The following is a 55448-nucleotide window of genomic DNA, read 5'->3' as shown; positions in this document are numbered from 1 at the left end:
TGCGCGATGCGCGGATGCTCGAGGCCGCGGGCGCTGCGGTGATGGTGCTCGAAGGCGTGCCGCGCGAGGTCGCGGAAAAGATCACGTCACAGTTACGCATTCCGACGATCGGAATTGGCGCGGGGCCGGGTTGCGATGGGCAGATTCTCGTATTCCACGACCTGGTGAACCTGAGCTTCTCGCGGCCGGCGAAGTTTGTGCGGCAATATGCGGACGGCGCGGCGCTGTTTCGCGGCGCCATCGAGAGCTATGTGCGGGACGTGGAGTCCGGCGCATTTCCCAGCGAGGAAGAGAGCTACCACCTGACAAAACAGGTGGCGGCGGCGCTCGACCTCGATGGCGGCGGAGACGGGACGGCGGACGATCCGGAAGCGATTCTGCGCGAAGCCTAACTTGTTAAGGAAAAATACATGCAGGTAGTACGAACGGTCGCAGAAGTGCGCGCGGCGCTGGTAGCGCTGCGTGCGGGACTGGGCGCGGTGGGGTTTGTGCCAACCATGGGCGCGCTGCACGAGGGGCATCTTTCGCTGGTGCGCGCGGCAAAGGAAGGCTGCGGTTCGGTGATCGTGAGCATTTTCGTAAACCCGACGCAGTTTGGGCCAAACGAAGATTTCGCGAAGTATCCGCGCACCTTTGAGGCGGATTGCGCGCTGCTCGAAGCGGAAGGCGTGGACCTGGTCTTTGCGCCGCAGGTGGAGGAGATGTATCCCCAGGGCGCAGCGACCTTCGTCGAGGTGGAAGGACTCAGCGACCGGCTGGATGGCGCGTCGCGGCCGGGGCATTTTCGCGGCGTGGCCACGGTGGTGGCGAAGTTGTTTCACATTGTGCAGCCCACGCGCGCCTACTTCGGGCAGAAGGATGCGGCGCAGGTGGCTGTGCTGCGGCGCATGGTGCGCGAGCTGCACTTTCCGCTGGAGCTGGTGGCGTGTGCGACGGTGCGCGAGGCCGATGGGCTGGCGATGAGCTCGCGGAACCGGTATCTCTCGGTCGAGGAGCGGAAGCAGGCGCTGGTGCTGAAGCGGGCGCTCGATGCGATCGCGGCATTGCAGGCCGCGGGTGAGCGCGATGCGGCCGCTCTGCGCGCGGCGGGCCTGCGCGTGATCGAAGCGGAGCCGGCGGCGAAGCTCGATTATCTGAAGCTGGTGCATCCGCTGACGCTTGAGGATGTGGCGCGCACGGAGGGCGAAACGCTGGTGGCGGTGGCCGCGTGGATCGGCTCGACGCGGCTGATCGACAACGTGGTTTTAGGGGATAGGGTGTAGGGGGTAGGGTATAGCCGGCGGTGGTCCACAGGCCTGTTGTTGGCCTGTGTATGATACCCGCCGCTTCTTACTTTGAGATCGGTGTGAGACCCACCCGGCTACGCGCCGAGCGATCCGCCTTCGGCCTCCGCTCCCTCTGGTCGCGCATGAGATTTGCGAGAGACCCACCCATGACGAAAACGGTCATGGGTGGGGCACCCGGCTTTATGCTTTTCCCTGAGCCCTGAGCCCTGAGCCCTGCTTACTGCGGCTTGGGCATGTCGTGGTGTTCGGCGCCTTCGGCCGGAGGCGTGAAGGGCACGGGCATGGAGTTGCCGCGATGGCAGGTGGCGCAGGTCACCTTCTTGTCTTCCGGGGTCGCGTCGGGGTCCTTGATCTGAGACATGTATTTCTCGTTGAGCTCCATGGTCATGGCGATCATGGTGCGCGCGGTGGCTTTTTCGGGCTTGGCGTCGGAGGCGAAGTCGGGCCGGTGCGTCGCGGCATCCTGCGCATGACAGAAGCCGCAGTGCACGCCGAGCGACTGTGAATATTCATGCATGCGCGCCATGAGATCGGGTGCGGAGATGTCCTTGGGGAGCACCTGGAGGTTCTTGGGCTGCATGTTCATGTCGTGATGCTGCGGCGGGGGTGGCGCGTCCTGGGTGGGGGTGGCGTGAGGTGCGGCGAGCGCCAGCGAGGCCAGAGAAAGCGTGGCGGCAAGGAGAGTGGCAGTGAGCGGGCGTGGCATCAGAGTACCTCGAATGAGTGTCGGCGCTGCGCCTCCATTGTGCCATGGACTGGCCGCTGCTTCGCGCTGCTGCGCGCAGGGGACTGCGCGTCCGGCGAATCGCTTCGCGTGGTGCTCCCTTTGGTCGGCGCTAACCGCGCGGCTTCTCGCCTTCGGCCTCCGCTCCCTTTGGTCGCGATTTGGGATCTGTGGGGGGATTGGAAACGGGTGCCCCATCCAAGCTCTGCTTGGGTGGGACGGTACGAACCTTCGTGACGCGTTTCTCCTGCAAACCCACGTCTCAGAAGCGAGACGTGGGGCACCCGGGTTGTTCTTCTGAAAAGTCTTTGTGCGGAATGGGATGCGTGCGGTGGTACGAAGTCCTCTGTGCTCTCTGTGTCCTCTGTGGTGAATGGCTCTTATTCTTCCCCACGCAAGCCAACTTCGGGCTTGCATGGGCCACCCGTCTTTCTCTCTCCGGGCTTACTTTTAGATTGGTGTGAGACCCACCCGGCCTGGGAGCTGTCTCTGGACGGCAGATCGGGTTTCGTTTGAAATAAGAGGCGATGAGCACGCAGAATCTTGCCTTTCTTTTTCCCGGACAGGGATCGCAGGCGGTCGGCATGGGCCGCGATCTTTATGAGAAGTTTGCTGTGGCCAAGGCCACTTTCGACGAGGCCGATGAGGCGTTGGGATATTCCTTGTCAAAGCTCTGCTTTGACGGCCCGGAAGAGCAGCTGAAGCTGACGGAATTCACGCAGCCGGCCATCTTCACGGTGTCGGTCGCGGTGGCGCGGGTGCTGGCTGAAAAGGGCGTGACGCCGAGCTTCGTGGCCGGGCACTCGCTGGGTGAGTACTCGGCGAACGTGGTGGCCGGGGTGCTGCCGCTGGCCGATGCGGTGCGCGCGCTGCGCAGCCGCGGCCAGTTCATGCAGGAGGCGGTGCCGGCAGGCGAAGGCGCGATGGCGGCGATCCTGGGCATGACGCCGGAAGACGTGGCGCAGGCGTGCGCGGATGCGGCAGCGGAAACCGGGGGCGTGGTTTCGCCGGCGAACTTCAACTCGCCGGAGCAGACGGTGATCTCGGGTGGCGCGGCCGCGGTGGCGCGGGCCGGGGAGCTGGCGAAGGAGCGCGGCGCGAAGAAGGCTGTGCCGCTGGCGGTCAGCGCTCCCTTCCATTGCGCGCTGATGCAGCCGGCGCAGGATCGCCTGGCCGGGGTGCTCAGCGCGATCTCTTTTGCTGACGCTGCGGTTCCGGTCGCGGTGAATATCGATGCGGCTCTGGTGACCAGGGGCGACGCGCTGCGCGATGCGCTGGTGCGGCAGGTGACCGGATCGGTGCGCTGGGTGGAGTGCTCGCGGCTGCTGATCGAATCGATGTCTGCGGGCCAGAAGCCGGTGCACTTCCTCGAGGTGGGCCCCGGCAAGGTGCTCACCGGGCTGCTGCGGCAGATCGATCGCGGGCAGAGCTGCCTGCCGGTGAGCGATGAAGCGTCGCTCGAGAAAGCGATTGCTGCGCTTAACTCCTAGTTTCCAGCTTTTAGCTCAAAACGGACGGCGGCCTTTTGGCCGCCGTTTCTTGTTTGCGATGGTTTTCTCTTTGAGACTCTGGCGCCGAATCCGGCACCGCAAAGCTGGGAACTGCGGAATCCGCACTTTGTATGCACGATTGAGGTATGAAGAAAAATACCTTGACGTATTCTTTGCCGCTGAATATACCGTTGTGCAGCAGTTCTTCCCCACGGATGTAGAACCCTCCGGGCCAATGCTTTTCTGCCGTCTTTTCCTCCGGATCGAAACGATCTTTATCCATGGAGAGCAAAGGCCACCGATCAAGACGCGGCCTTTCTCGTTCCCTCATCTACGAAGGAGATAGCTGTGAATCTTAAGCAAAGGTTTTCTGTAGCGACAGCCGCTGTTCTTCCGGTCTTAGCGCTTTGCGGGTATCTGTGTATGACCCCGGCCAAGGCCCATGCCATCACCAGTTGTCCGGATGGTGGGATTTATGCCCCGGTTCCAGATGCACCACCTGAGCCTGTGCTGTGCAGCAATGGCGCCGGTGGGAGCGTCGCTGAGGGAGATACCGGTTCCTTCACGTTCTGCGGCACTGGAGAAAACAGCATGGGCACCTGTGAGGCAGGCTCCTGCGTGAAGTGCTCCGACTAGCGGTGCGCACGTTCGAACCGTCGAATATACAGCAGCTCTTCCAGTAAGGATTGCTGGAATAACAATTCGATGACAGACCCTAAACACATTCTCTGAAGCGGTTGCCTATGCAATCGCTTCGGAAGTTCCTGCAATCAAGCGCACAGCCTGAATGGGAGAAATCGGATTATGTCGTCGCCACTGAAGGAAATCATTGGAAGGAATGTTGGAACAGCAGCTTTGACAACCGTGCTGGCACTGTCGCTCGGACTGAACGTTTACCTGGCCAGAAATGGCGGACTGAAGCCGCATCCGAAGCCGATCGTGCCTCTCGAGGCTGGAGCCTCTCTTCCCTCTTCCATTGCGATGGAAGACGCGACGGGCAAGCCGGTAACTCTGGAGTTCGCCGATGACAAGCGGCCCACAGTGCTGTATGTTCTCTCGCCGCAGTGCGGCTGGTGCAAGCGGAATGAGGAGAACATGAAGGCGCTTTATTCGGCGGAAGGTGACAGGTACCGCTTTGTCGGCGTATCGATTGCGTCGCAGAATCTTGCGCGGTATGTGAGCGATAAGCGAGAGCCTTTCCCGGTGTATCTGCTGAAGTCCAAAGACGAGATGGACCAGCTCCACGTACTGGGAACGCCGGAGACGATTGTCGTGGGGCCGGATGCGAAAGTGATGCGCGCGTGGCAGGGCGTGTATATCCAGCAAAATCAGGCGGAGGTTGAGAAGTATTTTGGAGTAAAACTGCCCGGCTTGCCAGAGACTGCGCAAGTGGAAAAACGTTCCGGTGTTTAGGCACTGCATCCGAGGTTGTCTTCCGGAATCCATTTGAGTGTTGAGACAGGGCGACGCTTGCGTGGACTCATTGCCCAGGTCTTTCGCCTTGGCTTCGGCTCCCTTTGGTCGCGAGTCTGACATGTGTGCCCGCCACAGAATCCTCGCTGGTAAAGAGAACCGCAGGTTCCTCCGCTTCGCTCGCTGTTGGCTCGCTTCGGTCGGGATGACAATCGTTTCAAAGAACAAAGAAAAGCAGCGCTCTCTCGATGGAGAGAGCGCTGCTTTCTTGTTTTTTAGAATTCTCGCCCTGCGATCCCTCTCCGGGAAAAGAAAGGCAAGATTCTGCAGAGGCTGGAAGCCGTCTTTACGGGCCGGTGTAGAGCTCTACCGGGGAGAATCCTACCGTCTTGGTCTTGTTGTCGACGCGGAGGAAGATCGGGGTCTTGCCTCCGTTGATGTCCACGCCCATCACGGTGCCGTTGCCGACCGAGGCGGTCATCAGGATGGTGTGCGAGCGGATGATGCCGTAATCGCTGGCCGGACCCCAGTCCTTGGAGAAGGTGGCGAAGCTGTAGTCCTTGTACTGCTGCGGGTGCTGCTCCCAGTCGGGGTCGTGGTTCCAGATGCCGTAGGCCTTCTTCATATCCTGCGACTCGACGGCGGCGAAGAAGGTGTTGAGCCGGTGCTCGGCCGGCCAGTGGCGTAGCAGGAAGCCGCTCACGCCAAGCACGACGATGACAATGAAGGTGGTGATGGAAATATTGCGGATCAGCCGTGCCTTCCGGGCATTATAGGCAGGGGCGTCGAGCAGAGTCATCGTGTTCCTTTCAGCAAGGGCTTCCTTGGTGTGTGGATGAGTGCGCACACCTTCTCTCTATTCTGACACCGCATGCGACCCGCAGGTTCCTTACAGTCATATAATTGACTGTCTGGACGCTTATCCATAGGATGGATTCATGCCGAGGCCGAGGAGCGAAGACAAGCGGAGCGCCATTCTTGCGGCGGCGACGCGTGTGATCGTCGCGCAGGGGCTGGGCGCACCGACGGCTGGTATTGCGAAGGAGGCCGGGGTTGCGAACGGTTCGCTCTTTACCTACTTCGAAACCAAGGCCGTGCTGTTCAATGCGCTGTATCTCGCGATAAAGACCGAGATGGCGGAGGGCGCGATGCATGATCTGCCTGCCGGCGCGGAGCTGCAGGAGCAGTTTTTCCATGTCTGGCAGAAGTGGATGTACTGGGCGGTCGAATTTCCGGAGAAGCGACGGGCGCTGGCGCAGCTTGCGGTATCCGACGAGATCACGCCGGAGACTCGCGAGGCCGGACACAGGGTGATGGCCGGCATTGCCGATCTGTTGGAGCGGAGCCGCGCCCAGGGCGCGATGAAGAAGGCTCCGAGGGCGTTTGTGGCCGCGCTGATGAATGCGATGGCCGAGGCGACGATGGATTTCATGACACAGGATACGGAGAACGCGAAGAAGCACTGCAAATCAGGATTCGAGGCCATGTGGCGGGCGATTGCGTGATTTTTTGGAGCAGGAAATGACTGACTAGTCAGTCATAAAAGGAGAAAGAGATGGAGCGAAATGCGAGCGTGGAGCTGTCGGGACGTGGAGCATACGTCATCACCGGGCCGACTTCGGGCATTGGACGCGCGGCGGCCTTCGAGGTGGCGAAGTTCGGCACGGTTGTGCTGGCAGGGCGCGACCGCGGCAGGCTGGAGGAGACGAAGCGGGCGATTGCGCGCAGAGGCGGGCAGGCTGTGACGGTGGTGTGCGATCTGTCGGAGATGGCGAGCGTCCGGCATGCGGCGGCGGAGATTGCGGGGTTGGGGTTGCCGCTGGCCGGGCTGGTGAACAATGCCGGCATCTACCAGCTGCGCGCGACGAAGAACTCACGCGGCTGGGATATGTCGTATGCGACGAACCATCTTGGTCCATTTGTGCTGACCGAGGCCTTGCTGCCGCACCTGCCGGATGGGGCGAACGTGGTGTTTGTGGCCTCGGGCGTAGAAGACATCGCGCGTGTGCCTGCGTACAAGTCCGGCTTTCGCGGCGGCCGGTATATTTCGGCCGAGGCGAGCGCGCGGGGCGAGTGGGAGCCGGGGGGATCGGCGAGGCCGGGCTCGGATGCGTATGCCACGTCGAAGCAGTGCAACCTGGCGGCGGCCTTCGCGTTTGCGCGGGAGAATCCGCGGCTGCGGGTGAATGCGGTAGAGCCGGGCTTCAGTCCGGGTACGCGCCTGGGGCGCGAGGCGAATGTTGTGGTGCGGAGGGTGATGCTGCCATTGCTCTCGCTGATGGCGCCGTATATCAAGTATTGGAGCACACCGAAGCTGGCGGGACGGGTGATTGCGAAGGCGCTGCGGAACGAGGCGGACGCGACCGGCGTGTACTACGACGACGAGGGGCAGCCGATGACGGCTTCCGCGCAGGTGCGGGACGCGAAGTTCCGGGCCCGCGTGATGGCGGAGACGCGGGCTCTGCTGCTCTAGGTGCTGCGCGCAGGGCGATCCGCCTTCGGCCTCCGCTTTCATTGGTCGCGAGCTGGGATTCTTGCTTGTGGAGGAAACCGCAGGTCCCTCCACTTCGCTCGCGTTGCTCGCTTCGGTCGGGATGACAGTCGGTTTTTTAGAAGACGATTCTTCGGAGACCCACCCATGACCAAGTGCGGGTCATGGGTGGGGTACGCGGGGTTCTTCGCTAGAAGCTAAAAGCTGTATCACCGGCTGTACTGCGTGCGTTGCTTTTCGGCGCGGCGCTCGAGGGCTAACGCGATCAGGCGGTCGATCAGGTCGGGATACTTCAGGCCGGAGGCATCCCACAGCTTGGGGTACATGCTGATGCTGGTGAAGCCGGGGAGCGTGTTGATCTCGTTGAGGTAGATCTTCGGGCTCTTCGAGGTCACGGGGTCCATGAGGAAGTCGACGCGGGCGAGGCCGGAGCAGTCGCAGGCGCGGAAGGCGGCGATGGCCATCTCGCGGATCTGCCTCGATTGTGTCTTGGTGATCTTGGCTGGGATGACGGGGTAGGAGCCTTCGGCGAGGTACTTGGCCTCGTAGTCGTAGAACTCCTTGCCGGGCACGATCTCGCCGACGACCGAGGCCTCGGGGGTGTCGTTGCCGAGGACGGCGACTTCGAGCTCGCGGGCTTTGCCGCGCTTACCGCCGACGCCCTGCTCGATGACGATCTTGCGGTCGAAGCTGGCGGCGAGATCGATGGCGGGGGCAAGCTCGGTGCGGTCATGCACTTTGCTGATGCCGACCGACGAGCCGAGGTTCGCGGGCTTGACGAAGAGCGGATACTTGAGCGCGGCCTCGACCTGGGCGATGACCTTCTTCGGCTTCGACTCCCAGTCGGCGCGCAGGAAGCTGACGTGCCTGACCATGGGCAGCTTTGCGGCGGCGAAGAGCTTCTTCATCACGTCCTTGTCCATGCCGGCGGCGGAACCTAAAACGCCAGACCCGACGTAGGCGATGTCGGCCAGCTCGAAGAGGCCCTGGATGGTGCCGTCCTCGCCAAAGGTGCCGTGCAGGACGGGCAGGATCACGTCGAGATTGAGCACGGAGCCCTGAGCCGCTGTGGCCTGGAGTTCGAGCGGCTTCGCTTCCGTTTCGAACGGGATCAGCGTGCTGGATTTGCCCTGCGAGGGCACGGGCGGCACGATGACCGACTCGACGCGTGCGAGCACGGCTGCGGCGGTGGTCGATTCGGGATCGCCGGCCCTTAAATTCGAGGCCGGGAGCTGCTTTGCGGGTTCTGCAGTGCTGCCGTTGAGGAGACGCTCGGCGTCGGAGGCGGTGACCCAGCGGCCTGCCTTGGTGATGCCGATGGGCACGACTTCATACTTTTTGCGGTTGATGGCCTTGAGGACCGAGGCGGCGGAGAGCAGCGAGACCTCGTGCTCGCCGCTGCGGCCACCGAAGAGAACGCCTACGCGGAGTTTTTTCATTCCGTGTTTAGTGTAGTTTGCGTGGGTGTTGGTGGAGGTGATGGAGTGGGTTCCTGGGTGGTGCTGGTGAGAAGAAAACCGCAGGTCCCTCCACTGCGCTTCGCTGCGGTCGGGATGACAGATCATTTTCGGTTTTGATTTCGTTTCTGTCCGTAACTCTGTCATCCCGACCGAAGCAAGCCGAAGGCGAGCGCAGTGGAGGGACCTGTGGTTTCGCATTTGTCTACATCACTGCCGTAACTGGCATTTCAGCATGCGCTCCGATAAAAGAGCGCATGGCATCGGACCGGCATTACTTTGTCTACCTCATGGCGAGCCGGACGCATGTCCTCTATTGCGGAATTACCAATAATCTCGAAAGAAGAACTTATGAGCATCAGCATGGATTGCTCGAAGGCTTCAGCTCTGAATATCACTGCACGAGGCTCGTTTGGTTCGAGAGCTTTGGCGATGTACGCAATGCCATAGGGCGCGAGAAGCAGATTAAGCGTTGGCGAAGAGAAAAGAAGCTGGCGCTTATTCGGAAGATGAATCCTTGCTGGGTGGATTTGAGCGAAGCCTGGAGAAACTAGAGAAAACCGCAGGTCCCTCCACTTCGCTCACTTCGTTTGCTTCGGTCGGGATGACAGAGTTTTTCTAAGTTGAAAGATGTTTGAGTTACAGAATCTTCTTTCCGAACGCGGATGATATCAGCTCGACGGCTAAGTCGGCGGTGCGGTTGCGTTCGTCTAACACCGGGTTTACTTCCACTAACTCGAAGCTGAGGAGGCGGCCGTGGTCGGCGAGTATCTCCATGGCTAAGTGGGCTTCGCGGTAGGTGGCTCCTCCGCGGACCGGGGTGCCGACTCCGGGGGCGTCTTCGGGGTCGACCCAGTCCATGTCGAGCGAGACGTGATAGCCGGCGGTGCCGCGTCCGGCGGCGCGCAGCGCTTCTTCCATCACGGCGCGCATACCGCGCTCGTCGATGTCGCGCATGGTGTAGACCTCGGAGATGCCGGCGCGGCGGATGTTCTCCTTCTCGGTCTGATCGATATCGCGCACGCCGACGAGGACGGTGTTCTCGGGGTCGATCTTGGGCGAGAAATTCGCGATGTTTGCGAGCGCATCGGGACCGAGGCCGAGCAGCGCTGCCACCGGCATGCCGTGCACGTTGCCCGAGGGCGAGGTAGCGGGCGTGTTGATGTCGGAGTGGGCGTCGATCCAGATGAGGCCGATCTTCTGCTGGCGGCGGCGATAGAAGGCGGAGACACCGGCGACGGTGCCCGCGGCGACGGAGTGATCGCCGCCGAGGACCAGCGGTGTGGCGCCGTCTTCGAGCGCTCGCTCGACCATGGCGGCGAGCGAGGTGCAGGTTTCGGTAATCTCGGCGAGGTAGCGGGCGTTGGTCTCACCGAGATGGCGGGTCTCGGCGATGGGGACGTGCACGTCGCCGGCGTCGGTGACCTGGTGGCCGAGGGCTTCGAGGCGCGCCTCGAGGCCAGCGACGCGCAATGCGGATGGTCCCATGTCGACGCCGCGGCGTGAGGCGCCGAGATCGAGTGGAACTCCGAGGATGTGGATGGGGCGCGTGGGGTGGGACTGGATGCCGCCGTGCAAGCTGGCAGATTCGGGGATATACGGGCCGGTGCGGGACATGAGATCGCTTCCTGCGGCCCGATATGCGCGTCAGGGCCGACCTGTCAGCAGACCACGAGAGCGGGAGTCCTGGCAATTGCGCTCCCATGGGTTGCGGGTTTGGGACCCTCCCTTATTGAGAGAACCGCAGGTTCCTCCACTTCGGTCGGAATGACAGATTATTTGTTTTGGAAAAGAAAAAGGGCACGGCCGAAGCCGTGCGGGAGGGGATGGACCTTCGTGATGCCGGCATTCTGCGAACCCACATCTCGAACGGAACGAGATGTGGGGCACCCGTCTTACGCTTTTATCTGAGCCCTGAGCCCTGAGCCCTGAGCCCTGAGCCCTGAGCCCTGCGAACTACGGGTAGATGCGGTTCAACGTACGTGCAAACGGAATCGTCTCACGCACGTGGTCGAGGCCGCAGATCCAGGCCACCGCGCGCTCGATGCCCATGCCGAAGCCGCTGTGCGGCACCGAGCCGTAGCGGCGCAGGTCGAGATACCACTGGAAGGATTCGAGCGGGAGGTTGTGCTCCTCGATGCGCTGCTTGAGCAGCTCGTACGAAGCGATGCGCTGCGATCCGCCGATGATCTCGCCGTAGCCCTCGGGTGCGAGCACGTCCACGCAGAGCGCGTACTTCGCGTTTTCGGGATCGGGCTCCATGTAGAAGGCCTTGACCGCGGCAGGGTAGCGATGCACCATCACCGGGCGATCGAATTGCGAGGAGATGTAGGTCTCGTCGGGCGAACCGAAATCGTTGCCGTACTCGAAGGGGTGCTCGAGCAGGCCCTTGGCGTGCGCGTCGTTGAGCATGGCCACGGCTTCGTCGTAGCTGAGGCGCGGGAACGGGGCCTTGATCGTCTCAAGCTTCGCGACATCGCGCTGGATGACCTTGAGGTCAGCCATGCGGCGCGAGAGGACGCGGTCGACGATGAAGCTGAGGAACTGCTCGGCCAGCTCCATGAGCTGCGCCAGGTCGCAGTAGGCCACTTCCGGCTCGACCATCCAGAACTCGGTGAGATGGCGGCGGGTCTTCGACTTCTCGGCGCGGAAGGTTGGGCCGAAGGAGTAGACCTTGCCGAGCGCGAGCGCCGTGCTCTCGATGTAGAGCTGGCCGGACTGCGTGAGGTAGGCTTCGTCGCCGAAATATTCGACGGGGAAGAGCGTGCTGGTGCCTTCGCAGGCGGCTGGCGTAAGGATGGGCGGATCGGTCAGCGTGAAGCCGCGATCGTCGAAGAAGTCGCGCGCGGCCTTGATGATCTCGGCGCGGATGCGCAGGATGGCGGCCTGGCGCGGGGTGCGAATCCAGAGGTGCCGGTTCTCCATCAGGAAGTCGGTGCCGTGCTCCTTGAGCGAGATGGGGAAGGGCGCGTCTTCGGGCACGCGCTGGATGACTTCGACATTCTCGACATCGAGCTCATAGCCGCCCGGGGCGCGCTTGTCGGCGCGGACCTTGCCGGTGACGATGACCGACGACTCCTGGGTGAGGCCCTTGATGGCGTCGAAGACTTCGGGCGTGACGGCGGCCTTGGGCACGATGCCCTGGATGGTCCCCGAGCCGTCGCGGAAGATGGGGAAGAGCAGCTTGCCGCTCTCGCGCAGGTTGTAGAGCCAGCCTCGCAGGGTGACGGTCTGGCCGTCGTAGTCGCCGATTTTGGCGATGGTGGTGAGCGGGGCGATGTTCGTTGGTTCGGTCATGCGGATTTCCTAAGTCTGATTTGTTGCCGGTGCCGGAGGAAAACTGCAGGTTCCTCCACTTCGCTTCGCTCCGGTCGGAATGACAACGTAACGTTTAAGGTTGGCGCCTTCCCACCCAAGCGGAGCTTGGATGGGGCACCCGGCCGGGGTCTTGCTTTCCCACGTCTCAGAATCGAGACGTGGGGCACCCTGGGTTCGTTCCTGTGTAAGTTCCTGCTGACTGCTGGCCGGTTTTGTGACTGACTGCTTGCTTCTCTAAAACTTTTCGAAGGCCTTCGCGGCCTTCTGCGCAATGGTTTCCGGGGTGTCTTCGAAGGCGTAGTGAATTTCGAGGACGCCGGCGGGCGACTGCGGCGCGGCCTTCAGGCCGGTGTAGACGTCGTCCCAGTTGAGGGTGCCGTCGCCGGGCCAGAGGTGCTCGTCCTTCTGCCCGTGGTTGTCATGGATGTGCGACGAGCGGATGCGCGGCTTGAGCGCTTCGAAGGTTGCGGTGAAGCCTTCGCCGAGATGCGCGTGGCCGGTGTCGAGGCAGACGCCGATGTCCTCGAAGTGGCCGGTGTTCAGGATCTCGAGGATGTTCTCGGGGCGTGTGACGTCGCCCTGCAGATTCTCGACGAGGAGCTTGACGCCGAGCGGGTTGGCGAAGGCGCGCAGGTGCTCGAGCGCGGTCAGCGAGAACTCGAGGGTGCGCGGGCTCCAGCGGTCCTCGCGCTCGCCGAGGTGCAGGATCAGATACCGGAACGGGATCTGTTCGGCGACTTCGAGGGCGCGCTTGATCTCGTCCATGGCGTCGATGCGGCGTGCCTTGTCGGGATGCAGGACGTTGACGGCGGGCGCGCCGGCGCGGCCCATCTCATAGTCGGGGAAGAGCGGGGCGTGCATGGAGAACGCCTCAAGCGGGTTCGAGCGGAACCAGTTTCCCAGATCGCGGACGGCATGGCGGTCGCTGTAATCGAAGTGCTGGCGTGCGGCGAAGAGCTCGACTCCCTGGGCACCGGATTTCTGCAGCGATTCAAGGAGCCCGGGATGGAGGCGATTGCGGAGAAAGACGTGCGTCGAGATGACTTTCAGCATGGATGAGACCTGCAAAACCTCTGAGGTTATTCTCTCATCCGGCAGAGCGCAAGGGGGGACTGGCCGTCCCGGCTGCTTCGCGCAGGGCGATCCGCCTTCGGCTGCTTCGCGCAGGGCGGTTCGCCTTCGGCCTCCGCTCCCTTTGGTCGCGATCCTTTGATCTGCGAATGCGTGTGTCAGAGTCGAGATGTGGGGTTCCCGGCGGTCTACTGGTCCAGCGAGGGATTGGCGTCCACGTGATCGACGACGAGGAACGTGGCCGGTACCTTGGCCGGCTGGAGCTTCAGTCCGAGCTGCTCTTCGACGGCGGAGAAAAAGCCGGGCTGGTCGGAGTCCTTGTCGTCATCCGGGGCGAAGTGCAGTGAGACATCGTAGAAACCCTGCAGGCCGGTATGGTCGACGACAGGGGCGCCGGCAGGGAAGCTGAGTAGCGAGGCGATCTGGCGCAGGCTTGCCGCGGTCCCCTGGACCATGCCTCGCGCGATGAAGTTGGGTGCTCCCTGGCCGGCATGGATGGCTTGAGCTTCATTCACATTGGCCGCTGAGGTCTGCTTCAGCCTGGGGCCTCCTTTGGCGACGACCATGGCAAAGCCGTCGACAGGCCGCTCGATGATGTGAACCTTCAGGTGGAACCGCTCGGCAAGCAGGGTTTGGAGCATGGGGGCGATATCCGTCTGCTGCCACGGATGATTGCCGGTGCTGGCGTTGATGTCGTAATAGCGGTCGAGTTCCTTCGACGGGCCATCGACGCGGTGGCTGTTGACGCCGTAGGCCATGGCGATGAGCACGCGCAGGTCCATGCACGTGACACTGTAATGCGTGCTGCCAGGCGGCAGCATGCTGGCGCATCCACTGGTGAGATGAGAGGGGCGGACGGTGGCCACGTCGAAGGCTTTCGCATGATCGCCGGCACCGGGTAAAGAGGGTTCCTGCTCTGTCTGAGCATGCACGGAGTGGATATTCATGAGGCCGGCGGTGAGAGGCAGGCCGATAACGCAGACTACCGCGGCGGCGAGGGTCAGCTTGCGCGCGCGGGTGAGCTCGCGATGCGAGAGGCCATCCAGGATGCGCTCGATGCGGTGTTTGAGGCTGCCGCCACTGACGCCGGCCATGGCCTGCGCAGGGGCTTCGACATAGAACCTGCACACGTTCAGGATGCTCATCGCGTAGATTTCGGCGTCGCTGCCTTCTGTAACGACGTGCTCATCGCAGGCGCGCTCTCGCTCGTCGATGAGTCTTGCTCGAATGAGCCATACTGCGGGGTGAAACCAGAAGAGGATATGCACGATGGCGTGCAGTGCTGCGGAGAGATTGTCGCGGCGGCGGACATGGCACAGCTCATGCGCATAAATCGCTTCGAGTTCCTGCATGGAGATGCGCTCGAGAAGGTCTTTCGGAATGAGAATGCGCGGGCGGATGGCGCCGAAAACTCCGGGCTCGATAGAGCCTTCGCATTGCAGCAGTGGGACGCCGGCGACTTCTCCAATCGGCCGGGCGCGGCGCGCAATGGCGCGCAGGCTGAGCCAGTTGCGAAGCCAGGAGAGGAGCATCACGAGCGCTCCGGCTATCCACAAAGAGAACGCGAAGCGCCAGAGATGTTCTGTGGTCCTGTGCGCATGCGTGGTCACCAGGGATGCGGCTGTATCTGTCACTGTGGGCAGGGTGTAGGGCTGTACGGAGTGCCATAGCGCGCTGCTCACGGGAGTACCTGGCGCAGTAGCCGTCGAGATCGGGCGGATCGCATGGCCGATGGCGATCAACAAGGAGAACGGCAGAAGAAATTTTGCAGAAGCCGTCATCCAGAGCGCGTAGCGCAGGCTCGCGCGGTTGCTCCTGAAGGTGGCGGTCAAAATCCACACGAGGAGGACGACAACAGTCGATTGCCACAGGTGATTCAGGGTGCCCTGCTCGAGGCCGACCGGAATGCTCTCGCCGTTGATCACGAATGTTTTCCTGATCTTCTGGCTTTCAAAGCGGCTTCTGCCTCTCTCACATCTTTGAGCGAGAGACGGCCGGAGTTGACGAGATGGGCCATGACAGGTTCTGAGCGGCCTCCAAAGATGGAAAGCAGGTCTTCGATCAGGGCATGCTGCGCGTTCTCGCGGGTGATGAGGGGCCGGAAGAGATAAGCGTTGCCGGACTGGCCTGCGCGGCCGACGATGCCCTTCGCCTCCATGCGGAAGACGGTGGTCTGGACGGTGGTATAAGCCGGGCGGCGTTTCGCGGGGAGAGCCTGCTGGATGTCGCGCACAGAGCTTGCCCCGCAGTTCCAGAGGATATCCATCAGTTGGTATTCCAGCTTGGATAGCTTCACTGTGCCGCTCACGCCGTTCCTCCTACTTGTGTATGCGAATCCTACTACTTGTGTAGGCGAACAGGCAATCTGTGGATTTATTTTTTCAGGGAAGCTATGGATGGAAGGTCTGAGGCGGCTGACTCAGCGGAGCCGCAGGTCCCTCGACTCGCGTTGCTCGCTCGGGATGACAGGCTTTGGGATTTCTAGGAGATTCGTACTTTCTCACTGCTTCGCGCAGGGCCTTTTACCTTTGGCCTCTGCTCCCGTTGGTCGCGGGACTGTCCGTCCGGGCCTTTCGCCTGCGACCTCCGCTTCCTTTGGTTGCGGGACTGGGATGGTGCTGCGAGGCCAACCTGCCTCTTTGGGGGATTGAGGGGGTGACGCTCCGTCTCTACACTGAGAGCTGGTAGCGCATGCATGGCCTGGCTGGGCAGATGCGTCGTCTCGGGAGTATGAAAGCAGACCATCGATCCTGCCCCTCATGCAGGACGCGATGTGGAGTGTAAGGTGAGAGAGGATCCTGTACCCCGGGGGATGATGCATCGCTGGCGGCTGCCGGAATGGGGGCTGCGGCGCACGGTCCTGTTGCTGCTCGCGCTCGCGCCGCTGCTGTCGCCGCTCGTCAAGCCGTATCCCGACTACTACTTCATGTACCCCTGCCAGTTGGTCATAGGGTTGCTGGCAGGGGTCTGCTGCCTGGTCGCGGCGCGACGCAATCCCGGCGCGGAACGGCAATGGCGGCTGCTGAGCGCAGTGGTGTTTCTCGCCTCCTTCTTTTACGGGTACCTGACTCTCGGTCATTTTCATTCGGTCTATCCGAAGACGGGACTGTTTTCTCAGCAGATCCACGAGGGGATCCGCTCTGCCAACTTCAGTCTCAGGCTGGGGCTCATCCTGCTGGCGGTTTCCTTCTTTCGCTGGGAAGAGGACTGGCGGGTGCGGGCGCTGGATGCGACGCTGCTCGTCCTCTGCGTCGCGACTCTGTTTCCGGCGGAGCAGAGCGGGCAGAGTTTCGGGCACGGTGAGCTTCGCCAGGCGCTGAACTTCCTCCTCTTCTTCCTGTTCGCCTGCATTGCGCAGGCCGCCGCTGTCTCCAACACCTCGGAGGCGCTGCGCGGATTCTTCCGGGCGGTCACGATCTATCTCTGGGCCGGCGTTGTCATCCGGTTTCTCATCGACATCGTGGACTACACGCTGCTGCCCAAGCCCTACCTGCTGCCCACGGACCTGCTGGGGCCGCTGCCCGAGATCCTGCTTTGCGAGTTCGCCCTGCGCAAGCCGCCCAGGCCCCAAACCGGACCACAGACCGGGGCAAGCCCCCTGGAATGGGCCTTCATCGGCAATATGCAGGCTTCGATTCTCGCCATCGGGACCGCGGCTGTGGCCCTGTTTGTCCTGCAGCGGCATCTTGTCTGGTATGTGTTCTTCCTGGTTCTGATCGTCACCTGTTATGCGGTGCGAACGCACGTGTTCTATTCCCTGCTGCTGCGCGAGCAGCAGCGGCTGCAGGTGCAGGCGCGGCAGATGGAGACTCTGGCCATCACCGATCCTTTGACCGGCATCGGCAACCGGCGCTGGTTCGAGCGGCAGGTTCTGAGCTGCCTGGCTGCTCCCGAGCCTCCGGCGGTCGTCGTGATGCTGATCGATACGGACTCGTTCAAAGGGATTAACGATCGGTTCGGACATCACTCCGGCGATGCTGTGCTTTGCCGGGTGGCGGAAGTGCTGCAGGATGTGATCGGCCGGATCGAAGGGGCCTGCTGCTCGCGGCTGGGAGGAGACGAGTTTGCTGCGATGCTGCCGGGAGTGACCGCGGCGCAGGCTCAGGATGCCGCCGAGAGCTTCAGGAAGAAGATCGCGGACCTGGATTTCGAGGCGTCCCTGTTTCGCGATGCGAAGCACGATGGCGCTCTCGAAAAGGCTACGGTCAGCGTCGGCGTCGCCGCGGTGCAGGGACATCGCATCGAGTTTGGAACGCTGCTTCGCTGGGCGGATGCGGCGCTGTATCGCGCGAAGGCCGACGGCCGCAATTGCGTGCGCCTCATCGACCTGAGCAGCATGGATGCGATGGATGTGCTGTCTGCGGTGGAGAGCTTTCCCCGGATAGGCCGCGATCCGAATCTCTTTGCCGATATTCCCTAGAGCCGGTTATGCCTCCATCGAGCAACGCAATGGCTCAGTGCGCATTCGGTGGGGCAGGCCTTCGGGCTTCTTCTCCGTTGTTTTCCCGTTGTTGCATCTGGCTTTCCAGCTCTCTCTGATGGTCGTTCAGCAGGGCGTGAATCTGGTGATGGGTCTCATCGCTGATCGCGTGAATCTGTGGGCCGAGGCTTTCGCGGGATGAGGCTGGATTCTTGTCGAGCAGGGCTTGAATCCTGTCGTGATGCTCCTCAAGAAGAACCCGGACCTGCTTCTGCTGCTCAGGGGTGAGCTCGAGATCCTTTGTGAGCCGCGCGAGCTCCTGATCGATAGATTGCGGGGAGTGAATGGCTTGAAGTTCCTGGCTTGCGGAGGGAGGCTGCTGCGCGCTTTGCGCTGCGGCACTGAGCGCCTTTCCGAGCAGCACGATGCTGCACATGGCGAGGATGATTGCTCTGGCTGCTTTCTTCATGACGGCTCCCGGTGCTCCCTGTACGACGCGTTGCCTATACCTCGACAGACGGGAAAAATTTGGAAGAAGTCTCGATGAGAGAGCAAACAAAACCGCAGGTTCCTCCACTGCGCTTCACCATCCCATCGTGCCAACGGCGGGGGCCCCGGTTTGCTCCGGTCGAAATGACAACCCTTTCTCGTGGCTCTATGTGGATACGTCCTAGCGGAGATAGGTCAATGCGTCTTCCCACCAGGTTTGCAGGAGAGTGGCGGCGGGCAACGGCCTGGCGAGAGAGGTAGCCTGACCGGCCCACATCTGCATACGCTCCGGATCATTCTGGGCGGCGGCTTCGTCCCGCATGCTGCGCGTGAGAGCCCGCTGCACGGGGTATGGAGCCGGCGCTGGTCCTCTGGCTGCCGCTTCTTCGACATAGCGGGTGCGGACGGCTCTGCCGGTACGCCCTGAGAAGGCCCGGGTGAGGCGCGTGTCATGCGCTTCTGTCTTCTCCAGCCTGTCCGCATAGGTGGGATGAATCCCGGCTTCGGGTGTGCGCAGAAAACCTGTGCCGATCTGGACGGCGCTTGCGCCCAGGACCAGAGCTGCTGCGATGCCCCGGCCATCCGAGATGCCTCCTGTCGCAATGACTGGAAGAGACACCGCGTCGCAGACCTGCGGCAGTAATGCGAAGAGGCCTACGGCTTCTGCTTCCGCGTTTGCGGCATGGAATGCGCCACGATGGCCCCCGGCTTCCGCGCCCTGGGCAACGATCACGTCCGCGCCTGCTGCTTCGGCTGCGCGTGCTTCTGCCGCGGTGGTCGCCGTTGCAAACCAGAGGATGCCCTGCGCCTTCATCTCGTCGACAAAGGAGGGCGGGAAGAGACCCATGATCGACGAGATGACGCGAGGCTTTGCCTGTAGCAGGGCAAGACACTGTGCTTCGAAGTCCTGCAACGGCGTATCGCCTGCGTCCGCGGGAATTTCCGGTCCCCAGGAGCCGAGAAAGGCGCGCTGACGTTCTTCCGCTGCGGCATCGCGGACCGGAGGCGGATCGGGCACCCAGAGATTGATCTGGAACGGACCGCTGCTGTGCTGCCGGAATTCGTCTGCCCAGGAAGAGATCGCCTGGGGAGACATCAGGAGCGCGCCGCATGCGCCCATGCCTCCCGCATTGGCGATCGCGGAGGCGAGCGAAACCGGCGACGCGCCGGACATCGGAGCCATGAACACGGGCAGCGTGGCCCCGGCGCGTGCCGCAAAGCGAAGAGAGCGATGGAGAGGGCTTTCGTAAAACCTCTGTCCCATGTAGAAATCTTAGCTTTGTTTGCGTCGCCGTTGAGGTGCTTCGCGGCAGCGATTCTGCTCGTCGATGGAAGAGGGCTCAGATCGTATCCCCATATAGCTCAAGCAGGGACCTGTCATTTCGACCGGAGCAGGACAGTTGTATCGTCCTGCGGCTGCTCCGCGCAGGGCGTTTCGCCTTCGGCTTCCGCTCCCGTTGGTCGCGAGCTGGAGTGTTGCGGGGCTAAACAAAACCGCAGGTCCCTCCACTGCGCTTCCCCACCCCAGCGCACCAACATCGGGCGCGCCGGGGACCCCGGTTCGCTCCGGTCGGGATGACAACGATAAGGGTACGTTCTTTCTTTTCAGACCATCTCTATGGGGATACAACCTAGAGCGTCGAGAGCTGCAACGGATTCATGTAGTCGCGGAAGTGCGCCACTCGGCCGTCGCGCAAGGTTATGAACCAGACATAGCTGATTTCTCTTGGCGTGTCGTCCGCGACGCGCCGGTGATGGCCAGTGGCTTCGACGATGAGCTCGTCGCCGGCTTCGCGCACACGGATATCGCTGAGCGAGCCGAAGCGGATGCGGGCCGGAATCTGGCTCATATAGGCCGCGATGTCGTCCCGTCCTTCAAGGCGGCGTAGCGCGTTTGTGGGAGCGAACGGAAACTCGTGGATAGCGTCGGGCGTGTAGATTTCCATCCAGCCGCCGATATTCCCATCCTGCAGCGCACCGATGGCGCGGGCGAGCCATCCGGGCAGCGAAGAAGTAGCTGACATGACGAACCTCGAATAGAATTACGGACTGTGAGTCCTAAAAAGAAGCCTAGCATATCGGACTGTGAGTCCGAAAATATAAAAGTGCGGCGTGGGCGACCGGCGATCTCCACGGAGCGGGTGCTCGATGCGGCCGCCGCGCTCTTCGCCGATGCCGATTCTCCGCAAGCCGTAACGATGGATGCCATTGCAGCCAAAGCCGGCACGGGGAAGGGAACGCTGTTCCGCGCCTTCGGCAACCGCGAGGGGCTTCTCAGGGAGCTGTGGGCGCGAAAGCTGGCAGCGCTCCGGAGCGGCGTGGAAAAAGGCGATCCGCCGCTTGGGCCGGGAGCATTGCCGCAGGAGCGGGCGGTGGCGTTCCTCGACGCGCTGCTCCTGTTCAAGTTGAAAAACCGTCATCTCATCCGCGCGCTCGAGTTCGGTCCGGGCCTGCTTCAATCGGAGCATTACAGATGGATGCACGGTCTGCTGCAGCACTTTATCGAGCGTGCGGCAAGGGCGATCACGGAGGACGATGCAGGCTATGCCGCGCACGTTTTGCTGGCGGCGATCCATATCGATCTTGTCGAGGACATGATGGCGGGAGGCCTTTCGCCGGCATCGATCCGGCAGGCGCAGGCCGCGCATGTCCGGGCTCTGATTTCCAACGCTCGACGCCGCCGATGATATGGATCGGGCAGTTTGCTGCTTCGCGCTACCAGCGGACCTGCACCAGTGCGATGGACTCTCCCGGGAGTTCTGTTTTTATTTCGATTTGCCCATCGTGGACATCCTGCCATGTGGGTGAGCCGAGCAGCTCCAGCCCGGCGCGGTCGAGCAGCTGCGCGTACTGCTCCGAGGTGGGGTGTTGCGGCGATCCCATCTTCTTCCATGTGGTGTAGGCGTTGCTGTGGCTGGTGTCGATGCGGTATTGCTTCACCAGCACGCGCTTTGCCGCGGGCGGCAGGTCTGTAACCGTCAGCGTGACGGGCGCGGATGTGTCCTGGGCTTCCGCGTCGCGGTAGTTCCAGAGCAGAATGGCGGCTTCGTTCGCTGCCCTGGTGGCAAAGGCATCGATGTCGGATGCAGCACCGGCTCCGCTGGCCATGAGTTCGTCCAGCGGAATGGCGCCGTCGCTGTGCACGCTCACCCGCTGATCTTTCATCAGCGCGACCATGCGGAAGAGGTTGAGGATCGGCTCGTCGATTCCGTTGGTCGAGAGCGAGCGAAAGCCTTCGAAATAGTCCCTGTTCTCAAACTCGAAGGACCAGCTCAGCATGGCGATGAGGTTGACGCGGTACTTGTCCTGCAGCGCAAAGAGCGCCTTGTAGGCGGCTGCGGTGTAGGCCGGGTAGAGCGTGCCGTTCCTGTAGTCGTTGGCGGGATTCACTTTGCTCGAGCAGGCGGCGCAGCCTTCCGGATCGGCCTCGCTGAGGATGATGGGCAGGTTGTGGAACCTGGCGAAGGAGGCCACGGTCGCGAATCCGCGGTCCACGTCTTTCAGCTCCTTGTCGAGGCCCATGCGGACCTGTCCATCGACGATCTGCGGCTGGCCTTTGACGTGGAAGGAGATGAAGTCCAGCGGGATGGAGCTGCCGGTGGCCGCGCTTCTGCCGGTCGCGACATGGGTGAGGAAGTTCCTGAGGAAGGCGTTGGCTTTGTCGCTGCGCGGACTGGTGCTTGCCGGTCCTCCGACTCTGGCTTCGGGAAGCGCGGCGCGCACGCCTGCGACGGCGTAGTCGTAGAGCTTCCAATAGTCTTCTGGCGAGGCGTGCCAGTAGTCGATGTCGGGCTCATTCCAGACTTCGAAGTACCACTGCCGCACGGTGTCCCGCCCGTAGCGTTCTACCAGGTGCGCGACGACGACGCGCACCAGCTCGCGCCACTTGTTGTAGTCCCTGGGAGGATTGTTGGAGGCTCCGGAGATGGTGCTCTGCGGATAGTGGACCTGGTATTGCGTGCGATCGGGCAGGTTCGCCGCGAGATCCCTGGGCATGAAGCCGAGTTCGACCATCGGCCGCACGCCCGCTGCCTTGTATGCGTCGAAGATGCCGTCGAGGAGGGTGAAATCGTAGATGGGCCTGCCGCCTGCGTCTTCGCGGTAGACGTTGGTCGAGCTCCACTTGAGCTCGGGCACGCCGTTTCCGGAGGTGAGCAGATGATGTGCCCGGATGTATACCGGCACCGGGCTCAGATCATGCAGCTCGCCGAGCAGCTTCCGGCCGTTGGGCATGGTGGTGTAGTTGCTCTCGTCGTAGCCGAACCAGCTGTAGATGGGCTTGTACGGGCCTACGGGCTGGGCGAGATCGACTGCGATGTGTACCGGCGTGCCGCTCGAGGGCGGGATCGGCGCCGGGATTGTGGCCTGTCCCGGGGCCGTGGGGGCCGAGAGCGACAACAGAGCGAAGGCCAACGCCCACACGTGACGGGCAAACCGCATAACGTCTCCTCAAAGGCGATGCCGGAACGGCAATCGAAGGGCTGACGTATCCCAGTAAAACAGGTTCCAGCATCCTTCGTCCGCCTGGAGCAGCCGGTGATCCATTTAAAGCCAACTCGAGGGCTGGCCGTCCCGGCGCTACCCGCGCTGCGTTTTGCCTTCGGCCTCCGCTCCCGTTGGTCGCGGGACTGGCCGTCCAGGCGATTGCGCTTCGCGCCCCGCTCCCTTTGGTCGCGATCCTTTGTTCTGGGAATGCTTTTGGGAACCCATGTCTCAGAAGCGAGACATGGGGCACCCTTGATTTTCTCTTCTGAGAATTCTTTGCGTGCTTTGCGTCTTGGCGGCTTGGCGCTGAACGAGGGATGCTGGCCAGAGTTCGGAACCCTCTGTGCTCTCTGTGTCCTCTGTGGTGAATGCTTCTTGCATCCTGCGAGCCCACATCTCGAACGGAACGAGATGTGGGGCACCCTTCTTTTCTCTCTCTCCGGGCTTACTTTTAGATTGGTGTGAGACCCACCCATGACGAAAAGCTGTCATGGGTGGGGCACCCGGGTTCTCTCTTCTGAAAATTCCTTGCGTGCGTTGCTCGTTACAATGACGAGAATGCCAGCACGCAAAAATAGCCCTGCTCAGGTTCTGTTCGCGAGCCTTATTGGCACGACGATCGAGTTTTTCGATTTCTACATCTATGCGACAGCGGCGGTTCTGGTCTTTCCGAAGCTGTTCTTCAAGCCGGGCGATGCGAGCTCGGCGGTGCTGGCTTCGCTGGCGACCTTCGGGATCGCGTTTGTAGCGCGGCCGATCGGGTCGGCGCTCTTCGGCCACTTCGGCGACCGGCTGGGGCGCAAGACCACGCTGGTGCTGGCGCTGATGACGATGGGCCTCTCGACCTTCCTGATCGGAACGCTGCCCGGATATCAGAAGATCGGCGTGCTGGCTCCGCTGCTGCTCTCGCTCTGCCGCTTCGGGCAGGGTGTGGGACTGGGCGGCGAGTGGGGCGGCGCGGTGCTGCTTGCGGTGGAGAATGCGCCTCCGGGCAAGCGCGCCATCTATGGCATGTTCCCGCAGCTGGGCGCGCCGCTCGGCTTCCTGCTCTCGGGCGGCATGTTCTACCTGCTCTCGCATCAGCTCACCAACGCGCAGTTTCTGGTCTGGGGATGGCGGCTGCCTTTCCTGCTGAGTGCGACGCTGGTGGTGCTGGGGCTCTATGTCCGGCTGACGATTACCGAGACGCCTGCGTTCCAGGAGTTAGCCAAGCAATCGCATACAGTCGGCTTCCCCATGGCGACGGTCTTCCGGCGGCAGCTCCGGGCGCTGGTGGCAGGCGTGCTCATCAGCCTGGCCACGTTCGTGCTGTTCTACCTGATGACGGTCTTTGCGCTTTCGTGGGGCACCACGGCGCTGCACATGCCGCGCGAGCGGTTTCTGCTGATGCAGATGTTCGGAACGCTGTTCTTCGCGGCGACGATTCCCATCTCCGCGGTGATGGCCGAGAAGGGCCGGATGCGGGTGATGATCGGAGTCACGATTCTGATTGCGCTCTTTGGCCTGGGGCTGGCGCCACTGTTCTCGGCGGGCGTGAGCGGAGCGACGGCGATGCTGGCTCTCGGACTGGCGCTGATGGGGATTACGTATGGGCCGCTGGGCACGGTGATCTCCGAGCTGTTTCCGACCGAAACGCGCTACACGGGGAGCTCGCTGGCCTTCAGCCTGGCCGGGATTCTGGGGGCGTCGCTGGCTCCGTACATCGCGACATGGCTGGCGAAGAGCTACGGTCTGCCGTATGTGGGGTATTACCTCTCGACCTCGGCGGTGCTGACGCTGCTGGGGCTGCTGCTGGTGCCGAAGGGAGCTGGCTCGGTTCAGGGGTGAAGCGGCGAGTGGGAAGAGTTCGGCGGGTGGCCCATACAAGCCAGGGGTTGGCTTGTGTGGGGAAGCACAAGCCCGGATTTCTTTGCGTGCTTTGCGGAACTTCGCGTCTTGGCGCGAAACCGGGATGCTTGCAGTGGCACGGAATCCCCTGTGTCCTCTGTGGTGAATCTTTTTGTTCCCCACCCGAGCAAACTCGGCTCAAGTGGGCCACCGCCGGGGTTCTTGCCTTCCCGCCCAAGCGGAGCTTGGACGGGGCACCCTCATCCTCGATATTCCTGCCTGAGTTCTGAGCTTCCCTATTCAAGCCAACCCCTGGGCTTGTATGGGTCACCCGTTTGTTCCTTTACTGACCGCTTTATCCCTGAACCAGCTTCCTGTATTCGAGGAACATCGTCACCCGCCAGGTGAGGATCATGCCGAAGGCGAGGACGAAGAAGAGCGCCGCCGTCTGCTGGAGCGAAATGATGTGGCCGATGTAGTCGCGGGCGAAGTAGCGGACCGCGGCCAGCACCAGCACCACGGCGAAGAAGAACTTCGAGCGCTGCATCAGGATCGTATCGCCCTCGCGCACCAGCTTCGAGGTGTGGATCAGCGGCAGGGAGAGCAGCGCCGCGCCGATGAGGAAGGCAGCCAGCGCCCAGAGCCAGGGAACGCGGCAGGCCGGAGCCAGAAACATGCAGAATCCGGTGGCCATGCCCATGGGCGGAATAAGGATGGTCTTCTGCGTGACCGGCCGGCGGCCTTCACGCAGGCGCCACAGCATCACGGCGAAGAGGCCGATGATGGCACCGACAGCAGATGTACCCGGAGCAAGAAACATTTCCTCCCCATGGTACCTGCTGCGCGCAGGGCGATCCGCCTTCGGCACGCGCTCCCGTTGGTCGCTATCTTTTATTCTGCGAACCCACGTCTCAGAATCGAGACGTGGGGCACCCGAGTTTCTCTCTGCTAAAAGCTTTGCGCTAAAAGCATGCGCGTGGAAGCAGGCATCTCTCCGTGCTCTCGGCTGCGGTATGCGCTCCCGATGCTCGCGGTTCGGGGCTTTTTCTGTGCTTACGGTTAGCTCACCTCTTCTCTCTTGCAAGTTGCGGGAGCGGGGAGCAGGTTAGAGGTGCAGGCAGGTGTCTCGTGCGTCCGCGAGCTCCGCATCGTGAGAGGAGAAAACCCGGATGTTCAGGAACATTGCGGTGGCATACGAGGATCGGCCGGAGTCGGCACGCGCATTCGCCCGTGCCGTGGAGTTTACGCGGCTATCCGGGGCGCGGCTGATGGTGGTTGCGATTGCCGAACCGCTGCCGGCTTATACCGCGTACAGCGCGGCTTCCGACCCCTCGGCGATCCATACGCTGGAGCAGGACAAGGCGGCGTTTTACGAGGCATGGAAGCAGCGGATGGTCGAGACAGGCAGGGCTGAGGGCGTGGAGATCTCCGCTCACGTGCTGACGGGCAATACGGTGCGGGCGGTGGTGGAGTTTACCGCCACGCACGAGATCGATCTGCTCGTCGTCGGCCTGCACAGGCACTCGCTTCGCATGTCGAGCCTGTGGAGCGTGGTGTACTCGCTGGCCCAGGAAGTGGACTGCAGCATTCTCGGCGTCCACTAGCTGCTGCGTGCAGGGCGCTGCTGCTCGGAGGGCGCTGCTGCGCGCAGGGCGAATCGCCTTCGGCCTCTGCTCCCGTTGGTCGCGGTGACTGGCCGTCACGGGCGATTGCGCTTCGCGTCTCCGCTCCCTTTGGTCGCGAGGACTGGCCGTCCGGGCGATTGCGCTTCGCGTCCCGCTCCCTTTGGTCGCGAGCTTGCTTTGTGCGGGAGGGGAAGAGAATCGCAGGTCCCTCGACTCGCTTTGCTCGCTCGGGATGACAAATGGAAGAAGTGGGCTTTGGAAACATCGGTCCTTCGGAGCCCCACCCATGACCCACTGCCTGTCATGGGTGGGGCTCCTGGTTTTACGCTTCTACCTGAGCCCTGAGCTGGAAGCGAAGAGCTGCTCTCAGTATCCTGCGGCCTTGCCGAAGGTGTGGCGGTTGTCATGGCCGCCTTCCAGCTCTCCGGTTTCGGGGTCTACGGCGATGCATTCGCCGTCGCTCCAGTGGCTGCTGATCTTGAGCTGGTATCCCATGGCGCGGAGGCCTTCGATGGTCGTGTCGGAGAAGCCGGGCTCGAGGTAGAGCACGTCGGGCAGGTACTGGTGATGGAAGCGCGGGGCGTCGACGGCCTGCTGGATGTTGAGGCCTTCGTCGACGGTGCTCAGCAGGATGTTGGCGACCGTGGTGATGATGCGTCCGCCGCCGGGCGAGCCTAAGACCAGACGCACTTTACCGCCCTTATCGAGCACGATGGTCGGGGTCATGGCGGAGAGCGGGCGCTTTCCGGGTTCGATCGCGTTGGCCGGGCCCTGAATGAGGCCGTACATGTTGGGCACGCCCTGCTTGGAGGCGAAGTCATCCATCTCGTCGTTGAGCAGGAAGCCGAGGCCCTCGGCGGTGACGGCGGAGCCGAAGCCGTTGTTGAGCGTGGTGGTCACCGAGACGGCGTCGCCGTCGGCATCCATGACGGAGAAGTGCGTGGTCTGCGTCGACTCGTGGCGGATGTCGGACATGGTGGGCGGCGGCGGCAGGAAGCCCGCGGGGCGCTTCAGGTCCTTTGACGGCGTGGCCGTGTCTTCGACGATACTCTTGCGCCAGGCGGCGGCGTAGTCCTTGCTGGCGAGCTGCTCGAGCGGGATCTTCACGTAGTCCGGGTCGCCGAGGTAGTCGCTGCGGTCCATGTAAGCGCGGCGGTAGGCTTCGACGAGAAGATGCATCTCCTCGGGGGTGCGGTCTTTCCAGCGGGTGAGGTTGTAGCCCTCGAGGATGTTGAGCGCCTCGATGAGGACGATGCCTCCTGAGGATGGCGGCGGGGCGCTGACGACGGTAAGGTCGTGATAGGTTCCGGTGACTGGCTCGCGCTCCTTCACGGTGTAGCGGGCCAGGTCTTCAGTGGTGATGAGGCCGCCGCCCTTCTGGATGTCTTCGGCCAGCTTCTTTGCGATGGCGCCGTGGTAGAAGTCGTCGGGATCTTTGGCGATGGTGCGCAGGGTCTTCGCGAGGTCGGGCTGGCGGAAGAATTCGCCGGGCTGGTAGTAGTTGCCGTTGCGCTGGAAGATACGCTTCGACTCGGGGAATGCGGAGAGGGTCTTGTCGTGGTACTCGCCGGCCTCTTCGGTGGAGAGGACGAAGCCGTCGGTGGCGAGGCGGATGGCCGGGGCCATCACCTGCTCGAGGGTGAGCTTGCCGTACTTCTTTTCGGCGTAGACCATGCCGGCGACCGAGCCGGGCACGCCGATGGCCTTGTAGCCGGTGATGCTGGCGTCCGGAATGACGTTCCCCTGCTTGTCGAGATACATGTTCTCGCTGGCGGCCTGCGGAGCGCGCTCGCGGTAGTCGAGGAAGGTGTTCTTGCCGTCGGCGAGATGGATGAGCATGAAGCCGCCGCCGCCGATGTTTCCCGCTGCCGGATGGACGACGGCGAGAGCGAACTCGGTGGCCACGGCCGCGTCGACGGCGTTGCCGCCTTCGCGGAGGATTTCCACGCCTGCGTCGGTCGCCGCGTGGTGGATGCTGACCACCATGGCGTGCTTCGTCCGCACCGGCTTTTCGGTGGCCAGCTGTTCGGCCGAGACGGCAGGGTGATTGCGGCTGTCGTCGGGTGCGGCGTCCTGCGCGTGCGCGCAGGCTCCGAGAGCGAAGGCGAGGAGCGTGGAGAGCAGGGCAGCGTGGGGTCGCTTCATCTTGAGGGGAAGGATATAGCCTCCAGCTGCCAGCTCCTAGAACGTATTCTCATAGCCATTTCACAAATTGTCCTTTCGACCGGAGCAGGACAGTTCTATCGTCCTGCGGAGTGGAGAAACCTGCGGTTCTGCTGCGCGCAGGGCGGGACTGGCCGTCCAGGCCTTTTGCGCTTCGCGCCTCCGCTCCCGTTGGTCGCGGCGCTAACCGCGCGGCATTCTGCCTTCGGCCTCCGCTCCTTTTGGTCGCGAGCTGGCGTGTTGCGGGGTGAAGCAAAACCGCAGCTTCCTCCACTTCGCTTCGCTCCGGTCGGAATGACAAAGTAAGAAGGAGGCTCCGGTCGGGATGACAACGATATGGGTACGTTCTTTAGTTTCAGAACAGCTCTATGGGGGATACGCCCTAGCTTTTCGCTTCCGGCTTTCCGGTCCGGGCGTGCTTCGAGATTGGTGTGAGACCCACCCATGACGAAAAACGGTCATGGGTGGGTCACGCGGGTGTTCTTCCTCTCTCCCTTATCCGGGATTCTCATGTCTCGGAATCGGGACATGGGACACCCGGCTTCCGGGTTTTCCCCGGACATGAGCGTGGAAGCGCGCTATCATCGGGCAGCTTTCGCCCATGGGAAAGTTCATAACAGGCTCTAAAGGGGGTGACCGCTTCGCCGATGCCGGAACAGGAGACACCGCCGGGCACCTCCGGGTTGTGGCTGCGCCTGTTGCGGCTGCACGATGAGACGTTTTCCGACGCCGGCCGAGTGCGGCTGAAGCATGTTGTCGTATGGGCCAGTCTGGTGGGATTCTTTCTCCACCTCGGGCTGATTCTGGCGGCGCGCTGCCTGCCGCATGCGCACCTGCTGATGGAGATGGCAGGCACGCACTACCTGGCGGCCATCGCGACGCCCTTCAACTTCATCCTCTTCTACGAGGTGATGACGTTGATCGCGGCGCTGCCGGCTTCGACGACGCGCTCCATCGCCAACCAGTTCGAGATTGTTTCGCTGGTCTTCATCCGCGAGGTCTTCAAGGACTTCGCGATGGCCGACCGTCCGGAGTGGGTGAAGCAGGACCCGCATGCCGCGCTGCCGCTGGTCCTCGACATGGGGTCAGGGCTGCTGATGTTCCTGCTGACGGCCGTCTTTCAGCACCTGGCGCAACGGCAGGTGCCCATGCCCAGGACGGCCAAGCTGCTGCGGGGACGGGAGGAGTTCATTGCCCAGAAGAAGGTTGTTTCTCTGGGCCTGACGCTGCTGCTGCTGGTGCTGGCCTGTTATCACCTGACGCGCTTCCTGCTGGACGTGTGGCATGTGGCGACCCTGGGTGGTGCGGTCTCCTTCGAGTCAGCCGGCATTTTCTACAACGACCTGTTCACGGTGATGATCTTTACCGACGTGGTGGTGCTGATTCTCTCGCTGGTGGTTTCGGCGCGTTATGAGATGGTCTTCCGCAACGCGGCGTTCGTCGCCTCGATCATTGTCATTCGCTTCGCGCTCACCGAGCCGCAGCCCTGGGGCGCGCTCATCGCGCTTTCGGCGATGGCCTTCGCCATCCTCACCCTGCTGGTCTTCAACTACCACTCCGCGGTGCGCGCCGCCGGAACACAGACTATCCCCGACGAGCACTAGGACTGGCCGTCCAGGCCTTTCGCTTCGCGTGGCGCTCCCTTTGGTCGCGATTTGGGGTTCTTCACGGTGGGGACGAAAAGGGGTGCCCCGTCCAAGCTTGCTTGGGCGGGAGGGAGCGGACCTTCGTAATGCCGGCATCCTGCGAACCCACATCTCGAACAGAACGAGATATGGGGCACCCGGGTTTTACGATCTATCTGAGCCCTGAGCCCTGAGCCCTGAGCCCTGAGCCCTGAGCCCTGAGCCCTGAGCCCTTCGGGGTTCTTACCCGCTATGCTGAATCAGTTATGTCCACGGTTCTGCGCTCGTATTCGAAGATCAATCTTGGCTTGGCGATCGGGCCGACGCGTCCGGACGGCTTTCATGGCCTGACGACCTGCTATCAGACGTTGGAGGCGCATGACCTGGTGTCCGTCGCGGTGCGCCGCGCGGATGCGACGGCGATTTCGCTCTCCTGTGACGATGCGCGGGTGCCCTGCGATGGGCGGAATACGGCCTGGAAGGCCGTGGAGCGGACGCTGGAGGCGATGGGAGTGACGGCGGAGGTCGCGATCCACATCGACAAGCGGCTGCCGGTGCAGGGCGGCATGGGCGCGGGGTCGGCGAACGCGGCGGCAGCGGCGCTGGCGCTGGAGATCGAGCTGGAAGAGCTTGGGCTGGTGCCGGAGGCGTGGGCGACGCGGGCCGGGGCGGTACATTCCGGTGCGGCGCGGCTGGAGATTGCCGCGGCGGTGGGCTCCGATGTGCCGCTGTTTCTTGTTGGCGGGGCGGTGCTGGGGGTAAGCCGGGGCGAGGAGGTCTATCCGCTGCCGGATTTCGAGCCGGTGCACTGCGTGGTGGCGCTGCCGGAGATCGGGGTTTCGACGCCGGAGGCGTTTCGGGACTGGGACCGGCTGTATGCGGAGCGGGCTTCCGCGTTGGCCGCATCTCCATTGACTGGGGCTCCGCCCTCCGATAGACTTAGTGAGTTGAGTAAGGCTCTCGCTGCTGCCATGAGCGAGCCGCACTCCTCCGGTGTCTTCCGCAATGCGGGGGGCCTGGCCGAGAGATCGAAGGTTTCTGCAGGATCTGTAGAGGCATCGAACCCGCTTCTCGCGCTTGTCCGAACCGGGATTGAAAACGACTTCGAAGAAGTTGTCTTTCCGCGATATCCCCAGCTCGGACAAATCAAGCGTGTGTTAGCGGACTCCGGTAAACCGGGGCATGCGGCGATCTATGCCTGTCTCTCCGGTTCGGGATCGGCCCTTTTCGGGCTGTACCGGACGGCGGAGGCGGCCGAGGCAGCGGGAACGCGGCTGGAAGAGCAGGGCATACGATCCCTGCGGACGAAGACCCTGCCGCGGGACCGCTACTGGGGTGGGATGAGAGTGGAGTAGAGTTCTCAGTTGTCAGTCCTCAGTCACTGAGGACTGACAACTGGGAACGGACAACTTTATTGGGCGATCGACTAATGGTAGGTCAAGTGCCTTTGGAGCACTTTGTCTAGGTTCGAATCCTAGTCGCCCAGCCAGCTTCCCCCTTTCGGTGTTACCCGCCGGGAGGCAGCAGCCCTGGCAGCACGATCGCCAGCAACCACCATGCAGGACCACCAGGGCCAACCAGCCCGGGAGAATCTTGTGAAGAACGAAACGGTATTGGAAGCAGAAGCGGTACAGCAGCCCGAGGGCGAGAAAAAGCCCGTCGAGAAGAAGCGCGGCAAGAGCTACAGCGAAGACAAGCGCTTCAAGATCTTCTCCGGTTCGGCGAACCGGGAACTGGCGACGGAGATCTGCAAGCACATCGGCGTGGCGCTGGGCGAAACCAAGATGCAGCGCTTTGCCGACGGCGAAGTCTACTTCCAGCTGCTGGAAAACGTCCGCGGCGCGGATGTTTTCGTGGTGCAGCCGACCTGCAATCCGGTGGATCAGCACCTGGTGGAGCTGCTGATCATGATCGACGCGTTGAAGCGTGCCTCGGCGGGGCGCATCACCGTGGTGGTTCCGTATTACGGCTATGCCCGGCAGGACCGCAAGGACCGTCCGCGCGTGGCCATCTCGTCGAAGCTGGTGGCCGATCTGTTGACGACCGCCGGCGCCAACCGCGCGCTGTTTATGGACCTGCACGCGGCGCAGATCCAGGGGTTCTTCAATATCCCCGTGGATCACATGTTCGCCAGCCCGGTGATGGTGGGGTATTTCCGGGAGCTGAACCTGCCCAATCTCACCGTGGTTTCGCCCGATGCGGGCGGCGTGGAGCGGGCGCGGTTCTTCGCGACGAAGATTGGTGCACCGCTGGCCATTGTGGACAAGCGGCGCACGGACATCAACGTGACCGAAGTGATGCACGTGATCGGCGATGTGGAAGGGCGGAGCTGCCTGATCCTCGACGACATCGTGGACACGGCGGGGACGCTGGTGAAGACGGTAGACGCGCTGCTGGCCAAGGGCGCAACCCAGGTGTATGCCTGCGCTTCGCATGCCGTGCTTTCGGGTCCGGCCATCGAGCGCATCGCGAAGTCGAAGCTGGTGGAGCTGGTGGTGACGGACTCGATTCCGCTGACGGAAGAGGCCAGGAAGATGGGCAAGATCAAGGTCCGCTCGGTGGCCGGTCTTCTGGCGGCGACGATCGAGAGCATCCACATGGAGACCAGCGTCAGCTCGCTGTTCAATTAGCGAGTTATCAGGTCTCAGTTTTCAGGGCTCAGGAACGGCCCGCAGAGTTTGGAAGTCGTCGAGAGCAGCGAATTCAGGCCTGGAGGCTTGAAGCGGTTCTCAAACATCATCTGCCTGTCAGCCTCGGAAGAGGCTGGCAGGCCACAAAGGGAGCGGCCAACCGCGGAAGAGCGCGAGCACCGTGCCCGAAAGGAAGAGATCATGATCAGCCAGGAAATCGTCGTAGCAGTGCCCCGTGAGGGCAAGTTCAATAAGAATGCCGCACGCCGCGTGCGTGTGAAGGGCAAGATTCCCGCCGTTGTGTATGGCGCCTCGGAGCCGGCGGTTGCGGTCGAAGTCGATCCCAAGCACATCCAGAAGATTCTCTGGTCGGAAGCCGGCCACAACTCGATCTTCGACCTGGAGATCAGCGGCGCGAACAAGACCAAGGCGATGATTGTCGACTGGCAGTATGAGCCGATCAAGGGCACGCTGCTGCACATCGACCTGAAGCGGATTGCGCTCGACAAGCCGATGCGCGTGCAGGTTCCGGTGCAGCTGGTCGGCACCCCGGCCGGTGTGAAGACCCAGGGCGGCATCCTCGACCAGGTTCTGCGTGAAGTCGAAGTCGAGTGCCTGCCGGGCGATATCCCCAGCCACATCGATGTGGACGTCACCAACCTCGAGATCGGCCACGTGCTGCGCGTGAACGAGCTGCCGCACGGCGACAAGCTGAAGTTCATCACCGACGAGGACGCGACTGTGGCGCACATCGTCTCGGTCAAGGAAGAAGCGGCTCCGGCCGAGGGTACCCCGACCGAGCCCGAAGTGGCGAAGAAGGGCAAGACCGACGCGGCTGCTGCGGCTCCGGCCAAGAAGTAGCAGTCAATGGCGGACGGCAAGGGCGTGCTGCTGGTGGTGGGGCTCGGGAATCCGGGTATCGAATACCAGTTCACGCCGCATAACGCAGGGTTCCTGGCCATCGATCGCATTGCCGAGTCTCATGGTGCGACGGTGGCCAACCGCAGAGGCAAGGCACTGACGGCGAAGGTACGCATCGCCGGCCGGGAGACGATCCTGGCGAAGCCGGAGACGTTCATGAATTTGAGCGGACTCTCGGTGGCAGCGCTGGCGGAGGAGTTCGGCGTCGATCCGCGCGCCGGCCGCAGTGAGGATCTGATCGTGCTCTACGACGAGCTGGCTTTGCCCCTGGGCGCGATGCGCATCCGGGACGGCGGCTCGGCGGCAGGGCACAACGGGGCGAAGTCGATCAACGCATCGCTCCGGACGGAAGATTGGGCGAGGATCCGGATCGGAGTCGGTCCGGATGCAAGCCCCGAAAGCGCATACCGGCGAGGCAAGGATTACCTGCTCTCGCCGCTGCGCAAGGCGGACCTGGCCACGCTGGCAGAAGTGCTGGACAAGGCAGAGCAGGCCGTCGAGACGTTTGCGGCCAGCGGAATCAAGGCCGCGATGAACGAGTTCAACCGCCGGGACAACCCTCCCGCGGCGTAGGTAGAGAGGGTCTGCGGAAGAGTGCAGACCGGCCCGGCAGAGAGAGCCGGCGGAAAAAATTACTCCGGCGACGGCAGCGCAAGGCGCGGCGGAAGCCAGGGAAGAGAGAAGCAAAGTATGGATCGTTTCTATGAAGTGATGTTTATCGTCCGCCCCGACGTCGAGGACGCGGATGTGGACAAGCTGATCGCCGGCTTTGAGCAGACGATCGTCAATGGTGGGGGCAACCTGCGTTCGACCGAGAAGATGGGCCGCCGCAAGCTGGCCTACACGGTGCGCAAGTTCAACGAAGGCAACTACCTCCTTCTGACCCTCGATGCCGACGGCAAGCTGATTGCCGAGCTCGAGCGCCGTCTGCGCGTGACCGAGCAGGTGATCAAGTTCATCACCGTGCGCATGGACGAGGAAGAGAAGCGCCTCAACAAGATCAAGGCCATCCGCGCCTCGCGCAAGAAGCTGAGCGCGCAGCCTGCGGCTGAAGCGGCGGCTGCTCCTGCTCCTGTGGAGACGGCTGCGCCTGCGACCGAAGCTCCGGCGGCTGTCTAAGACATAGGCCTGGGCGACATAGCCTGGGCGACGTAGCCTGGGCCGTAGTCCGGGCCCTATCGAGAATCGCCGTTCTTCGAACGGCACAGCAAGACCCAACGTTTACCATCGCGGCCTCCCATCGCCGCGGAGAAGGATAGAACATCATGGCTGACGAAATTACGTCCCGCGCCCCGGAAGCTTCTGCACCGACTTCGGGCGCTCCCTCACCTCGCACCGGCGGTCCCCGCGGAGCCGGTGGCCCTGGCGGCCCCGGCGGCCGCAAGTTTTTCCGCCGCAAGAAGGTCTGCAAGTTCTGCACCGAGAAGATCGACGCGATCCCGTATCGCGACGTCCGCCTGCTGCAGGGCTTCGTGGCCGAGCGCGGTAAGATCGTGCCCCGCCGCCTGACCGGCGTGTGCACCACGCACCAGCGCCGTCTCACGCGTGCGATCAAGCAGGCCCGCAACATCGCCCTGCTGCCTTTCGCCGCGCGCTACTAGTTCCGGTTCGGTTATCGAGATAAGTCATTGGCAGGGGCGCCGGCTTCAAGCCGCGCCCTGCCTCAGGAGATCGCAATGGAAGTCATTCTGAAGGAAGACGTAGTCAACCTCGGCCACCGCGGCGACGTGGTGAAGGTTGCTGACGGCTACGGCCGCAACTACCTGCTGCCGAAGAAGCTGGCGATGGAAGCCACTTCTGCCAACAAGGCCGTCATCGAGCAGATGAAGGCATCGGCCGTTCGCAAGTCGGCCAAGGAAAAGGCCGAGGCCGAAGCCCTGGTCGCGCAGCTGAACAGCCTCACCCTGGTCTTCGAGCGCAAGGTCGGCGAAAACGAGCACCTGTTCGGTTCGGTCACCTCGGCCGACATCGCGCACGAGCTCGAAGCCAAGGGCTTCAACATCGACCGCCGCAAGGTCCAGCTCGAGGAGCCCCTCAAGCAGGTGGGCGAGTTCCACGTGCCGGTCAAGCTGCACCGCGAAGTCACCGCGCACATCCCCGTTACCGTCAAGGGCGAGGAAGCCGCAGCCCAGTAACGGCTGCGCTGCGTAGCAAGCAGAAACGGGACGCCTCAGGCGTCCCGTTTTTCTTGTCGAGGCCGAACCATGCTCTATCTGCCTGGGCCGGGATGATCGGGTGGACGATCCGGATGGTCCACCCGATCGGGATGCGGCGCCGCGCCGGGCGGCGGCGGGCCGTGATGATGGCGGCGACATCCTGCCAGCGGCAGCATCAGCGAGCCGGCCATGACGGCCAGTGTCAGTGTTGCCTTCAGTTTCTTCATGGTCTTGTTTTCCTCGGGGTCGTATCGACCTGGATAGTCTATCGAAATCCTTGTCCTGCTTCGCGCAGGGCGGGACTGGCCGTCCAGACTTTTCGCCTTCGGCTGCTGCGCGCAGGGCGCTTTTGCCTTCGGCCTCCGCTCCCTTTGGTCGCGAGATGGAGTGTTGCGGGGCTATGCAAAACCGCAGGTTCCACCACTTCGCTCGCCTTTGGCTCGCTCCGGCCGGGATGACAATCGATGGGCTGGGTTTGTTCGATGGAATCTTCTCTGGAGCCCGGGTGGATGAAATTCAGGTGCGTCTATTTGCGCGGTGGTACTTTCTTTTATATGTTGTCTGTGACAACATTGAAGGGAGAGGTGCCCATGTTGCTTGTCGATCAGGTGCGGAGTTTCAACCGGTTTTACACCCGGGAGATCGGGTTATTGGCGGAGCATCTGCCGCAGAGCCGCTTTTCGCTTGCGGAGGCCCGGGTTCTTTATGAGCTGGCGCAGCCCGGAGAACGGACGGCGGCCGATATCCTGCGCAATCTTGGCATGGACAAGGCGCATGTGAGCCGCATTGTCGCGCGCTTCCGGGAGGCGGGATTGCTGAAGTTCCGGATCAGTCCGGAGCATGGCAGGCACAAGCTGCTGTCGCTTACGGCCGCGGGAAAGAAAGCCTTCAGGCAGTTGAACGACGGAACGGAATCGCAGATCGAAACGCTGCTTGCTCCGCTCACGGTGGAGCGCCGGAAGCGCCTGGCAGAGGGCATGCGGGAGGTCCGGAATGTGCTGGAGGGGAAGCCGGCAGCAGCGGCGGACGTGCAGTTTCGCGGGCTGCGCGTCGGGGACCTGGGCTGGATCACGCATCGGCAGGCGGTTCTCTATGAGCAGGAGTATGGATGGGACTGGACCTACGAGGGGCTGGTCAGCCGGATTCTTGGCGATTTTGCCGCGAACTTCGATGCTTCGCGTGAAGATGCCTGGGTGGCAGAGCTGAACGGAGAAGTGGTCGGCTCGGTGTTCCTCATGAAGACGGAGCAGGACGAGGTCGCGAAGCTGAGGCTGCTTTATGTCGATCCGGTGGCCAGAGGCCTGGGCGTGGGATCGCGCCTGGTGCGCATGTGCGTGGAACGGGCGCGTGAGCTGGGATATCGAAGGCTCGTGCTTTGGACCAACGACGTGCTGAGTTCGGCGCGGAAGATTTATGTGGCGGCAGGCTTCACGCTCTCGGAAGAAAACCGTCACCACTCTTTTGGAAAAGACCTGGTTGGACAGGTCTGGACGCTGGAGCTTGACCGCGCGCAGAACCTGCCCCAGGGTGTATCCACCTATAGCTCAAGCAGAGACCTGTCATCCCGACCGGAGCACAGCGGAGTGGAGGGACCTGCGGTTCTCTCTACACAGGCACAAAAGGGTGGGAGGAACGAGCTTTCTATGGCCAGGTCTTCGCACGAAAGAAGAAAAGCATTGCACTACCGAGGACGCCAAACTAGTCCCGGAGAATCCGCGATGCAATATGAAGAAATATATGAAGCGCTTGCTTTGAAACGCCTCGATCCAGTTCAGCTAAACGAAGTTCCACCGGGCATCTATGCGGTCTTCCTTGTGACGCGAGATGTACTGACCGTGCAGGCAGGACAAGGAAGTATCTCTATACCAACCGAACAAGGTCTCCTTTACATAGGCATGACTGCGGATGCCGCTGGCCGGCGCAATCATTTCACCGCTGAGCACAGCGGGACCTCGTCTCCGCGCAGAACCCTTGGAGCGCTATTGCAGGAAGAGCTCTCCTTACATGCGATACCGAGAGGGCCGCAAACAGATCGCCACGCCTGCACGAACTATCGATTCCCTGACCATGAGGAGATCAAGCTCACGCAGTGGATGTATAAGAATCTGTTCGTAAGTCACTATCCTATCGACGGCAGCAGGCAGGAAATCGAGCACATAGAAAAACAGCTTCTGGAGTGCAAGAAACCGCCTTTGAATCTAACCGGACCGGCCAGGGATAAAACGCTTCGTCTGAAGATTAAGCAACTGAGAAAAGCTTGCAGGGACGAAGCCTGCCGCTCAAGAAAGTAAAGCAGCATACTTCCTGTCCCGTTCGCAAGGCGTCATGCTTCCCACCCAAGCGGAGCTTGGATGGGGCATCCTTTTTCGTGCCTGTGTAGAGAGAGAACCGCAGGTCCCTCCACTTCGCTGCGCTCCGGTCGGGATGACAATGCGGGGGTAAGTTTTTTATTTCTGATGCCTCTATAGGTGGATACGCCCTAGCTGGCGTGTCTGATGCGCGCATGGGCGTGCCGGTCATGGCCGCCGCGGGTATAGCGCTCGTGCGGGGAATAGGTCCACTGGCGAACCGGGCCCACATCCACATGCACGAACTGGCTGCGCGGATAGTAGCCCACGCCTCCGGCATGCAGGGAGAGCGCGGCATCGCGCAGGATATTGGCCGAGACGCCGGGCACGCGGATATCCAGCGCCTTGGCCACGATGTGCTGGGAGTGCTCGGCGGCGTTGGTGCCGCCCTGCTCGCGCAGCCAGTCATTCGTCTGCTGCGTGCGGTAGGCCGACAGAATATCTACGGCATCCGACGATTTGCCCAGCGCCACGAGGATCGTGTGCAGCACGTCAAAGGTGCGCGGATCGTAGCTCGCCACCTCGCCGTTGTGGGTGTCGTGGAGAAACCGGTTCAGCGCATCCAGCGCCTGGGGAATATAGATATCGCCGATGCGGTAAACGACGTCGATGCTCTGGCCGTCTTCCTGCCGGGTGAGCTTCAGCTCATAGGGCTTGCCGGCGGTCGGAAGAGAGTCCGGCAGCAGGGGCATCAGGCCGTCGCTGGGCAGCGGGGTATCGAACAGCATATGCATGACGGCGTGGAATCGCGGATGGCGATGCAGCGTCCGGGCATGCGCATTGGCCGTGCCGAGTAGAAATGCAGCGATGGCGGCGCCGAAGACGAGGCACCTGAAAAACCGTATTTTCCGTGCTTTGCAGAAAAGGCTGCCGGCAGCGCACGCATCGGCAGACTTCATCCCCTCGCCTCCAGGCATCCTCTCCCTCTCAAACAGGTATTTTTTTAAACTACACAGAGGGCTCCGTGGACCGCAAGGGAGTGTTCCATTTTTTGGAACGGCAGGGGGCGGGAATTCCGGGGCAAGACGGATCTTTTCCCGCGGCATCGAAGGCTCCTCCCCCGCAACGAGCGACGCCTCCCGGATGGGGAGGCGTCGCTGCTTCCTGCTGAGAATCAGGCTAAATCGACTGGTTCAGCACGCGGTTGAGGCGCTGGACGAAGGTTGCCGGGTCCTTGAGCGGCACGCCTTCGAGCAGCAGCGCCTGGTCGAAGAGCAGCCATGCGGCGTCTTCCACCTTGCTGTTGCCGGGGTCGGAGAGCAGCTTGCGGATGATCTCGTGATCGGGGTTGATCTCGAGCGTGGGCTGCGGCTCGGGCATACCCTTCTGACCCATGGCCTGCATCATCTGGCGCATGCGGGCGCTGGGCTCGTCCTCGTCGGAGACGATCACGGAGGGGCTTTCGGCGAGGCGTGCCGAGGCGCGGACTTCCTTGACCGCTTCGCCGAGTGTGGCCTTGATCTTCTCGAGCAGCGGCTTGAGCGCTTCGGTCTTCTCTGCGGTCTCCTCCGGCGTGGACTCGTCCTTGAGGTCTTCTCCGGCGCCGGACTTGTTCACCGACTTGAAGTCGACTCCGTCGTACTGCGGCACGGTCGAGAAGACGATCTCATCGATGTCGTCGTCGAGGATGAGGACTTCGATGCCCTTCTTCTTGTAGATCTCGAGCAGCGGCGAGTTGCGCAGCATGCTCTCGCTGCCGCCGGTGATGTAATAGAGCGCCTTCTGCTCCGGCTGCATGCGCGCCTTCGCATCGGCGAGCGAGGTGAGGCCATCGACGCTGGTCGACTTGAAGCGGACGAGGTCGAGCAGCGTGTCGCGGTTGGCGAAGTCGCCGTAGACGCCTTCCTTGAGCGGACGGTTGTACTCGGCGATGAACTGCGCGTACTTCTCCTTGTCGTTCGTGGCGATCGACTTCAGCTCGGAGAGGATCTTCTTCACGCTCGCGGTCTTGATCGTGTTGAGGACCTTGTTCTGCTGCAGGATCTCGCGCGAGACGTTGAGCGGCAGGTCTTCGGAGTCGATGATGCCGCGCACGAAGCGGAGATACTGCGGCAGCAGCTCCTTCGAGTCATCCATGATGAAGACGCGCTTCACATACAGCTTGATGCCGCCCTTGTAATCGGCCTGGTAGAGGTCCATGGGGGCCTTGGCCGGGATGTAGAAGAGCGTGGTGTATTCGTAGGTGCCTTCGGCGCGGGTGTGGAACCAGAAGAGCGGATCTTCCCAGTCGCCGGTGATGGACTTGTAGAACTCCTTGTAGTCCTCGTCGGTGAGCTCGGACTTGGGACGCTGCCACATGGCGCTGGCGGCGTTCACCTGCTCGGTGACGCGGGTCTTCTCGGAGGTCTTCGTCTCTTCGTTCCACTCGCTCTTCTCGTAGGTGAGGAAGATGGGGAAGGCGATGTGGTTGGAATACTTCTTGACGATCTCCTGCAGGCGCCAGCCGTTGGCGTACTGCGCACCCTCTTCGTTGAAGTGAATGAGGACGGTGGTGCCGGCGGTGCTGCGGGCTTCCGCGCCTGAAGCCTCTTCGAGCTCGAAGCCGGTCTTGCCGTCGGAGGTCCACTTCCAGGTTTTGTCTTCCCCGGCCTTGCGCGAGAAGACTTCGACCTTGTCGGCGACCATGAAGACCGAGTAGAAGCCGACGCCGAACTGGCCGATGAGGTTCGAGTCCTTCTTCGCGTCACCGGAAAGCTGGGCGAGGAAGTTCCTGGTTCCGGAGCGAGCGATGGTGCCGAGGTGCGAGACGAGGTCTTCCTCGTTCATGCCGATGCCGGTATCGGAAAGGGTGAGGGTTTTCCGGGCTTCGTTGAGGTCGAGATCGATGCGCGGCGCGGCGATGCTGGTGCCGATGAGGGCCTTGTACTTCTCATCGACGAGCGTGAGGTGGCGGAGCTTGTCGAGCGCGTCGGAGGAGTTGGAGATGAGCTCGCGGAGAAAGATCTCCGGGTGAGAGTAGAGCGAATGAACGATCAGCTGCAGGAGCTGGGAGACTTCTGTCTGAAATTGCTGCTTGGACATAGCATCTTCATTATTAGCGAAAATGCCGGACGAGATGAAGTCGCCGGATGAAAAGCGGGGAGCCGTTTGGAGGAGAGCACGAAGCTGATCTGGAAGGTGGGCGCGGTGGCGGTGCTGGGCTCGCTGATGGCGCAGATGGATGCGACGGTGGTCAACGTGGCGCTGCCCGCGCTGGTTATGAGCCTGCGCAGCAGTCTGGCGACGATCCAGTGGGTGATCAGCGGCTATCTGCTGGCGCTGGCCCTGATGCTGCCGCTGAATGCGTGGCTGGTGGAGCGCATGGGCGCGCGGGCGCTCTACCTGTGGTGCTTCGCGGCCTTCACGCTCTTCTCCGGGCTGTGCGGCCTGGCGTGGTCGACACCTTCGTTGATCGCGTTCCGCGTGGTGCAGGGCGCGAGCGGCGGACTGATGGCTCCGCTGGCGCAGATGATGATGGCGCGCGTGGCGGGCAGGAATATGGCGCGGGTCTTCGGCTATGTCTCGATGCCGATCCTGCTGGGGCCGGTGGTGGGCCCGGTGCTGGCGGGCGCGATCCTAATGCACGGCTCATGGCGATGGCTATTTTTCTTCAACCTGCCGCTGGGCGTGCTGGGACTGGCGCTGGCCTTCGTGTTTCTTCCTCGTGAGCGCGAAGCCGCGCAGAGACGGCCCTTCGATTTCGCGGGATTTCTTCTGCTCTCGCCTGGACTGGTGGTGTTTCTCTATGGCGCGGAGTACTTTCGCGAGCGTATGGGGCAGGCCGCGCTGGCGCTGGCGGTGCTGCTGCTGGCGGGTTTCTTCCGCGTGGCCGTGCACAAGCAGGAGCGGGCCATCGTCGATCTGCAGCTCTTTCGCAGCAGGGTGTTTTCGGCGGCTGCGGTCGCGCAGTTCATCGGCAACGGGCTGATGTTCGCGGGGCAGATGCTGGTGCCGGTTTACCTGATCCGGCTGTGTGGCAGGACCGAGGCGGCGACGGGCTGGATGATGGCCTCGTTGGGCCTGGGCATGATGTGCACCTTTCCGCTGATGGGCGCGTTTACCGAGCGTTTCGGCATCCGCAGGCTTGCGGCGGGCGGCGCAGTGCTGGCGCTGGCTGGCACGCTGCCGCTGGTGTACCTGGCCGGGCATATGTTGTCGATTGCGGTGCTGGTTGCAGCGCTGTTTTTGCGCGGAGCGGGCCTGAGCGCGGTGGGTCTGCCTTCGGTGACGGGCGCCTACAGCTCGGTGCGCAAGGAAGAGCTGCCCATGGCGACGACCTCGATGAACATTGTGCAGCGGCTGGGCGGCCCTACGCTGACGACGGTGTGCGCAACGGTGCTTGCGTGGAGGATGACGGCGGGTTTGCCTGCGCAGGCGTTCGTAGCATCGTTTGCGTTGTTAAGTATTCTGCATGCGGTGCTGGCGCTGGCGACGTTGCGGCTGCCGTTGCGGGTGGAGCCGCAACAGCAGAGCTGAAGCTGCTCCGCGCAGTACGGGACTGGCCGTCCAGGCCTTTTGCCTTCGGCACCTGCTCCCGTTGGCCGCAAGCCGTTTTCGACACCATGCTATGGGTCGCGATACTCGCGGCGCTTGAGCTCGCGGATGGCCTGCTCGTGGCCCTGCTGCGCGGCCTGCCTGATCCAGTGGCGTGACTGCGTGTAGTCGTGCTCGACGCCCTGCCCTATGGCGTAGAGATGACCGAGCTGGAACTGGGCTTCTGCGTTACCGTTGGCCGCGGCCTGGCGATACCACTGCGCGGCCTGCGTGTAGCTGCGCGGCACGCCCTGGCCGAAGTAATACAGCTCGGCCAGCTTCTGCTGTGCTTCGGGAAAATTCTGCGTGGCGGCGAGGCGATACCAGTGCGCGGCTTCCGCGTTGCTCTGCGCGATGCCTTCGCCCTTTCGATACATGAGGCCGACGTGGTACTGCGCCCAGGCGAGCTTCGCGTGTGCGGCGCGCTGGCACCATTGGAAGGCTTCGGGGAAATCTCCGGCCGCGTAGTAACGAAAACTCAGGTTGGCCTGCGCGTAGGCGTGACCCTGCTCGGCGGCCTTGCGCTCCCAGTGTGCGGCCTGGGCGTTGTCCTGGGGAAGGCCATGGCCTGCATCATACAAAGTACTTAACATGTACTGCGCTTCGGCGTGGCCCTGTTCGGCGGCCAGCTGGAAGCCTGCGGCTGCGGCGGCGATGTTTCCGGCGTTGTAGTCGGCCACAGCCTGCTGGTAGTGCGGGTTTGCGGCCGCAGCGGATGCGTCGCGGCGGGCGCGGGCGACGAGGCTCGAGCGCGAGCCGCCGAGCGCGAGACCTGTTGCCGCGGGGATGTGCTGGATGCCTGTGGGCTTGTTCTCGTTCATGTGCGCCGTTATCTTTTCTGCGCGCGGACCTGGCGGTCGGTGAAGTCGAGACGATACTGGGCTTCGGCAATCTGCTCGCGGAGGCTGGTAGCGAGCTCGGTGAGCAGGTCACGATGCTCGCGCTCGGCGGCTTCGGATTCGATGTAAAGATGGGCGATTTCGCTCGAGAGCAGGGTGTGTTTTTCCGCTTCGAGAATGGCGATATCGCGGCGCACGTGCTGAAGCTGGCGCGCGGCGCGGAGGAACTCGGCCGAGGCGCGCTCGCTGTTGGCGGGTGCGTCGATCTCGATCTGGTCATCGAGCAGGCGCTGCAGGGTTTCTGCGTCGCCGCGGCTGTAGGCGTGGTTGGCGCGGGCCATCAGCAGGGTGAAGTAGCGCTGCTCTTCGTCGTCGCGGGCAAAGTCGGGATGGATGCGGCGCGCGACCTCACGAAACAGCGTTTTGAGGCTGGGCGGCGCTTCGACGGCCTCGGGTTCATGCGCCTGCCCGAAGGCGGCGTCATGCGTCTCCTGCGCGCGCTGGCGGGCTTCTTCGGCGCGTTCGCGCGCGGAGTCGGAGTCATAGAGATCGACCTCGCGCTCGGCGATGCGGGCTTCGATGTCGTCGAGATCGGCGTAGAGGATGCCGACCTGGCGAAGGTAGCGGCTCTCGAAGGCCTTGAGCCTGGTGCGCAGCTGGGTCAGCTCTGACTCGCGCTCGGCGAGGGTGGCGCGCGCGGCGGCCAACTGCTCGCGCTTGCCAAGAAAATCGGCGTCGTCCGGGGTTTGCTGGAGGATGAGTTCGGTGGCCACGCTCGTTCTAGTTTATAGAATTTGCGGCGCTAACCGCGCGGCCTTCGGCTCCCGTTGGTCGCGAGCAAAAGCCTACGGTGGAGACAGGAACGTTTGTGCTTTCCCACACAAGCCAACACCGGGCTTGTATGGGCCACCGGATCTTTCCAGTTATTTTCGAAATCCTGCGAACCCACATCTCGAACAGAACGAGATGTGGGGCACCCGGGTTACTTGTGTTGGGCTTCCATCCAGCCTTTGAGGATCAGCGTGGCGGCGACCTGGTCGATGATGTGTTTGCGCTCGTGGCGATCTTTACTGCTGCCGGCCTCGTCGAGAAGCTCGTGCGCGGCGACGGAGGTGAGGCGCTCGTCCCACAGATGCACGGGAAGCGCGGAGCGCTCGCGCAGCGTTTCGGCGAGAGCCTGCACCTTCGCGGCCCAGGGGCTCACATCGCCGGAGAGATGGAGCGGGTTGCCGATGACGATCTCCGTGACTTCATGCTTGCGGATGAGGCGCAGCAGGTTGCGCATGTCCTCGCCGGGAGTCTTGCGCCAAAGGGTGATCAGCGGCTGCGCGGTGTAGCCAAGCGGGTCGGTGATAGCAACGCCGATGCGCACCTTGCCGACATCGAGCGCGAGGACGCGGCCGTTCTGCATGCGTTTAGTTTACTGCCGCGGCGATCACGAAGATGACCGCTGCAAGGCTTCTTCAGCGATACTGGTTGGCAGATAACGTTATGACGAAAGCTGTGCTTCTGCTTGAGTGTCCTGACCGCAAGGGTTTGGTTGCGGCGATCATGAACTTTCTTGTGGCCGAGTATGACGCGAACATTCTGCATGCCGGCCAGCACCAGGATGCCGAGCTGGGCCGCTTCTTCATGCGGGTGGAGTTCGAGTGCGAGGATCACCTGTTGCACGAGCGTGTCTTCGAGCAGCGCTTTACGCGCATCGCCGACGAGTACCGCATGCGCTGGCAGCTTGCCGAGTCGCACCGGCGGCTGCGGGTGTGCCTGTTCGTTTCGCAGCACCTGCACTGCCTGGCGGACCTGCTGCAGCGGCATAAGGCGGGCGAGCTGGAGTGCGAGATCGCGCTGGTGATCGGGAACCATCCGGACGGCGAGGCGCTGACGAATTTTTACGGGATTCCCTTTTACACGCTGCCGGTGCGCGGCAATAAGGCCGCGGTCGAGGAAGAGCAGCAGCGCCTGCTGCGCGAGCATCGCGTGGACCTGGTGGTGCTGGCGCGGTACATGCAGATTCTGTCGAGCGAATTTGTCGAGCAGTGGCCGGCGCGGATCATCAATGTGCATCACTCGTTTCTGCCGGCGTTCATCGGCTCGAAGCCGTACCACGCGGCATTTGCGCGCGGGGTGAAGCTGATCGGCGCAACAAGCCACTATGTGACGGCGGACCTCGATGAAGGGCCGATCATCGACCAGGATGTGACGCGGGTGACGCAGGGGGATACGATTCCGGACCTGATCCGCAAGGGCCGCGACCTGGAGCGCGTGGTGCTCTCGCGCGCGGTGCGCTGGCATTTGGAGCATCGCATCCTGCACTACGACAACAAGACGGTGATCTTCGACTAGGCTGCTTCGCGCAGGGCGATTCGCCTTCGGCCACTGCGCGTGGCGCGATTCGCCTTCGGCCCCCGCTCCCTTTGGTCGCGGCGCTAACCGCGCGGTCTTTCGCCTTCGGCCCGCTCCCTTTGGTCGTGATTCTTTGATCTGTGACCCATGTCTCAGAATCGTGTTCCAACATGCTTCGCTCAACAAGAGCAGTCCGTGCTCCACTCAAGGCCGATTATGGAACGAGTGGGACGGTGCCGGTCTTGCTCAATTTCCCCGTACAAGCCAACTTCAGGCCTGGATGGCCGGTCCCGTTCTGCAGCAGCGGTTGCAGGTCCGGCCAGTATGGGCTGGTTTTCAGCGTGGAGCAGAAGTCCTCGAGGCTGGGATTGTTGCCCTGTTGCGCTTTGGGTCCGGCTGCTTCGAGAAATTTCCAGGCGAGGCGGGGATGGCCGCTGTAAATGAGGTTGAGCACTTCGTTCCAGAGGACGCCCGGCAGCTCGTTCGCCATCCCGCTGTTATCCCGCTTCAGCTCCTGCCTTACCTGCGCGAGTGCGTCGGCCCACTCCGCCGCGCTGGGCGCGGGCTGCTTCATTCTGTCGAGGGCGAGATGGAATCCGGCTTTCTGCCCTGGGGCTTCGCTGTAGGTGAGCACGACCGGCGCTACGGGTGAGCCGGCAAAGGACGAATGCCAGTATGCGAACGACCAGTCGCTTGCGAAGTAGTCGTAGTGTCCGTCTATCGCTTCAAAGTGGGCGGTGTCGCTGTCGCGCGCGTCGAGCTCCGCGATGAGTCTGAACTGCGGCCTCAGCTCGAAGACGTAGTCGACGCGACAACAGTGGGCGCCGCCGGTCCATAGCGAGACGAGCATGTCCGGACGGCCGAGGCCGGTTATATCGGTGCCGTTCGGTATTGCTTGGATGCTTCCGTCGTCGCTGGCTTTTTGTCCCAGGTCGAAGTGGCCATCGTTGTCGTTGGTTCGCTGAAAGACCATCCTGTTTGCATCAAGGATGCGAAGACACGCCTGCCCGGACTGATCGTCCAGGTAGGAGCGGAAAGTAACGCCGCTCACAAGAACCGATTCTTTCAGATGACTGGGAGAGCAGGCCTCTGCCGGATCGGGCGCCGGGAACTGCTCCGCTCGCACAGGATGGGTGAAGAAAGACAGCAAGACGAGGATGACTGCGCGATAGAGCATCGCTTTCGATCGTAATATCCCAGGGAGCATTGCTCTTCCTCTTGCAAATTCAAGATGGCGTGCTGCGCAGGAGTCCGTTGGCGCTCGTGCCTTTCCATCTCTTAAAAGCAAAAGGTCGGCACCCTCGTTCTTGCATGTTTTGAGCGAACCGCAGGTCCCTCCGCTTCGGTCGGGATGACAATGCGGATGAAATGCGATTTCTCCTGTTTTCACTTGTGGGAGATGGAATGTATACCATTACATTGTGGTGCGCCTTGAGCCTGACAAGTTAGGCTGGCTGCGTTGTGTTTTGGCTCATCCCCCATGTGAGGAGTCCTCGATGGATCGTCGTCAGTTTGCTGTGCGTTCTTTGGCTACAGTCGCGGGTGTGGCGCTTTCGCGCGGTGAGGATGCGGCCCGGGCTCAATCCGGGGCTGTGCCGGCTTCGGAACAGTTGCCCGGTTTGCTTACCGATCGCCCCGGTGCGATTGCGGATTCCGTGATCCGTGCGGCGCGCTTTCCCGAGGGATTTCTCTGGGGCACGGCCACGGCTTCGTATCAGAACGAAGGCGCGTGGAACGAGGACGGCAAGGGCGAGTCGATCTGGGATCGCTTTGCGCATACGCCGGGCAAGGTGCGCGGCGGCGTGACGGGCGATGTGGCCTGCGACCAGTATCACCGCTATGCGCAGGACATTGCGCTGGCGAAGCAGTTGAACATGAAGAGCCAGCGCTTTTCGATTGCCTGGCCGCGCATCCAGCCTGACGGAACGGGCGCGCCGAACATGCGGGGCATCGACCACTACAGCCGGTTTGTGGACACGCTGCTCGAGGCGGGGATCCGGCCATGGTGCACGATGTACCACTGGGATCTGCCGCAGGCGCTCGAAGACAAGGGCGGCTGGCCGAACCGCGACCTGGCGGGCTACTTCGCGGACTACGCGGGCATCCTGGCGAAACATCTCGGGGACCGCATCACGGTGTGGGCTCCGTTCAACATGCCGTGGGCGATTGCGTTCATGGGCTATGCGGCGGGCGCGTTTCCTCCCTGCCGGACGAGCTTTGCGGATTTTCTGAAGGCTGCGCACACGCTGGCCCTGGCGCAGGCCGAGGCGCATCGCGCGGTGAAGGCGGCCTCGCCGCATGCGACCTTCGGCAGCGCGTACGAGATGGCTCCGGCGTATCCGAAGACGGATTCGGAGGACGACCGCGCGGCTGCGGCGCGCTACCACGCGATGAACAATGTCTTCTTCCTGGAGGCGGCGATGAAGGGCCGCTATCCGAAGGCCTTTGTGGGCGAGCCGCCGTATGAGCGGATGGGCTTCAAGGCGGGCGATGAGAAGCTGCTCTACGCGCCGCTGGACTGGGTGGGCTTCCACTACTACACGCGGCGCGTGGTCTCGGATGCGAGCAAGGAGAAGTTTGAGAGCGGCGGCGCGTTCAGCGGCACGGAGATTGAGAACAACTCGCCGGGCGGGCGCGATCCTTATACGCGCTTTCGCGCCGCGATGCCGACCGAGGGTCCGCTGACCGACTCTGGGCTGGAGGTGTGGCCGCGCGGCATCTACGACCTGGTGACACAGATTTCGCGTGAGTACGACCATCCGGTCATCGAGATCACGGAGAGCGGGTGCGGGTATCTGGATGAGCCGGACGCGGAGCTGGGTGGCCGTGTGCCCGACGGGCGGCGCATCGAGTGGTATCGCGAGACGCTGGCCGAGCTGGCGCGCGCGATCGCCGACGGAGCGCGGGTGCGCGCCTACCACGCGTGGACGCTGCTCGATAACTTCCAGTGGGCCGAGGGATACACCGAGCGCTATGGGCTGATCTACACGGATTTTCGCAGCCAGAAGCGGACCATCAAAGACTCGGGCTACTGGTATGCGAAGGTGGCGGCTTCCGGCAAGCTGGACTGACCGTCCAGGTCTTTCGCCTTCGGCTGCTTCGCGCAGGGCGAATCGCCTTCGGCCCCTGCTCCCTTTGGTCGCGGCGCTAACCGCGCGGCCTTCTGCCTCCGCTTCCTTTGGTCGCGAGCTGGAGTGTTGCGGGCGAAACAAAACCGCAGGTCCCTCCACTCCGGTCGGGATGACAACATAAGTGGAGTGCTTCGGTCGAGATGACAACTCTGAAGATTGGGGTTCGTGCTTTCCCACGTCTCAGAATCGAGACGTGGGGCACCCGGTGTTTTCTAGGCGGTATCCCCGTATAGCTGGTATGAAACTAAAGGACTTACCCATATGGTTGTCATCCCGACCGGAGCGCAGCGCAGTGGAGGGACCTGCGTTTTTGCCGGTACCGGAGAAAACTGCAGGTTTCTCCACTCCGCAGGACGATGAAACTGTCCTGCTCCGGTCGAAAGGACAGCCTTTTACGATCGCTCTATGGGGATACACCCTAGCGGCAGCGACAACAGCCGACGGACATGGCAGAGTGGATGGCGGTTTGGAGACGCGTGCGCATGTCTGCGAAAACTTATGCCACAGCGTGGTTGACGGACCTCGTCAACCGATGGCCGTGCATCTTTTGGCGATTTTCGACATCTGATTTTTAGACAACAAAAGTTGGTTTTCTATGAAAAAGATCGGTTTTCTCTCCTTTGGGCATTGGACGGCCTCCCCGCAGTCGGGCACGCAGTCGGCGGCGGATACGCTTCTGCAGTCGATTGACCTGGCCGTGGAGGCCGAGCGCCTGGGCGTGGACGGCGCTTACTTCCGGGTGCATCACTTTGCGCGGCAGCTGGCCTCGCCGTTTCCTCTGCTGGCGGCGGTGGGCGCGCGGACGAAGACGATCGAGATCGGCACCGGCGTCATCGACATGCGCTACGAGAATCCGCACTACATGGCGGAGGACGCGGGCGCGGCGGACCTGATTGCGGGCGGACGGCTGCAGCTGGGCATCAGCCGCGGGTCGCCGGAGCAGGTGATCGAGGGCTGGCGGCATTTCGGCTATGAGCCGCGCGAAGGCGAGTCGGACGCGGAGATGGGGCGCCGGCATGCGCAGGTCTTCTATGACCTGCTGCGCGGCGAGGGCTTTGCCAAGCCGAATCCGCGGCCGATGTTTCCCAATCCGCCGGGACTGCTGCGCCTGGAGCCGTTTTCCGAGGGGCTGCGCGACCGTATCTGGTGGGGCGCGGCGTCGAACGCGACGGCGGTGTGGGCGGCGAAGCTGGGCATGAACCTGCAGAGCTCGACGCTGAAAGAAGATGAGACGGGCGAGCCCTTCCACGTGCAGCAGGCGAAGCAGATTCGCGCTTATCGCGCGGCGTGGAAGGAGGCCGGGCACACCCGCACGCCGCGGGTTTCGGTGAGCCGGAGCATCTTTGCGCTGGTGAACGACTATGACCGCGCCTACTTCGGGCGCAATGCCGAGAGCGCCGATTCGGTCGGCTACATCGAGCCGACCATGCGGGCGATCTTCGGCCGCAGCTACGCAGGGGAGCCGGATGTGCTGGTGGAGCAGCTGAAACAGGACGAGGCCATCGCGGAGGCGGATACCGTGCTGCTGACCGTGCCCAACCAACTGGGCGTGGCCTACAACGCGCACGTGCTGGAGTCGATCCTGAAGTACGTGGCTCCAGGCCTGGGCTGGCGGTGACTGCTGCGCGCAGAGCGGGACTGGCCGTCCAGGCCTTTCGCCTTCGGCCTCCGCTCCCTCTGGTCGGCACTTCGTGTGGTTTTCTGCCTTCGGCCCCCGCTCCCGCTGGTCGCAATAGCCAAGTATCAGGGCACGGCTTCAGCCGTGCCGCTATCGAGGCAGAAGATCCGGGCTTCAGCCCCTGTCGACGAGACCGCGCAGGGGCTGAAGCCCCCTTATCTTCGCTGCATGGACGGCACGGCTGAAGCCGTGCCCTGATACTGTTCTCTTCTTTCGCCCGGGTTTGTTGTCCATCCCTGCCAGGCGAAAGAGTCCGAGGGGGGAAATCCCTTTGCGGAGCTTTGTGTCTTTGCGCTGAAAAAGCATGACAGCAGTGGCACGAGTCCCTCTGTCTCCTCTGTGGTGAAAAATGTACCCCATACACGCCTGCTGTTGGCTTGTGTGGGGTGCTTTGGCCGGGTTTCTTGCCTGAAAAATCCTTGCGATTCTTTACGTTCCGGCGCGGAAGGGCGCTGGTTTTGGCCGCGATTTTCCTGGGGATGGCGGGCAATTTCCGGGTATGGAATCGTGCCGTTGCGGTACAGGTTTTTGCGCCTGGAATTTTTTGGGTATCGGCGGAATGGGGGCGGGCTGGTAGAATCTGACAGATCGTTGAATTCGATTGGTCTGCTTGCGCGTTCCTGGTCATCCGCGGCCCGCATCAACTCCATATTGCGTTCGCCGGTACATTGATTTTCGAGGTATATACACATGGAGCAGGGCACTGTTAAGTGGTTTAACGACGCAAAGGGTTTTGGTTTCATCAGCCGCCAGAACGGTGAGGACGTATTCGTCCACCACACCGCGATTCAGTCGAATGGCTTCCGCTCGCTGGCCGAAGGCCAGCAGGTTGAGTTCACGGTAGCCAAGGGCCCCAAGGGTCTGCAGGCTGAGAACGTCCGCGCGCTGTAATTTCGCGTGAGGGAATACAAAAGGCCGGCTTGTGCCGGCCTTTTGGCTTTTGCGACGAGGTTTTAGCAATGGGGCCGGCGGTGAGCTTGATTCCCCACGCCCCGGCATCAAGGCGTGGGTTTCGGAACGGCAAATGCCTACCTGCTGTGCTCTTCTCGCAGTGCGTGATCTGCCTCGACGGGTTCTCCTGCCCAGACTTTTTTCGAAGTCCAGGGGGCGGCTGGATCGCTCCAGAAGGGATCACTCGATGAGAGTCCCAGGGGAAGCAAGGCCGCGGAGCAGAGATAACAGCTGCCGGTAGAAATATAAGGCTCGGCGATCGTGGGTTGATGTCCGTAAAACCCGACCTGGAGCCATCCCTGTGTATCGAACATGCCCGGCGCCTGGAGCATGCGGCGCATGACGGCTGTGAGCGCGCTTCGTACCTGTGCAGGAGAAACCGTCTCGGGGAGCTCTTTGCGCAGGGCCATCTCTGCCAGGAGATGGAATGCCCCGAAACGATAAGACAAGGACCGCCCAATCGGGGGAAAATCGCCCTCCGGACCAATCAGACGTTCCTGGATGGCAGCATAGCGGCGCGAACGCTCCATCATCTGCGGCCGATAGGCGTTCCAGGCCGAGGAGGATTTCCCGATCGTATCCAGAACATGCAGCAGCATGGGATGGATGACGAAGCTGTTGTAGTAATCGCAATGGAAATCCGGTCCATCGCCATACATCCCATCTCCCTTATAGAAACTGTCCACGCCGCGAACGGCATAGTCGATCCTCATCGGGTCCCACCAGGCGCCCATGAAGGACAGGGCGGCCTCAACCATGGCAGAGAACAAGAGCCAGTTGCTGTACGGCGGCTGGATGACGCGCGTGGAGGCAAGCGCGGCGATGACATGCCGCTGCGTGGTGCTATCCAGCTTTTGCCATAGCTCATGGGGAGCACGGACGATGGCAAGCGCGAGGAAAGCGGCGTCCACGACAGGCTGGCCGCCCTGGTGGAAGTTCATGAAGTCAGGCGACTGAGGATCGGTCGCCGACTGGATTCCGGCACGCGACCACTCGGCATATTGTGCTCTGAGCTGACCCTCCGGGCCGTCTTGCGGACCGGTTTCGAGCCATGGAGCGATGCCGCATAAGAGCCGTCCCAGCGCTTCGAGATGCGTGAATTGCCGGCGATCTTCTCCATTGCCGTGAGGTGCCTCCACGGGCATCAGCAATTTGAGCTTTCTTGCCTGGAGTGCCTGGAGCACCGGCTGAGCAAGCTTTGTCGTGGTTTCTATCCAGAACCGGCGGTCATCCTGCGCGGTGAGCGCGCCTGCGGCTTCAGAGGTGGCATCTCCCCAGGAAAGCGCGCCGAGCGCTGCGCTGCCTTGCAAAAATCGCCTGCGATTGATCAACTGATCCTCAATTCCGGAAGGTACATTGTGCCTGCCTGGGCCCTTTTCTGAAGCTGCAGCGTGCGGCTAGATCGCCCGTGCCATTTTCTCGCAAGGGCATGCCTTCTTAAAATGGCGGGTAGGACGCTGATAACGCCTGGTACTGGTAAGGATGCTTAGCGATTGGAACGATGGAAAATATGACGGATATGGAGGCGATATTTCCCCATATGGCCTTCCCGCGCAACGACACGCGGTGCATGATTTTGCCGCCCGGCAACGTGACCTGGCGCGAGATATTCGCCCGGGAATTTCCGCATATCAAGCTCCGGGAGAACAAGAGATTTTCCGGGGAGTTCAGCGCTGTAAACCTGGCTCTCATCCCTAGAAGCAGGCATCGCTTTTTTTCCCTCTCCCTGCCTATTGGTGAACTGCTGGTGGATGGCGGTGGTTCGCTGATCTGGCCCGATCTGGACCCGCTGTGCAGGGAATACAGCCGCTTGAACCGCTGCACCGTTGTCTGGACGGGGTATTATGACCCCGCTTATTGCCAGTATCCCGAGATATCGGCGTGGGAAAACGGAAGCTTGATTCGTAAGCACGCCCCTGGTCTTCGAGAGAAAACAGAGTCGTATCTGCGGAAGGGATATATCACGCAAGAACAGTTCGACATGTTTCTCGATCGCAGCCGGACCGTCGGCGATCCGCTGCTGTGCGAACAGAATCCCACCGCGCTCTCGATACTGGCCTGCTACGGATGGACCAGGGAAAAGTACACGCAGTCCGGTTGGAAGTCTGTGACGACAGACTTCGACTGATTCTTGTTTCCAGGGTTAGGTTGCCGGGGGGGCCCACTCAAGCCAGGTTTTGGCTTGCATGGGCCACCCGCACAGTGTCCATAATCTCGAATGCTATATTTCGGCCATGCCGAAAGACGAAAGTTACATTCTCGATCTGTGCAATAAGGTGCTTAGCTTGATCGGGCGTCGCCAGCATACTTTCCCTTTTCTTCTGGGTGATTGTGGTAAAGATGGGCGATGCCGCAGGCTGCCGGTTGATGCCTATTATCACGAGCATCAGCTCGTAATTGAATATCGTGAACGCCAGCATTTCGAATCGATTGGGATTATGGATCGACGCCCGACAATTAGCGGCTGTTCTCGTGGAGAACAGCGTAAGCGCTACGACGAACGCCGCCGCATAGTGTTACCGCAGAATGGCATAGTTCTTGTTGAACTCGATTACACGATGTTTTCACACGACTCTCGCAAGCGACTGCATCGCAATGTATCTGCCGATGAGGAGGTCGTGCGGTCGAAGTTAAAGAGGTTTCTAAATTCCGGGTGCCCCACGTCTCGCTCTTGAGACGTGGGATACTTCTTCTCTCTCTGACGATCAGAAAAGAGTTCTGCTGTCCCACTCAAGCTAAAAGCAGGCTTGAATGGGGCCGTAGAGATACTGGAAGTTACTTGGCCTCAGCGGGCCGGATGACGGCTCCGTCGAGGTAGGGGTGGTCCAGTCCCCAGAGCTTTGCTCCGGGTTGGCCTTGCAGATCGAGCACTACGACCTCGTTCCTGCCTTTGCGCAGCCAGGGTCCGGGCAGATAGAGGGCTTTCTGCGGACCTACGTTCCAGACGCGACCTAAGTTATGTCCGTTGACCCAGACCTGTCCCTTGGTGAAGGCGCTGGTGTCTAAGAACGTGTCGCGCTGCTCCGTTACGTTGAAGCTGGCGCGATAGAAGCAGACGCCGGTGCAGGGCTCGCTCGAGAAGGTCAGCTTCTGCGGCGCGTCATGATCTGGATAGTCGATGGGCAGCGAGTAGTTATCCCAGCCGGTAAGTGGAGTTACCGCGCCCTTGCTATCTTTTACTGTCACGCCGGTAAGTAAACCTACGCGCTCGCCGGGGATGGCCTTGCCATAGTTCACACGTGCAGTATTTTCGACGAGAATGTCGAGGCGAGCCTTGCCCGCCGGTACATCGATAGGCAGGGTGTGCTGGTCGTAGCGGCGGTCGACGGTGCCGAGCAGGCGTCCATCGATATAGACCTGCGCGTAGCTGTGCAGCTTGCCGAGATTGAGCTCGCCCGCAACCGGACCATCGAGCGTGGTGCGATAGAGGACGTAGCCGTAGGCCTGGTCGAGCGCCTCCATGGTGAGCGGCTGCTCGGAGTGCACGGGCTTGGGCAGCGTCTTCCAGAGCGAGATGGAGCCGGTGACGGGGAAGGTCGGGATGGCCTGCGCGGGCGCGACCTCGGGGATGGGCGGCGGCTCGTGTCCGGTGGCCTCGGCGATGGTCTTGCGCAGCAGCAGGTACTTCGGCGTGACGCGGCCGCTCTCGTCGAGCGGGGAGTCGTAGTCGTAGCTGGTGGTGTCGGGCTGGTAGTTCTTGCCGTCGGAGTTCGCGCCTTCGGCGTTGGCGCCGTTCATCCAGCCGAAGCTGGTGCCGCCGTGGAACATGTACATGCTGACGGAGTAGCCCTGCTTGAGCATCCAGCCGACTTCGTCGGCTTCCTGCTGCGGACTGCGAGTCTCATGCGGCGAGCCCCAGTGATCGAACCAGCCGGCCCAGTACTCGCCGGACATGAAGGGGCCCTGCGGGCGCAGCTTGTGCAGCTTTTCGAACTCGCCCTTGGCTTCGCCGGTGCCGAAGTTGATGACGGCGGGCAGCTCGGGCAGCGAGCCGCGAGTCAGCTCGTCGGCGCCGTCGGCGGTGTAGAGCTGCGCCCTGGTGAAGCCGGCGTCGA

The 55448-nt window shown here is 62.3% G+C and carries 51 protein-coding genes and 1 tRNA gene (2 of these 52 running past the window's edge); 27 read left to right on the top strand and 25 right to left on the bottom strand.

Translation table 11 applies throughout. The features are described 5' to 3' along the window. Together panB and panC are read left to right on the top strand one after the other, a co-directional pair. Positions 1-392, top strand: partial view of a 3-methyl-2-oxobutanoate hydroxymethyltransferase gene (gene panB, locus ESZ00_RS17365; RefSeq protein ID WP_129209655.1) — the end only. Its footprint begins 538 nt before the window's first position; the window shows 392 of its 930 coding nt (coding positions 539-930); its start codon lies off the left edge, out of view; it ends in the stop codon at positions 390-392. A gap of 18 nt (positions 393-410) precedes the next feature. Next, the gene (gene panC, locus ESZ00_RS17360) at positions 411-1262 is read left to right on the top strand and encodes a pantoate--beta-alanine ligase (RefSeq protein WP_129209653.1); all 852 of its coding nucleotides are present in this window, start codon (positions 411-413) and stop codon (positions 1260-1262) included. Between the two features lie 241 nt (positions 1263-1503). Here panC and ESZ00_RS20150 read toward each other — a convergent pair whose 3' ends face one another. Further along, positions 1504-1992, bottom strand: coding sequence for a c-type cytochrome (locus ESZ00_RS20150; RefSeq protein WP_164981587.1), 489 nt, complete (start codon positions 1990-1992; stop codon positions 1504-1506). A gap of 545 nt (positions 1993-2537) precedes the next feature. Between ESZ00_RS20150 and fabD the strand changes: the two genes are divergently transcribed. Beyond that, positions 2538-3500: an ACP S-malonyltransferase gene (gene fabD / locus ESZ00_RS17350; RefSeq protein ID WP_129209649.1), complete on the top strand. Its 963-nt coding sequence runs from the start codon at positions 2538-2540 to the stop codon at positions 3498-3500. Positions 3501-3510: 10 nt separating this feature from the next. Here the strand turns inward: fabD and ESZ00_RS17345 are convergent, their stop codons facing one another. Continuing rightward, complete coding sequence (locus tag ESZ00_RS17345) at positions 3511-3783, bottom strand: hypothetical protein (protein WP_129209647.1); 273 nt, start codon at positions 3781-3783, stop codon at positions 3511-3513. Positions 3784-4364: 581 nt separating this feature from the next. Between ESZ00_RS17345 and ESZ00_RS17340 the strand changes: the two genes are divergently transcribed. Then, positions 4365-4913 (top strand): TlpA family protein disulfide reductase, encoded by a 549-nt coding sequence (locus tag ESZ00_RS17340; RefSeq protein ID WP_229741158.1) that lies wholly within the window; start codon positions 4365-4367, stop codon positions 4911-4913. A gap of 346 nt (positions 4914-5259) precedes the next feature. On the opposite strand, the gene ESZ00_RS17335 is transcribed toward ESZ00_RS17340, so the two are convergent. Then, on the bottom strand, positions 5260-5712 hold the full coding sequence (locus ESZ00_RS17335) for a hypothetical protein (RefSeq protein ID WP_129209643.1): 453 nt from the start codon (positions 5710-5712) through the stop codon (positions 5260-5262). A 139-nt stretch (positions 5713-5851) separates the two neighbouring features. Between ESZ00_RS17335 and ESZ00_RS17330 the strand changes: the two genes are divergently transcribed. Next, entirely contained in the window at positions 5852-6418 is a 567-nt protein-coding gene (locus ESZ00_RS17330; RefSeq protein ID WP_129209641.1) for a TetR/AcrR family transcriptional regulator, read from the top strand. Between the two features lie 50 nt (positions 6419-6468). Then, entirely contained in the window at positions 6469-7386 is a 918-nt protein-coding gene (locus tag ESZ00_RS17325) for an SDR family NAD(P)-dependent oxidoreductase (protein ID WP_164981585.1), read from the top strand. A gap of 227 nt (positions 7387-7613) precedes the next feature. Here the strand turns inward: ESZ00_RS17325 and ESZ00_RS17320 are convergent, their stop codons facing one another. Then, positions 7614-8843 (bottom strand): D-alanine--D-alanine ligase family protein, encoded by a 1230-nt coding sequence (locus tag ESZ00_RS17320; RefSeq protein ID WP_129209639.1) that lies wholly within the window; start codon positions 8841-8843, stop codon positions 7614-7616. Between the two features lie 275 nt (positions 8844-9118). On the opposite strand from ESZ00_RS17320, the gene ESZ00_RS17315 reads away from it, so the two are divergent. Then, positions 9119-9415, top strand: coding sequence for a GIY-YIG nuclease family protein (locus ESZ00_RS17315; protein ID WP_129209637.1), 297 nt, complete (start codon positions 9119-9121; stop codon positions 9413-9415). Positions 9416-9500: 85 nt separating this feature from the next. Here the strand turns inward: ESZ00_RS17315 and rocF are convergent, their stop codons facing one another. The 5 genes from rocF to ESZ00_RS17290 form a co-directional block, all read right to left on the bottom strand. Next, complete coding sequence (rocF, locus tag ESZ00_RS17310; protein ID WP_129209635.1) at positions 9501-10478, bottom strand: arginase; 978 nt, start codon at positions 10476-10478, stop codon at positions 9501-9503. A gap of 339 nt (positions 10479-10817) precedes the next feature. After that, positions 10818-12158 (bottom strand): asparagine--tRNA ligase, encoded by a 1341-nt coding sequence (asnS, locus tag ESZ00_RS17305; RefSeq protein WP_129209633.1) that lies wholly within the window; start codon positions 12156-12158, stop codon positions 10818-10820. A 255-nt stretch (positions 12159-12413) separates the two neighbouring features. Then, positions 12414-13232, bottom strand: a complete 819-nt coding sequence (locus ESZ00_RS17300) for a sugar phosphate isomerase/epimerase family protein (protein ID WP_129209631.1) — start codon at positions 13230-13232, stop codon at positions 12414-12416. A 206-nt stretch (positions 13233-13438) separates the two neighbouring features. After that, positions 13439-15175, bottom strand: coding sequence for a M56 family metallopeptidase (locus ESZ00_RS17295; protein WP_129209629.1), 1737 nt, complete (start codon positions 15173-15175; stop codon positions 13439-13441). Beyond that, entirely contained in the window at positions 15172-15558 is a 387-nt protein-coding gene (locus tag ESZ00_RS17290; protein ID WP_229741143.1) for a BlaI/MecI/CopY family transcriptional regulator, read from the bottom strand. Before ESZ00_RS17290 ends, ESZ00_RS17295 begins: the two co-directional genes overlap by 4 nt. A gap of 504 nt (positions 15559-16062) precedes the next feature. Here ESZ00_RS17290 and ESZ00_RS17285 point away from each other — a divergent pair. Continuing rightward, positions 16063-17670, top strand: coding sequence for a GGDEF domain-containing protein (locus ESZ00_RS17285; protein WP_129209627.1), 1608 nt, complete (start codon positions 16063-16065; stop codon positions 17668-17670). 34 nt (positions 17671-17704) lie between these two features. Here the strand turns inward: ESZ00_RS17285 and ESZ00_RS17280 are convergent, their stop codons facing one another. The 3 genes from ESZ00_RS17280 to ESZ00_RS17270 all read right to left on the bottom strand — a co-directional run bounded on the left by ESZ00_RS17280 (position 17705) and on the right by ESZ00_RS17270 (position 20183). Continuing rightward, the gene (locus tag ESZ00_RS17280) at positions 17705-18139 is read right to left on the bottom strand and encodes a hypothetical protein (RefSeq protein WP_129209625.1); all 435 of its coding nucleotides are present in this window, start codon (positions 18137-18139) and stop codon (positions 17705-17707) included. 201 nt (positions 18140-18340) lie between these two features. Then, positions 18341-19423 carry an NAD(P)H-dependent flavin oxidoreductase gene (locus ESZ00_RS17275; RefSeq protein WP_129209623.1) on the bottom strand — a complete coding sequence of 361 codons (1083 nt, stop codon included), beginning with the start codon at positions 19421-19423 and terminating at the stop codon, positions 18341-18343. 367 nt (positions 19424-19790) lie between these two features. Further along, entirely contained in the window at positions 19791-20183 is a 393-nt protein-coding gene (locus ESZ00_RS17270) for a nuclear transport factor 2 family protein (RefSeq protein WP_129209621.1), read from the bottom strand. A 117-nt stretch (positions 20184-20300) separates the two neighbouring features. Between ESZ00_RS17270 and ESZ00_RS17265 the strand changes: the two genes are divergently transcribed. Next, positions 20301-20846: a TetR/AcrR family transcriptional regulator gene (locus ESZ00_RS17265; protein ID WP_129209619.1), complete on the top strand. Its 546-nt coding sequence runs from the start codon at positions 20301-20303 to the stop codon at positions 20844-20846. A 28-nt stretch (positions 20847-20874) separates the two neighbouring features. Here ESZ00_RS17265 and ESZ00_RS17260 read toward each other — a convergent pair whose 3' ends face one another. Further along, positions 20875-22599 carry a GH39 family glycosyl hydrolase gene (locus ESZ00_RS17260; RefSeq protein WP_129209617.1) on the bottom strand — a complete coding sequence of 575 codons (1725 nt, stop codon included), beginning with the start codon at positions 22597-22599 and terminating at the stop codon, positions 20875-20877. Positions 22600-23202: 603 nt separating this feature from the next. Between ESZ00_RS17260 and ESZ00_RS17255 the strand changes: the two genes are divergently transcribed. Continuing rightward, positions 23203-24471, top strand: a complete 1269-nt coding sequence (locus tag ESZ00_RS17255) for an MFS transporter (protein WP_229741142.1) — start codon at positions 23203-23205, stop codon at positions 24469-24471. A 355-nt stretch (positions 24472-24826) separates the two neighbouring features. Here the strand turns inward: ESZ00_RS17255 and ESZ00_RS17250 are convergent, their stop codons facing one another. Further along, positions 24827-25291 (bottom strand): CcdC family protein, encoded by a 465-nt coding sequence (locus ESZ00_RS17250; RefSeq protein WP_129209614.1) that lies wholly within the window; start codon positions 25289-25291, stop codon positions 24827-24829. 349 nt (positions 25292-25640) lie between these two features. On the opposite strand from ESZ00_RS17250, the gene ESZ00_RS17245 reads away from it, so the two are divergent. After that, positions 25641-26075 (top strand): universal stress protein, encoded by a 435-nt coding sequence (locus tag ESZ00_RS17245; protein ID WP_129209612.1) that lies wholly within the window; start codon positions 25641-25643, stop codon positions 26073-26075. Positions 26076-26462: 387 nt separating this feature from the next. Here ESZ00_RS17245 and ggt read toward each other — a convergent pair whose 3' ends face one another. Continuing rightward, positions 26463-28241: a gamma-glutamyltransferase gene (gene ggt / locus ESZ00_RS17240; RefSeq protein ID WP_129209610.1), complete on the bottom strand. Its 1779-nt coding sequence runs from the start codon at positions 28239-28241 to the stop codon at positions 26463-26465. Between the two features lie 650 nt (positions 28242-28891). Here ggt and ESZ00_RS17235 point away from each other — a divergent pair. From ESZ00_RS17235 to rplI, 9 genes are all read left to right on the top strand, one after another. After that, entirely contained in the window at positions 28892-29863 is a 972-nt protein-coding gene (locus ESZ00_RS17235) for a hypothetical protein (protein ID WP_129209607.1), read from the top strand. A gap of 287 nt (positions 29864-30150) precedes the next feature. Then, the gene (locus ESZ00_RS17230) at positions 30151-31239 is read left to right on the top strand and encodes a 4-(cytidine 5'-diphospho)-2-C-methyl-D-erythritol kinase (protein WP_129209605.1); all 1089 of its coding nucleotides are present in this window, start codon (positions 30151-30153) and stop codon (positions 31237-31239) included. A 60-nt stretch (positions 31240-31299) separates the two neighbouring features. Beyond that, positions 31300-31373: transfer RNA gene (locus ESZ00_RS17225), tRNA-Gln, on the top strand. Positions 31374-31479: 106 nt separating this feature from the next. After that, positions 31480-32514 (top strand): ribose-phosphate diphosphokinase, encoded by a 1035-nt coding sequence (locus tag ESZ00_RS17220; RefSeq protein ID WP_373283910.1) that lies wholly within the window; start codon positions 31480-31482, stop codon positions 32512-32514. 201 nt (positions 32515-32715) lie between these two features. Further along, entirely contained in the window at positions 32716-33375 is a 660-nt protein-coding gene (locus ESZ00_RS17215) for a 50S ribosomal protein L25 (RefSeq protein ID WP_129209601.1), read from the top strand. Positions 33376-33381: 6 nt separating this feature from the next. Next, positions 33382-34008, top strand: coding sequence for an aminoacyl-tRNA hydrolase (gene pth, locus ESZ00_RS17210; RefSeq protein ID WP_129209599.1), 627 nt, complete (start codon positions 33382-33384; stop codon positions 34006-34008). Positions 34009-34125: 117 nt separating this feature from the next. Beyond that, positions 34126-34554 carry a 30S ribosomal protein S6 gene (rpsF, locus tag ESZ00_RS17205; protein ID WP_129209597.1) on the top strand — a complete coding sequence of 143 codons (429 nt, stop codon included), beginning with the start codon at positions 34126-34128 and terminating at the stop codon, positions 34552-34554. Between the two features lie 146 nt (positions 34555-34700). Then, positions 34701-35036 carry a 30S ribosomal protein S18 gene (rpsR, locus tag ESZ00_RS17200; protein ID WP_129209595.1) on the top strand — a complete coding sequence of 112 codons (336 nt, stop codon included), beginning with the start codon at positions 34701-34703 and terminating at the stop codon, positions 35034-35036. Positions 35037-35111: 75 nt separating this feature from the next. Next, entirely contained in the window at positions 35112-35570 is a 459-nt protein-coding gene (gene rplI, locus ESZ00_RS17195; protein ID WP_129209593.1) for a 50S ribosomal protein L9, read from the top strand. Positions 35571-35644: 74 nt separating this feature from the next. Here the strand turns inward: rplI and ESZ00_RS20145 are convergent, their stop codons facing one another. After that, entirely contained in the window at positions 35645-35818 is a 174-nt protein-coding gene (locus ESZ00_RS20145; protein WP_164981584.1) for a hypothetical protein, read from the bottom strand. A gap of 255 nt (positions 35819-36073) precedes the next feature. Between ESZ00_RS20145 and ESZ00_RS17190 the strand changes: the two genes are divergently transcribed. Continuing rightward, positions 36074-37882 carry a bifunctional helix-turn-helix transcriptional regulator/GNAT family N-acetyltransferase gene (locus ESZ00_RS17190; RefSeq protein WP_204520231.1) on the top strand — a complete coding sequence of 603 codons (1809 nt, stop codon included), beginning with the start codon at positions 36074-36076 and terminating at the stop codon, positions 37880-37882. Positions 37883-38070: 188 nt separating this feature from the next. Here ESZ00_RS17190 and ESZ00_RS17185 read toward each other — a convergent pair whose 3' ends face one another. Together ESZ00_RS17185 and htpG are read right to left on the bottom strand one after the other, a co-directional pair. Continuing rightward, on the bottom strand, positions 38071-38838 hold the full coding sequence (locus tag ESZ00_RS17185; RefSeq protein WP_164981583.1) for a YcbK family protein: 768 nt from the start codon (positions 38836-38838) through the stop codon (positions 38071-38073). Between the two features lie 220 nt (positions 38839-39058). Continuing rightward, positions 39059-40960, bottom strand: a complete 1902-nt coding sequence (gene htpG / locus ESZ00_RS17180) for a molecular chaperone HtpG (RefSeq protein ID WP_129209589.1) — start codon at positions 40958-40960, stop codon at positions 39059-39061. 66 nt (positions 40961-41026) lie between these two features. Between htpG and ESZ00_RS17175 the strand changes: the two genes are divergently transcribed. Then, positions 41027-42394, top strand: a complete 1368-nt coding sequence (locus tag ESZ00_RS17175) for a DHA2 family efflux MFS transporter permease subunit (RefSeq protein ID WP_229741141.1) — start codon at positions 41027-41029, stop codon at positions 42392-42394. Between the two features lie 89 nt (positions 42395-42483). On the opposite strand, the gene ESZ00_RS17170 is transcribed toward ESZ00_RS17175, so the two are convergent. From ESZ00_RS17170 to ruvX, 3 genes are all read right to left on the bottom strand, one after another. Further along, the gene (locus tag ESZ00_RS17170) at positions 42484-43272 is read right to left on the bottom strand and encodes a tetratricopeptide repeat protein (protein WP_129209587.1); all 789 of its coding nucleotides are present in this window, start codon (positions 43270-43272) and stop codon (positions 42484-42486) included. Between the two features lie 8 nt (positions 43273-43280). Continuing rightward, the gene (locus tag ESZ00_RS17165) at positions 43281-44063 is read right to left on the bottom strand and encodes a coiled-coil domain-containing protein (protein ID WP_129209585.1); all 783 of its coding nucleotides are present in this window, start codon (positions 44061-44063) and stop codon (positions 43281-43283) included. 209 nt (positions 44064-44272) lie between these two features. Further along, the gene (gene ruvX, locus ESZ00_RS17160) at positions 44273-44701 is read right to left on the bottom strand and encodes a Holliday junction resolvase RuvX (protein WP_129209583.1); all 429 of its coding nucleotides are present in this window, start codon (positions 44699-44701) and stop codon (positions 44273-44275) included. An 80-nt stretch (positions 44702-44781) separates the two neighbouring features. Here ruvX and purU point away from each other — a divergent pair, with 80 nt between their 5' ends. Next, the gene (gene purU / locus ESZ00_RS17155) at positions 44782-45633 is read left to right on the top strand and encodes a formyltetrahydrofolate deformylase (protein ID WP_129209581.1); all 852 of its coding nucleotides are present in this window, start codon (positions 44782-44784) and stop codon (positions 45631-45633) included. Positions 45634-45847: 214 nt separating this feature from the next. Here the strand turns inward: purU and ESZ00_RS17150 are convergent, their stop codons facing one another. Further along, on the bottom strand, positions 45848-46810 hold the full coding sequence (locus ESZ00_RS17150) for a hypothetical protein (RefSeq protein WP_129209579.1): 963 nt from the start codon (positions 46808-46810) through the stop codon (positions 45848-45850). A 319-nt stretch (positions 46811-47129) separates the two neighbouring features. On the opposite strand from ESZ00_RS17150, the gene ESZ00_RS17145 reads away from it, so the two are divergent. From ESZ00_RS17145 to ESZ00_RS17135, 3 genes are all read left to right on the top strand, one after another. Continuing rightward, on the top strand, positions 47130-48704 hold the full coding sequence (locus ESZ00_RS17145) for a glycoside hydrolase family 1 protein (RefSeq protein ID WP_129209578.1): 1575 nt from the start codon (positions 47130-47132) through the stop codon (positions 48702-48704). A gap of 655 nt (positions 48705-49359) precedes the next feature. Continuing rightward, positions 49360-50382 carry an LLM class flavin-dependent oxidoreductase gene (locus tag ESZ00_RS17140; protein WP_129209576.1) on the top strand — a complete coding sequence of 341 codons (1023 nt, stop codon included), beginning with the start codon at positions 49360-49362 and terminating at the stop codon, positions 50380-50382. Between the two features lie 750 nt (positions 50383-51132). Beyond that, the gene (locus tag ESZ00_RS17135; protein ID WP_129209574.1) at positions 51133-51333 is read left to right on the top strand and encodes a cold-shock protein; all 201 of its coding nucleotides are present in this window, start codon (positions 51133-51135) and stop codon (positions 51331-51333) included. Between the two features lie 137 nt (positions 51334-51470). On the opposite strand, the gene ESZ00_RS17130 is transcribed toward ESZ00_RS17135, so the two are convergent. Next, positions 51471-52724, bottom strand: a complete 1254-nt coding sequence (locus ESZ00_RS17130; RefSeq protein WP_129209572.1) for a DUF2264 domain-containing protein — start codon at positions 52722-52724, stop codon at positions 51471-51473. A 170-nt stretch (positions 52725-52894) separates the two neighbouring features. Here ESZ00_RS17130 and ESZ00_RS17125 point away from each other — a divergent pair, with 170 nt between their 5' ends. After that, positions 52895-53521, top strand: coding sequence for a hypothetical protein (locus ESZ00_RS17125; protein WP_129209571.1), 627 nt, complete (start codon positions 52895-52897; stop codon positions 53519-53521). Between the two features lie 37 nt (positions 53522-53558). Here ESZ00_RS17125 and ESZ00_RS20140 read toward each other — a convergent pair whose 3' ends face one another. Together ESZ00_RS20140 and ESZ00_RS17115 are read right to left on the bottom strand one after the other, a co-directional pair. Beyond that, positions 53559-53813, bottom strand: a complete 255-nt coding sequence (locus ESZ00_RS20140) for a hypothetical protein (RefSeq protein ID WP_164981582.1) — start codon at positions 53811-53813, stop codon at positions 53559-53561. Positions 53814-54168: 355 nt separating this feature from the next. After that, positions 54169-55448, bottom strand: partial view of a glycoside hydrolase family 35 protein gene (locus ESZ00_RS17115; RefSeq protein ID WP_129209569.1) — the 3' portion only. Its footprint extends 637 nt past the window's final position; the window shows 1280 of its 1917 coding nt (coding positions 638-1917); its start codon lies beyond the right edge, outside the window — the gene reads right to left on this strand; it ends in the stop codon at positions 54169-54171.

Source organism: Silvibacterium dinghuense (assembly GCF_004123295.1).
Classification (GTDB): Bacteria; Acidobacteriota; Terriglobia; order Terriglobales; family Acidobacteriaceae; genus Silvibacterium; species Silvibacterium dinghuense.
Note: the sequence above shows the minus strand (reverse complement) of the source record. Positions and strands in the feature narration are given on the sequence as shown.

What these genes read in the sequence shown, in the direction of transcription:
- panC (WP_129209653.1), top strand. Translation starts at nt 411, where the DNA reads ATGCAGGTAGTACGAACGGTCGCAGAAGTGCGCGCGGCGCTGGTAGCG.
- ESZ00_RS20150 (WP_164981587.1), bottom strand. Translation starts at nt 1,992, where the DNA reads ATGCCACGCCCGCTCACTGCCACTCTCCTTGCCGCCACGCTTTCTCTG.
- fabD (WP_129209649.1), top strand. Translation starts at nt 2,538, where the DNA reads ATGAGCACGCAGAATCTTGCCTTTCTTTTTCCCGGACAGGGATCGCAG.
- ESZ00_RS17345 (WP_129209647.1), bottom strand. Translation starts at nt 3,783, where the DNA reads ATGGATAAAGATCGTTTCGATCCGGAGGAAAAGACGGCAGAAAAGCAT.
- ESZ00_RS17335 (WP_129209643.1), bottom strand. Translation starts at nt 5,712, where the DNA reads ATGACTCTGCTCGACGCCCCTGCCTATAATGCCCGGAAGGCACGGCTG.
- ESZ00_RS17330 (WP_129209641.1), top strand. Translation starts at nt 5,852, where the DNA reads ATGCCGAGGCCGAGGAGCGAAGACAAGCGGAGCGCCATTCTTGCGGCG.
- ESZ00_RS17325 (WP_164981585.1), top strand. Translation starts at nt 6,469, where the DNA reads ATGGAGCGAAATGCGAGCGTGGAGCTGTCGGGACGTGGAGCATACGTC.
- ESZ00_RS17320 (WP_129209639.1), bottom strand. Translation starts at nt 8,843, where the DNA reads ATGAAAAAACTCCGCGTAGGCGTTCTCTTCGGTGGCCGCAGCGGCGAG.
- ESZ00_RS17315 (WP_129209637.1), top strand. Translation starts at nt 9,119, where the DNA reads ATGGCATCGGACCGGCATTACTTTGTCTACCTCATGGCGAGCCGGACG.
- rocF (WP_129209635.1), bottom strand. Translation starts at nt 10,478, where the DNA reads ATGTCCCGCACCGGCCCGTATATCCCCGAATCTGCCAGCTTGCACGGC.
- asnS (WP_129209633.1), bottom strand. Translation starts at nt 12,158, where the DNA reads ATGACCGAACCAACGAACATCGCCCCGCTCACCACCATCGCCAAAATC.
- ESZ00_RS17300 (WP_129209631.1), bottom strand. Translation starts at nt 13,232, where the DNA reads ATGCTGAAAGTCATCTCGACGCACGTCTTTCTCCGCAATCGCCTCCAT.
- ESZ00_RS17285 (WP_129209627.1), top strand. Translation starts at nt 16,063, where the DNA reads ATGATGCATCGCTGGCGGCTGCCGGAATGGGGGCTGCGGCGCACGGTC.
- ESZ00_RS17280 (WP_129209625.1), bottom strand. Translation starts at nt 18,139, where the DNA reads ATGAAGAAAGCAGCCAGAGCAATCATCCTCGCCATGTGCAGCATCGTG.
- ESZ00_RS17275 (WP_129209623.1), bottom strand. Translation starts at nt 19,423, where the DNA reads ATGGGACAGAGGTTTTACGAAAGCCCTCTCCATCGCTCTCTTCGCTTT.
- ESZ00_RS17270 (WP_129209621.1), bottom strand. Translation starts at nt 20,183, where the DNA reads ATGTCAGCTACTTCTTCGCTGCCCGGATGGCTCGCCCGCGCCATCGGT.
- ESZ00_RS17260 (WP_129209617.1), bottom strand. Translation starts at nt 22,599, where the DNA reads ATGCGGTTTGCCCGTCACGTGTGGGCGTTGGCCTTCGCTCTGTTGTCG.
- ESZ00_RS17255 (WP_229741142.1), top strand. Translation starts at nt 23,203, where the DNA reads ATGCCAGCACGCAAAAATAGCCCTGCTCAGGTTCTGTTCGCGAGCCTT.
- ESZ00_RS17250 (WP_129209614.1), bottom strand. Translation starts at nt 25,291, where the DNA reads ATGTTTCTTGCTCCGGGTACATCTGCTGTCGGTGCCATCATCGGCCTC.
- ESZ00_RS17245 (WP_129209612.1), top strand. Translation starts at nt 25,641, where the DNA reads ATGTTCAGGAACATTGCGGTGGCATACGAGGATCGGCCGGAGTCGGCA.
- ggt (WP_129209610.1), bottom strand. Translation starts at nt 28,241, where the DNA reads ATGAAGCGACCCCACGCTGCCCTGCTCTCCACGCTCCTCGCCTTCGCT.
- ESZ00_RS17230 (WP_129209605.1), top strand. Translation starts at nt 30,151, where the DNA reads ATGTCCACGGTTCTGCGCTCGTATTCGAAGATCAATCTTGGCTTGGCG.
- ESZ00_RS17215 (WP_129209601.1), top strand. Translation starts at nt 32,716, where the DNA reads ATGATCAGCCAGGAAATCGTCGTAGCAGTGCCCCGTGAGGGCAAGTTC.
- pth (WP_129209599.1), top strand. Translation starts at nt 33,382, where the DNA reads ATGGCGGACGGCAAGGGCGTGCTGCTGGTGGTGGGGCTCGGGAATCCG.
- rpsF (WP_129209597.1), top strand. Translation starts at nt 34,126, where the DNA reads ATGGATCGTTTCTATGAAGTGATGTTTATCGTCCGCCCCGACGTCGAG.
- rpsR (WP_129209595.1), top strand. Translation starts at nt 34,701, where the DNA reads ATGGCTGACGAAATTACGTCCCGCGCCCCGGAAGCTTCTGCACCGACT.
- rplI (WP_129209593.1), top strand. Translation starts at nt 35,112, where the DNA reads ATGGAAGTCATTCTGAAGGAAGACGTAGTCAACCTCGGCCACCGCGGC.
- ESZ00_RS20145 (WP_164981584.1), bottom strand. Translation starts at nt 35,818, where the DNA reads ATGAAGAAACTGAAGGCAACACTGACACTGGCCGTCATGGCCGGCTCG.
- ESZ00_RS17190 (WP_204520231.1), top strand. Translation starts at nt 36,074, where the DNA reads ATGGAATCTTCTCTGGAGCCCGGGTGGATGAAATTCAGGTGCGTCTAT.
- ESZ00_RS17185 (WP_164981583.1), bottom strand. Translation starts at nt 38,838, where the DNA reads ATGAAGTCTGCCGATGCGTGCGCTGCCGGCAGCCTTTTCTGCAAAGCA.
- htpG (WP_129209589.1), bottom strand. Translation starts at nt 40,960, where the DNA reads ATGTCCAAGCAGCAATTTCAGACAGAAGTCTCCCAGCTCCTGCAGCTG.
- ESZ00_RS17170 (WP_129209587.1), bottom strand. Translation starts at nt 43,272, where the DNA reads ATGAACGAGAACAAGCCCACAGGCATCCAGCACATCCCCGCGGCAACA.
- ruvX (WP_129209583.1), bottom strand. Translation starts at nt 44,701, where the DNA reads ATGCAGAACGGCCGCGTCCTCGCGCTCGATGTCGGCAAGGTGCGCATC.
- purU (WP_129209581.1), top strand. Translation starts at nt 44,782, where the DNA reads ATGACGAAAGCTGTGCTTCTGCTTGAGTGTCCTGACCGCAAGGGTTTG.
- ESZ00_RS17150 (WP_129209579.1), bottom strand. Translation starts at nt 46,810, where the DNA reads ATGCTCTATCGCGCAGTCATCCTCGTCTTGCTGTCTTTCTTCACCCAT.
- ESZ00_RS17145 (WP_129209578.1), top strand. Translation starts at nt 47,130, where the DNA reads ATGGATCGTCGTCAGTTTGCTGTGCGTTCTTTGGCTACAGTCGCGGGT.
- ESZ00_RS17140 (WP_129209576.1), top strand. Translation starts at nt 49,360, where the DNA reads ATGAAAAAGATCGGTTTTCTCTCCTTTGGGCATTGGACGGCCTCCCCG.
- ESZ00_RS17135 (WP_129209574.1), top strand. Translation starts at nt 51,133, where the DNA reads ATGGAGCAGGGCACTGTTAAGTGGTTTAACGACGCAAAGGGTTTTGGT.
- ESZ00_RS17125 (WP_129209571.1), top strand. Translation starts at nt 52,895, where the DNA reads ATGGAAAATATGACGGATATGGAGGCGATATTTCCCCATATGGCCTTC.
- ESZ00_RS20140 (WP_164981582.1), bottom strand. Translation starts at nt 53,813, where the DNA reads ATGCTGGCGTTCACGATATTCAATTACGAGCTGATGCTCGTGATAATA.